Here is a 55,343-nt window from a genome sequence, read left to right as displayed (position 1 = left end):
TTGGTTCCAACAGCGCCCGGCCTGGCTGGCCGTGCAGCGCTACGTCATGGGCGGCGTGCTTGCCGGCATGGCAGCCAAGCTCGCCGCGGAGCCACGCCACGGCGTCTAGGGTGCGCGCGTCGCCACGGCCTGATCGGACACTTTGCTTTATTCAGGTCTGCTCTAGGCGTTGCCCGTCCTACGTACACCTGCGGCCAGCTCGCGAACCAGGCCATGCACCGCCTCGACGGCGCCGCGCCGTGTTTCGGCGCTTTCGATGCCCTCCACCAGAGCCGAGCCGACCACCACGGCATCGCTGAATCGGCCAATTGCTGCCGCCTGTGCGGCAGTGCGAATGCCGAAACCGACCGCAATCGGTAGGTGGCTATGCTCGCGCAGTTGACCCACCATGCGCTCGACATCCTGTAGCGCCGGGGCGCTACCACCCGTAATGCCGTTCACCGAGACGCAATACAGGAAGCCCGAGGCCTTCTCCAGAACCAGGGGAAGCCGCTTGCTGTCGGTGGTCGGCGTGGCGAGACGGATAAAGGCAATGCCGTGCTCCCTGGCGGGCAGGCACAGCTCGTCGTCATGCTCGGGCGGCAGGTCGACCACGATCAGGCCATCGACTCCGGCATGGGCAGCATCCTTCAGGAATCGCGCCACGCCGTAGTGGTGTATGGGGTTGTAATAGCCCATCAGCACCAGCGGCGTTTGCGACTCCTGGCGGCGGAAGGCGTGCACCATCTCGAGCGTCCGGGTCATGTCCTGTCCGCCCTGGAGGGCGCGTAGCGCTGCCTTCTGGATCGTGGGCCCGTCGGCCATGGGATCGCTGAATGGCATGCCGAGTTCGATCACGTCGGCGCCAGCCGCGGGCAGCCCCTTGAGGATTTCCAGCGAGGTCTCGAAGTCGGGGTCGCCGGCGGTGACGTAGGTCACCAGGGCAGGCCTTTTCTCCGCCTCGAGCGCGGTAAAGCGCTCGTCGAGGCGAGTGGCGTCGTTCATGGGGCTCTCCTTGGCGGCGTTCATTGAAAATTCTCCCCGAGATGTTGGGCTACGCTCATCATGTCCTTGTCGCCTCGTCCGCTCAGGTTGACCACCATGAGGTGATCGCTGGGCAGCGTCGGCGCGCGCTTGGCGACCTCGGCCAGGGCGTGGGCCGATTCGAGCGCCGGAATGATTCCCTCCTGAAGGCAACAGCACTGGAATGCCTCGAGCGCTTCGTCGTCGGTGATCGAGACGTATTCGACGCGTCCCCGTTCATGCAGCCAGGCGTGCTCCGGGCCGATGCCGGGATAGTCGAGCCCGGCGGATATCGAGTGGGCATCGGTGATCTGGCCATCCTCGTCCTGCAGCAGGTAGGTGCGGTTGCCATGCAGTACGCCGGGCACGCCGCCGCTGAGGCTCGCCGCGTGCAGGCCGGTCTCGAGGCCCTTGCCGCCGGCCTCGACGCCGACCATCCTGACCGCTTCGTCGGCGAGAAAGGGGTGGAACAATCCCATGGCGTTCGAGCCACCACCGATGCAAGCGACGAGGGAATCGGGCAAACGTCCTTCCTTCTCGAGGATCTGTGCACGGGTCTCGCGCCCGATCACCGCCTGGAAGTCACGCACCATGGCGGGATAGGGGTGCGGCCCGGCCACGGTGCCGATGATGTAGAAGGTCTCATCGATATGAGTGACCCAGTCGCGCAGCGCCTCGTTCATTGCGTCCTTGAGCGTGCCGGTACCCGTCGTGACCGGAATGACCTCGGCGCCGAGCAGCTTCATGCGGAACACGTTGGGTTGCTGGCGTTCGATATCGGCCGAGCCCATGTAGACGACACAGGGCATGCCGAAACGTGCCGCCACGGTGGCCGTGGCGACGCCGTGCATGCCGGCGCCAGTTTCGGCAATGATGCGTGTCTTGCCCATGCGCTTGGCGAGCAGGATCTGGCCGATGCAATTGTTGATCTTGTGCGCGCCGGTATGGTTGAGTTCCTCGCGCTTGAGATAGATTTTTGCGCCGCCGAAGTGCTCGGTAAGACGCTCGGCATAGTAGAGCGGGCTGGGCCGGCCAACGTAGTCGCGCTGGAAGTAGGCGAGCTGGCGCTGGAACTCGGTGTCTTTTCGTGCCGCATCGTATTCGGCCTGAAGATCGGTAATCAGCGGCATCAACGTCTCGGGGACGAAGCGACCGCCGAAGCGGCCGAACAAGCCATCGGCATCGGGCTGCATCGAGTAGTCGGTCATGGGTTGCCTCGAAGGGTCATGGAACGTTCGATGAAACTAGCGCAGACAGGCGGGGCGAAAAATCGATAAGATTGCCGCTACATGTGAGCCTGGTTCACAGATAGATGCTCAACTCCATGCCTTCTCTCAGCGCCTTGCGTGCCTTCGAGGCTACTGCCCGGTTGGGTAGCGTCACGGCCGCTGCGCATGAACTCAGCGTGACTCATGGTGCGGTCAGTCGACAGCTGCGTAGCCTGGAAGAACACTTCGGTGTAGCGCTGTTTGCCAAGGCAGGGCGAGGCCTGGAACTCACAAGCCACGGGGAACGGCTACAGCGCGGCGTTGGCGAGGCATTCGTCCGCTTGCGCGATAGCTGCGCGCAGTTGAAGCGTGACGTCGAGGGGGCGCCATTCATCCTGGCCTGCCCGGGAAGTCTCCTGGCGCGCTGGCTCATTCCCCGGCTCGATCATCTGAATCGTGAACTGCCCGAACTCAAGCTGCATGTTGTCTCCAGCGAAAGCGAAGCTACCCCCGGTAAGGACGAGGTCAGCGCGACGCTGACGTTTGCCGCACCGCCGTGGCCAGCCGACGTGGAGGTGTGCGAGCTTGCCGCAGAGCATATCTGTGCGGTCGCGAGCCCGCAGTTGGCCGCTCGGTTCGATCCCACGCAGCCGGCGACGCTGTTCAACGCCAAGCTGCTGCATACCGCCTCGCGGCCGCAGGCCTGGCCGCAGTGGGCAGGCGCACAGGCACTCGACCCGGCGCGCCTCGGCCGGGCGCTGGACGAGGGGCAAGGCTTCGATCATCTCTATTACCTCATAGAGGCGGCGGTGGCCGGGTTGGGCATAGCGATAGCGCCCCGGCTGCTGGTCGAGGACGACCTGCGTATGGGGCGCCTCGTTGCACCATGGGGGTTCGTCGAGACACCCGCTCGGCTATGTCTGTGGCATGCTCCCAGTGGCGATCGACGGCGTAGCGGCCGGCTAATCGAGTGGCTCGAGCGCGAACTGGGCGACATGCTAATGCCGTAATAATTGATCTCTCCCTGGGGAAGGGCATCGCGTTTCGCCCATCCCTCGATTACGTTGTAGGAAAGCGATATCCCGGAGCGCCCATGCCGCTCGATGTCTTCCATCCTGCCGTCAGCCAGTGGTTCGAACGCGATCTCGGTGCGCCCACCGAGGTGCAGGCGCACGCCTGGCCGGCCATTGGCGCGGGCGGCCACGTGCTGATTGCCGCACCCACCGGCTCGGGCAAGACGCTGGCGGCATTTCTCGCCGCCATCGATAGTCTGGTGCGACGCGGGCTCGAGAGCGAGCTGCCCGACGAGACCGTGGTGCTCTACGTTTCGCCGCTGCGCGCGCTGTCCAACGACATCCAGCGCAACCTGCAACTGCCCATCGCCGGTATCGGCGAGGTGCTCTCGACAGATGGCCGGGCGCCGCCCGAGGTCCGTGCATGGGTGCGCACCGGGGATACTTCCTCCTCGGAGCGCGAGCGCATGCGCAAGCGTCCGCCGCATATCGTCGTCACCACGCCGGAATCGCTTTACGTGCTGCTCACCTCCGCGTCGGGGCGACAAATGCTCTCAACCGTGCGTACGGTGATCGTCGACGAGATCCATGCTGTCGCCGGCACCAAGCGCGGCTCGCACCTGGCGCTGTCGCTGGAGCGCCTGGCGGGGCTGACGTCGCAGCCGCCGCAGCGCATCGGGCTGTCGGCGACGCAGAAGCCGGTCGAGGCGGTGGCGGCGTTTCTCGCCGGCGGCGCTGACTGCACCATCATCGATACCGGCCATGTGCGCGAGCGCGACCTGGCCATCGAAGTGAGCGGTTCGCCGCTTACCGCGATCATGGCCAACGAGGTGTGGGAGGAGGTCTATGATCGCCTGGCGGCGCTGGTTCGGGAGCACTGCACCACGCTGATCTTCGCCAATACCCGGCGGGTCTGCGAGCGGGTGGCCCGCCACCTGGCCGATCGGCTGGGTGAGGAGTGGGTGACCTCGCATCACGGCAGCCTGGCCCGCGAGCATCGCCTGGACGCCGAGCAGCGCTTGAAGCAGGGCGAACTGCGCGCGCTGGTGGCCACCGCCTCGCTGGAGCTCGGCATCGACATCGGCGAGGTGGACCTGGTCTGCCAGCTCGGCTCGCCGCGCTCGATGTCGGCCTTCCTGCAGCGGGTGGGGCGCTCCGGCCATGGCGTGGGGCGCGTGCCCAAGGGGCGCCTGTTTCCGCTGACCCGCGACGACCTGGTGGAAAGTACGGCATTGATGGGTGCGGTGCAGGCCGGCGAGCTCGATCGGCTGCACATCCCCGAGGGGCCGCTCGACGTACTGGCTCAGCAGATCGTTGCCGAGGTTGCCGGGGCGGGGGAAACCGATGAGGCGGAACTGTTCGAGCGCATCCGTGACGCCTGGCCCTACCGGGCGCTGACGCAGGAGAGCTTCGACGCGGTAGTGCAGATGCTCGCCGACGGCTACACCACCCGGCGCGGACGGCGCGGCGCCTACCTGCATCGCGACCTGGTCAACGGCCGCCTGCGTCCGCGGCGCAACGCGCGGCTCGTCGCCCTGACCAACGGCGGGGCGATTCCCGACCATTTCGACTACGACGTGATCCTGCAGCCCGAGGAGATTCGCGTCGGTACCGTCAACGAGGATTTCGCCTTCGAGAGCATGCCGGGCGATATCTTCCAGCTCGGCAATCAGGCCTACCGTATCCTGAAGCTCGCCACCGGAAAGCTCTATGTCGAGGACGCCCGCGGCGCGCCGCCGAGCATCCCGTTCTGGTTCGGCGAGGCGCCGGCGCGAACCGCAGAGCTCTCCGAGGCGGTGTCGCGGCTGCGCGAAGGCCTCGACCGGCAACTGGCCGAGGGCGACGAGAGCGATGGCCAGCAGTGGCTGGAAGCGGCATATGGCCTCACGCCGGCCGCGGCCGAGCAGCTGGTGCGCTACCTCGCCGTGTCGCGGGCGGCGCTGGGAGTGATTCCCACCCAGCGGCACCTGGTGCTGGAGCGCTTCTTCGACGAGGCCGGCGACATGCACCTGGTGCTGCACGCGCCGTTCGGCTCCAAGCTCAACCGCGCCTGGGGCCTGGCACTGCGCAAGCGCTTCTGCCGCAAGTTCAACTTCGAGCTGCAGGCGGCAGCGCTGGAGGATTCCATCGTGCTGTCGTTGGGCCCGACGCATAGTTTTCCGCTCGACGAGGTATGGGCCTATCTCAACAGCAAAACGGTACGCGAGGTGCTGATCCAGGCGCTGCTCGACGCACCGATGTTCGGCCTGCGCTGGCGCTGGAACGCCTCGGTGGGGCTTGCCGTGCCGCGAACCCGCAACGGCCGACGGCGCCCGCCGCAGCTGCAGCGCCAGGACTCCGAGGATCTGCTCTCGGTGGTCTTTCCCGACCAGCTAGCCTGTGCCGAAAACCTGGCCGGGGCGCGCGAGTTACCCGACCATCCACTGGTCAACCAGACCCTGCACGACTGCCTGACCGACGCCATGGACATCGACGCGCTGGAGCGATTGTTGGAACGCCTGGAAGCCGGCGAGATCGCCGTCAGCGGACGCGACCTGGCGGTGCCTTCGCCGCTGTCGGAGGAAGTGGTCAACGCGCGGCCCTATGCTTTCCTCGACGATGGCGCCCAGGAGGAGCGGCGTACGCTCAGCGTGCGCACCGGCGATGCGCTCGACGTAGCCGACGCTGCCGCCTCGGCGCGCTATGCGCCTGAAGTGATCGCCCGCGTGCGCGAGGAGGCCTGGCCGACACCGCGTGATGCCGACGAGCTGCACGATGCCCTGGTGATGACGGGCTTCCTTGCCGCACGCGAGACCGATGCCGACTGGCGGCCCTGGTTCGAGGTGCTCGCCGAATCGCGCCGTGCCACCATGGTCAAACCGCTTGGCGGCGAGCCGCTGTGGGTGGCGGCGGAGCGCCTGGGCGAACTGCTCGCGATTCATCCCGAGGCGCTACTCGAACCGATGATCGACGCGGTGGGCGAGGCGCCGGAAAGCACCGATGAGGCACTGGTCGAGCTGCTGCGTTCGCGGCTGGAAACGCTGGGGCCGGTAACGGCGGCAAATCTGGGAGCGCCACTCGGCGTATCGCTGGATCGCACCATGGCCGCGCTGGCACGCCTCGAGGTCGAGGGCTTCGTGCTGCAAGGGAATTTCCTGGGGGGCAGCGAGGTGGCCTGGTGCGAGCGGCGCCTGCTGGCACGCATGCATCGCTACGCCATCGACCGTCGCCGCGCCGAAATCGAACCGGTGAGCATTCAGCACTACCTGCGCTTTCTGCTCGACTGGCACGGCCTCACCGAACGGCCGGAGGGGGCCGAGGCGCTGGTCGGAGCGGTGGAGCGACTGGAGGGGTTCCCGGTAGCGGCAGGAGCCTGGGAGAGCGACGTGCTGCCGGCCAGGGTGGCCGATTTTTCACCGCGCATGCTCGACCAGCTGCTGGCCAGCGGGCGTTTCATCTGGCTGCGCCTGCTGCCACCTCGAATCGCCGAAGGCGACGAGCGCCAGCGCCCCGGACCGCTGCGCAACACCCCGGTTGCCCTGATCGACCGCCAGGCATTGGCCGACTGGCGCCAGGCGGCGCCGGCCCCTGAGCTCGATAGCTTGCCGCTCTCCGGCGGGGCGCGCCGGGTACTGGAAACGCTGCAGGGCGGCGGGGCGATGTTCTTCGCCGACCTGCTCGGCCCCGCCCACATGCTGCGCACCCAGGTCGAGGAGGCACTGGGCGAACTCGCGGCGTGGGGCCTGATCACTTCCGACAGCTTCACCGGCCTGCGCGCGTTGATCGCCCCGGCCAGCAAGCGCCCGCCGATTGCCGCGAGCGGGCGCAGGCGGCGTCGCCATGCGCCGGGCGTAGACGCTGCCGGGCGCTGGTCGTGGCTACCTGCCCCCGAGCGCGAATCGTCCGCCGAGAAGCGCCGTATCACGACCGACATGGAGAGCCTGGAGCATATCGCCTGGGTGCTGCTGGAACGCTATGGCGTGGTGTTTCGCCGCGTGATCGAGCGTGAGCCGGCATTGCCGCCGTGGCGTGAGCTGCTGTATGTCTATCGCCGCCTGGAGGCGCGCGGCGAGATACGCGGCGGGCGCTTCGTGCAGCAATTCGCCGGCGAGCAGTTCGCCCTGGCCGAAGCGGTGGGCGGACTCAAGGCCATGCGCCGGCGCGAACCGGACGGCACGCGAAGCGTGGTGGCCGCCGCCGACCCGCTCAACCTGATGGGAATTCTCACGCCCGGGACACGGCTACCGGCCGTTTCGGGCAACCGCCTGCTCTATCGTGACGGCGTGCCGGAGGCAGTGCTGCAGAACGGTGAGGTGCACTTCCTCGAGACGCTGCCCGCCGAGGAGAAGTGGCAAGTACAGCAGTTGTTGCGGCGGGGTCCGGGACAGCAAAAGCCCCTGACACCTGAGGTGCCAGGGGCTGCGATATCGATGCGTTGACGATCAGTCGTGCCGCGTGCGATTCCGGTAAGGATCGCGTTCATCCTCCTCGATACGCACTTCCTTGCGGATGAGGTGCCTCTGCTTCTCGCTCATGGTGAAGGCCAGAGCCAATAGCGCCACCGCGGCCACGCTCACGGTCAGCATTTCGATGATACCCATGCGCATGTCCTCCTGCGGGTGAATGGGGCGACCCTCGGGACTTCACTGTCCCTTACGAGAGGTGTGCCTACGAACTGAGGGTGGCAGTTTTCTCGCTGGCCGACAAATGCTTTGACCCCATGGCAGCGACTAAGTTTTAACGTTTCGCCATGAGATGGCCACTAGCCGCCGACCCGGACCACGACCTTGCCGAATGGTCCGCTATCGAGCCGCTCCAAAGCCGCCGGCAGGTCGTTGAACGAGAAGACGCTGTCGACGACCGGCTCGATGCCGGTGTGGTCGACGGCAGCGATCATGTCTTCGAATGCCCGACGATGGCCGACACCGATCCCTTGTATCGTGGCGCGCTTCTGCAGCATGGGCACGACGGGAGCCGTCATCTCGAGGCCCTCAAGGATGCCGATCTGGGAGATGCGCCCACCCTGGGCCAGCGCTTCCAGGGATTGCGCCAGGTTGTCGCCGCCTACCAGTTCGAGAACATGATCCGCCCCGTGTCCGGCGGTCAGCTCCTGCACCCGGGCGCCCCAGGCTGGTGTGCCGTACCGGTTAATGCCGTATGTCGCCCCCAGAGCCAGCGCTCGGGACAGCTTCTCATCGTTCCCAGTCGTCACGATCACGCTAGCGCCGTGAGCCCGTGCGAACTGCAGGCCGAACAGCGCCACGCCGCCGGTGCCTTGAACGACCACGGTCTGGCCGGCATGCAGCTTGCCGTTTTCCACCAGCGCGAACCAGGCGGTCAGGGCGGCACAGGGCAGGGTGCTGGCCTGGATGGCATCCAGCGACCGTGGTGCCGACACCGCCCACTCCTGGTCCAGCACCACGTACTCGGCGAGCATGCCGGGCAGCGGTCCGCCGAGAGGCGCATAGGCCGAGTGATAAGCCCCCTCTCGCCAGCCCGGGAAGAAGGTGCTGAGCACCCTGTCTCCGAGCGCGAAACGAGTTACCTCCGGCCCCAGGCCGACCACTTCACCGGCCATGTCGGAGGCTGGTATGAGCGGAGCGTTCAGCGCCATGCCCATGCCGTTTTCCACCATCAGCCTGTCGCGGTAGTTGAGCGCCACCGCCGATACCCTGACCAGGATTTCGCCGCGTTGCGGGGTGGGGACGGTGGCGTTTACCCGCGCCAGGTGCTCGCGACCGTATTGCGCCAGTTCCCAGCGCTGCATGTTGGTTGGCATCTGTCCTGTCTCCGTCTGTATCCCTAATGGGGTGAGGGAGACAGTATATTGGTGCGCTAACTTCCGTAGTGGCGCAAAATAATAGCTTCAGTGGAGAGAAAATAGATTCAATGAGGGGCTTATGGCAGACCGGCTGAGCGGTATTGGTGCTTTCGTGGAGGCGGCAGAGGCGGGCAGCTTCGCTCGAGCCGCGGAGCGCATGAGCCTGTCGCGCTCGGCGGTCGGCAAGAGCATCGCCCGGCTGGAAGAGCGGCTGGGGACGAGGCTGTTCTACCGGACGACCCGCAGCCAGAGCCTGACCGATGATGGCCAGGCATTCTATGAACGCTGTGTGCGCGCTCTGGCAGAGCTGGAGGCCGCCGAGTCGGTGCTGGACGATAGCCGGCGAGCCCCCACGGGGCGTCTACGCATCAGTGTGCCGGTGCTGTTGGGGCGCCGCTGCGTGACGCCTGTCGTGCTCGATATCCTGCGCCGTTACCCTCAGTTGGGACTGGAGATGTCTTTTACCGACCGTCGGGTGGATCTCGTGGAGGAGGGCTTCGACCTGGTGGTGCGGTCCGGTGAGCTTCCCGACAGTGCCGGCCTGGTGGCGCGTCGTATCGGCGTGCAGAAGCTGGTGGTATGTGCCTCTCCGTCCTACCTTGCCGAACGTGGCCGTCCGCAGGCGTTGGCTGAGCTGAGCGGCCATGAGGTCATCGTCTACGGCCGTGCCGGCTGGAGCAAGGCATGGAATTTTCTCGACGCCAAAGGGGAGGCGCGTGATCTGCAGTTCAGCAGCCGTATTCACCTGGACGATCTCGAGGCGATTACGGACGCAACGCTGGCGGGGGAGGGCCTCGCCTGGCTGCCCGGCTGGCTGGTGGCCGAGCACCTGCGCTCGGGAGCCCTGGAGCGTGTGCTGGAGAACGAGACGTCGCGCGACTTCGATGTACATGTCGTCTGGCCGCAGTCGCGTCACCTGCCGATGCGGGTACGTGTCGTCATCGACGAGTTGATTCGGCGAATACCTGGATTCATGGCTTTTTAGCACGGAGCCGTACCGGTATTGCTTTTTGTACCCGTTTAGTGAAATATATTTTCAAGTATATACTTCTGGCTAATGCCTTGGGTGGTTTTACGTAGTTCTACGGATCCCCCTGTCCGTGTCGATAACTAATAAATATCACTAAGGATGAATTGCGTAATTTCCCGGATTTATTTTATCTCCCGCCAGTTTATTCTCCCAAAGTCAGTTTTCTGACCAATTCAGAATTCAATCATTAAAATAAACAAGAGCGCTGCTTGGTAGTGTACTTGATGTTATCAAGCACGCCGGGAGAAGGCATTTTCATGAGCGTCAACAGGCGTAATTTCCTCAAATACGGTGGTGCTGCCGCGGTAGGTACCGTGATGGCACCGAGCATCGTCAAGGCCCAAGAGACTTTCAACTGGCGCATGACTACAAGTTGGCCCTCGGGTTTTCCGTTCTTCCAGTCGGGGCCGGGTTCCGCCACGGATTTCGCCAAGCGGGTCGAAGAGATGTCCGGTGGTCGCATCAGGATCCGGGTCTACGGTGCCGGTGAGCTCATTCCCGCCTTCGATGGTTTCGACGCCGTCTCACGCGGCCAGCAAGTCCAGTTGAACCATGCCTGTTCCTACTACTGGGCCGGGGAGTCGTTTGCCGCGCAATACTTCACCACCGTGCCTTTCGGCATGACCTTCCAGGGCTTCAATGCCTGGCTGGCGCACGGCGGCGGCTACGAGCTGTGGAAGGAAACCTACGAGCCCTACAACCTGATTCCCCTCGCCGTAGGGTGCACCGGCGCGCAGCCGGTGGGCTGGTTCCGTGAGCCCATCACCAGCGTCGAGGATTTCCGAGGACTCAACATCCGCATGCCCGGGTTGGCCGGCGACGTCTACAATGCCATCGGTGCCAATGCCCGCTTGTTGCCCGGCGGCGAAATCTTCTCGGCATTGGAGCGTGGTGCCATCGATGCGGCGGAGTGGGTGGGACCCTATCTCGACCGTGCGCTGGGCTTGCACAACGCAGCCAAGCACTACTACTCCTCAGGCTGGCACGAGCCCTCCACCACTACCGAGGTCATCGTCAACAAGGACGCCTACGACTCCCTGCCCAGCGACCTTCAGGCGGTGCTTCACAACGCGGCTGCGGCCTGCAACATCACCTCCCATACCTGGATCGAAGCGCAGAACGGCGACGCGCTGCAGGACCTAGTCCATAACCATGGCGTTCAGTTCGAGACGCTTCCCGACGACGTCATCCGGGCCCTGTTCGAGGCAACGCGCGACATTCTCGCAGCCGAAGCCGACAAGGATCCGCTGGTCAAGCGAATCAACGACAGCTTCTGGGAGTTCAAGAAGAAGCACGATGGCTGGCAGGCCAACAGCGAGGCCGTGTTCGCCAACACCATCAGTCGCTATGGCCAGGGCATGATCTGACTCCAGCCTGACCTTCGGCTTCGGTATCCGCATCGAAGCCGAGGGCTTTCCTGGTCTGCCTGTCAAAGGTCACCTTTACCTCGCTTCAGACGTCCGCCGGGGCCAACCCGGAGGGGGAGATTGCATGCTGCGTTTCTGTACGTCGCTCGAGCGCCTGCTCGAGCGCATCACGGGCCTTGCCGGCTTCATCGGTTGCATGGCCATGGTCATCATGATCGCACTGATTTTCGGCAACATGCTGAGTCGTTATGCCTTCGGCCTGGGTGCGGTATGGGCTCAGGAACTGGAGTGGTACCTGCTGTCGGTGATGGCAATGATGGGCATCGCCTATGCCATGAAGTTCGACGACCACGTTCGCGTGGATATCCTGTCGAGCCGCTTCAGCCCTGTCGGCATGATGTGGCTGAACCTCGTCACCGCGCTCCTGGTGGCGCTGCCCTGCGCGCTGCTCATCATCCATTACAGCGTGCCCTTCGCCGAAACCTCCTTCACCCGTGGTGAAGGCTCGCCGAATTCCTCCGGCCTGCCGTGGCGCTGGATACCCAAGTCGTTGGTGGTGGTCGGCTTCGTCTTCGTGGCGACCGAGTCTGTGCGCCAGGCGCTGGAAAACGGCAGGCGTCTCGTTCAACACTACGCTGGGAGTGCCTGAGTCATGCCCCTGGAATATTACGCGCTGGCCATGATCGTGGCTTTCTTCGTGCTGGTGATGACGGGGATTCCGGTCGGCTTCGTGGTGGCCTTCGTCGGCTTCGTGTTCGGCTTCATCGGCTTCGACGGCTGGCTGTTCGAACTGCTGCCCTCGCGGATCTATGGTGTCGTCTCCAACTACACGCTGCTGGCCATTCCGCTGTTCGTCTTCATGGGCGTAATGCTGGAACGCTCGAAGATCGCCGAGCGCATGCTCGACGTGATTGGCCACCTGTGCGGCGGTCTGCCGGGTGGGATGGCTCTGGCGGTGATCATCGTGGGTGTGCTGCTGGGCGCGGCGACGGGTATCGTCGGCGCGGCCATCGTCACCCTGACCCTGATGGCGCTGCCCACTCTGGTGCGCCGCGGCTACAAGAAGACGGTAGCGTGCGGCACCATCTGCGCCGCCGGCACCCTGGGGCAGATCATCCCGCCCAGCCTGGTGCTGCTGGTGCTGGCCGATATCATGAACCTCTCCGTCGGCAGCCTGTTCGCCGCGGCACTGGTGCCCGGCCTGCTGCTGGCCGGCATGTACTTGGCCTACCTGCTGGTGCTGGCCTTCTTCTTTTCCGCCGACGTGCCCGCCATCGACGAGCAGGAGCGTGCCGCCGTCAGCAAGAAAGAGCTGGGCAAGGACTTCGTCAAGGTCGTGGTGCCGCCGCTGCTGCTGATCTTCGCCGTGCTGGGTTCGATCATCGGCGGGGTGGCTGCACCCACGGAAGCGGCATCGGTGGGGGCCGTGGGGGCCTTGCTGCTGACCGTCGTTTCCGGTCGCATGTCACTCCCGGTACTCTCCGAGACCGTGAAGACCTCGCTGCGCATCAGTTGCATGATCTTCTTCGTGCTGATCGCCTCGCAGGTCTTCGCCCTGGCCTTCAGGGGCCTGGACGGCGAGTTCCTGATCGAAGCAATGTTCGAATGGGTGCCGGGCGGCATGTACGGCACGCTGATTTTCATGCTGCTGCTGATCTTCTTCCTGGGCTTCTTCCTCGAATGGATCCAGATTTCCTACATTGCCGTGCCGCTGTTCCTGCCTTTCCTGGCAAGCCAGGGCGACATGTCCATGGTCTGGGTCGCCATCCTGATCGCCATGAACCTGCAGACGTCGTTCCTCACGCCGCCCTTCGGTTGGTCGCTGCTGTTCATGAAGGGCGTGGCGCCGCCGGGGATCACCACGGGCGATATCTACAAGGGCGCCGTTCCCTTCGTGCTGATTCAGCTCCTGGCACTGGCATTGATCATCGTCTTCCCCGACGTGGTGCTATGGTTGCCGGCGGTGGTAGGATGGTAAGTCGCCTCGAGAGTTGGCCCCGAGTTTGAAATCAGGCCCTGCCGAATCTCGTTCGTATCGAGTTCGGCGGGGCTTTCGGGTCACAAAATAATAATGAATCAGGTATGCGCCAGTGTTCACGTTCAGAACCAAGCTGACACTGCTTACCTTGCTCCCTCTGCTGGTTCTCATCGCCGGTGTGACGGTATTTGCCATCCATCAGAGTGCACGATTGAGTGGGGTGCAGTCGGAAATACTCAAGGAAGGGTTGCTAGAAGCCAAGAAGGCGGAACTCAAGAACTACATGGAACTCGCCTATACGGCGATCCGTGATATCTACGAAGATCCTTCCTTACCCCGAGACGTGGCGCAACGCCGCGTGGCGGAGGCTTTCCATCGTATGGAATATGGCTCCGATGGCTACTTCTTCGTTTACGACTATGAAGGGCTGAATATCGTCCATCCCCGCCTGGAACATCTCGAGGGGCAGGATCTATGGAACTTTCGTGATGAAGACGGAAGGCTGCTGATTCAGCAACTCGTCCGTCAAGCGCAAGCGGGGGGCGGCTTTACCGAGTACCGCTGGGACAAGCCCTCCGGCGGCAAGTCGGAACTCAAACTGGGCTACTCCATCGGCCTCGATGACTGGGGTTGGATGGTCGGCACCGGGCTCTACCTGGATGACGTCGAGCAGGTCGTCAGCCAGATGGAGCGGCATATGGTGGAGAATGCGCGCAAGACCATTCTGTTGATGGCGTTCTTCACCGTCTCCTGCCTGCTCGTCATCGCCGTTATCGGCCTTGCGGTCAACCTGAGCGAAGCCCGGGTGGCGAATCGCAAGCTGGTCAAGATGGCCCAGAAGACGTTCAGTTTTCTGGAAAAGGAGCGACGCCGAATCTCTCGCGAACTGCACGATGGCATCAACCAGTTGCTGGTGTCGGCACGCTTCAAGCTGGAGCGTATCGACGATGCCTTGGATCGTGGCGACCACATCGATGCTTCCTCTGCGCTGGCGGCGACCGATCGCATCCTGGAGACGGGAATCCAGGATCTCAGGCGGCTTGCCTGCGACCTGCGCCCGAGCGTGCTCGATGATCTGGGGCTGGTGGCCGCCCTCGAAAGCCTCTGCTCGGGCCTGGCGGAGCGCAAGCCGGTGCGGATTCACTTCGAGTCGAACATCGACAGCCGGCACTGTCAGCCGGTACTGGCAACGGCCCTGTATCGCATCACGCAGGAGAGCCTGCACAACATCGAGAAGCACGCCGGCGGAGCCCATCGGGTCGTGGTGAAAGTGCTGCGTCGACGCAATTGGGTGTATCTGGAGATAACGGATGACGGTGAAGGCTTCACCTGGCACACCGAGCGCCGCCAGGAGCAGGACGGTACCGGCATGGGGTTGCGCAACATTCAGGATCGCGTCGATCTGCTGGGCGGACGCCTGACGATCGAGGCGGCACCCGGTAGGGGCGTGCGCATCAGGCTCAAGGTGCCGTTTCAGCGTGTTGCCAGCAAGACGAGCGGAGAGAGAGTCGATGGAAGGGTCTATACGCGTACTTTTGGCGGACGACCATCCGCTGGTGCTGGAGGGGCTGCGCTACCGGTTGGAGGCGCAGCAGGGCGTTGATCTCGTCGGGGAGACCAGTTCAGGTGAAGAGCTGCTGACGCTTGCCCGGGAGTTGCTGCCGGACGTAGTGGTCACGGACATCACCATGCCCGGCCTGTCCGGTCTCGAAGCCTGCAGGATTCTGCAGGAGACCTGTCCGGACATCCGGGTGCTGGTACTGACCATGCACGACAACGAGGAGTACATCCGGCGCGCGGTGGCCTGCGGGGCCGCTGGCTATGTGCTCAAGGATGCATCGGCGGAGCAGATGGTCTTTGCCCTGCGCGAAGTGGCGAGCGGTCGCAGCCATTTCGGCTCCAGCGTCTCGCGGGTACTGCTCGAGGAGAAGGAAGGACGCTTGACCCAGCGCGAAACCGATATCCTGAAATTGATGTTCGAAGGCATGAGCAGCCGCGATATCGGCGAAGCGTTGGCGATCAGTGCCCGTACGGTCGAATCGCATCGCAGCAACATCTATCGCAAGCTCAATACCAACTCACTGGCGGGACTGTTTCGCTACGCGATGCGCCATGGGCTGGTCGAGTTGGAATAGCCAAACCCTATCGAGGCCATGGGCACGATGTGCTTTGACCTCAACCTTGCTTGAGGTTGTAACGTTCACCGCATCTTCACCCCGCAAGGAGAAATAGCGATGAGCGATACGATCAAGGTGGCAGTGATCTACGGCAGCGTGAGGGAAGGACGTTTCTGCGATACCGTGGCTCGTTGGGTCCTGGAACAGATCCAGCGCCGGGAGGCGTTCACCTCCATGGTGATCGACCCTGCCGCCGAGCCTGCCTCGGCGTTCGCCGAGCGCCTGGACGAAGCGGATGCCTTCGTCGTGGTCACGCCCGAGTACAACCACTCCTATCCCGCGGCGCTCAAGGCGCTGATCGACGCCTACAAGGCGGAATGGCAGGCCAAGCCTGTGGCCTTCGTCTCTTACGGTGGCGCCTCGGGTGGGCTGCGGGCGGTGGAACATCTGCGCCATGTCTTTGCCGAGCTGCACGCGGTGGGGATTCGCGACGGCGTGATGTTCCCCAGCGTCTGGGAGCAGTTCGATGAGCATGGTCAGCCGAATCAGACTCGACGTTACGAGCGCGGCATGCAGACCCTGCTGGCTCGGCTCGCCTGGTGGGCCGAGACCCTGCGCCAGGGCCGTGCCGAGCGCGACTATGCCCAGGCGGTGATGCTGGATTGAGCGGCGAAAGGGTGCCGGCGCGCTCAGACCCGGGCGCGCCAAGCCTTCAGCCGATATTTGCCTGATCGGGTTCAGAGCTCAGTCGTTTGCGGCCTGGGCGCGTAGCCAGGCGATTTCCTCGGCCCAGATCTCCGGCTCGATGGTCTCCAGCACCATGGGAATTTCGTCGATGCGTGGGTCGCGCATGATGGTGGTGAAGGCGTCGAGCCCAATGTTGCCCTGGCCCAGGCTGTGGTGACGATCGACGCGGCTGGCGTACTCGCTCTTGGCGTCGTTGAGGTGCATGCCGCGCAGGTACTCGAACCCCACCACCTTGCCGAACTCGTCGAGGGTAGCGGTGCACGCCTCAGGGGTGCGCAGGTCGTAGCCGGCTGCAAAGGCGTGGCAGGTGTCGATGCAGACGCCGACCCGCGATTTGTCATCGACCTGATCGATGATTTCGGCCAGGTGCTCGAAGCGCCAGCCCAGGTTGGTGCCCTGGCCGGCGGTATTCTCGATCACCGCAACGACGCCGCGGGTCTCGGCCAGGGCGTGGTTGATCGAGTCGGCGATGCGGCTCAGACACTCGCTCTCGCTGATCTTCTTCAGATGACTGCCGGGGTGGAAGTTGAGCAGGGTGAGGCCGAGCTGCTCGCAGCGCTGCATCTCGTCGAGAAAGGCGGCGCGCGATTTTTCGAGACCCGCGTTGTCCGGGTGGCCCAGGTTGATCAGGTAGCTGTCGTGGGGAAGAATCTGCCCAGGGCCGAAGCCGTGCTCCCGGCAGGCGGCACGAAAGGCTTCGATGGTGCCCTCGTCGAGGGGCTTGGCCCGCCATTGGCGTTGGTTCTTGGTGAACAGGGCGAAGGCGTCGGCACCGATCTCGACGGCGCGCACTACGGCCTGGTCGGGCCCTCCGGCGGCACTGACATGGGCTCCGAGGTATTTCATCTGGCCTCTCCGTGGTTGGCAATGCCACAACGATAGCATGCACGCCACCTCTCAACCTTTACCTCGCTCGCCGCCGTGGCCCTGCTAGGCTCAAGGGAGGAGTCGAGGAGAGGCACCATGTTGTTACTCGTACTGGTGGCGATGAGTACTTCCATCGAGGAGGACCCGGTCGCCGCGGCGCTGGCGCGCATCGATGCGCTGCAGGGCTATCGCCTCACGCTGCGCAGCCAGGGCAGCGGCGGCGAGGAAGTCATCCGCTACAGCTACCGCCGACCCGGCTATGTGCGCATGGACATGGAGACCCCCTACCGCGGGGCGGTGCTGATCTATCGCCCCGATACGGGCAAGGTGCAACTGTGGCCCTTCGGCGGCCCCGGCAGCCGGCCGGGCCTTTCCCTGCGCCCCACCAACCGCATGGTACGCAGCTCGCGTGGGCATCGCGTGGATCAATCGGACGTCGGTACGCTGCTGCGCAACGTGCAGCAGTTACAGCAACACGGTCACGCCCGCCTGCTCGAGCCGACGACGCTCGACGAGCGTTCGGCACAGCATGTGGTGGTGGAGGCCGAGCCCGGCCGGGCGGTACACGAGGTGGCGCGCTACGACCTGTGGCTCGACGAGGAGACGCTGTTCCCTCTCAGGGTGATCAGCTACGACCGGCGCGGCGAACGGTTCGAAAGCGTGCACCTGGAGGATGTCGAGCTCGACCCAGCCTTCCCGCCCGACCACTTCGCACCTTAGCCCAGATGGCGAGATTCGAATTCGATACGACCTGGGACCTCGATGCCCCGATCGAGGCAGTCTTCGATGCCCTGACCGATTCGCTGCACTGGCCCGACTGGTGGCCAGGACTCGAGGATGTGCGGCAGCTCGAGGCTGGCGACGAGCATGGCGTTGGACGCACCCAGTGTTTCGTCTGGAAGAGCCGGCTGGGCTACTATCTGCGCTTCAATATTCGGATCACCCGCGTTCGCAGGCCCTGGCTGATCGAGGGCAAAGCCAGTGGCGACGTGGCCGGCATCGGCAGCTGGCAGCTTCATGAGCAACAGAAGGGGACCCGGGTTCGCTATCTCTGGCAGGTCCGTACGGTGCGGCCGTGGATGGGCCTGCTGGCGCGAGTGGCGCGTCCGCTGGTGGTCTGGAACCATGACGTCATGATGCGCGAAGGGCGCGCGGGGCTGGCGAATCACCTGCGGTGCGTTCCGGCGCCCTGTGGGCATGCCCCGGCCCGAGAACCGTTCAAGCAACGTTGGTAGTCCTCTGAACCAAACGGTATTCTGTCAGCATGTCTCGAAATCGTCACAGAGATACCATGAAGGACTCGCATAACAATATCGACAATCAACGCCAGTCCTCGGGGGCGCATAGCTGCGACTCTCCCGATTCTCCCTGCCAGCGGGGCCGACGCGAACTCGAGGAGGCGCGCGAGGAGATCGCACGCCTCAATCGTACCCTGCATCGCATTCAGTGCATCGCCCGGCTGGGCTACTGGAAAGCCAGCCTCAAGGCCAACGAGCTGTTCTGGTCCGAGGCGATCTACGACATCTTCGGTGTCGATCCGAGCACCTTCACCCCCAGCATTCGTGCCTTCAAGGCCATGGTCCACCCCGAGGACCTGGAAAGCGTCGAAGCCAGCATGTGGCGCGCACAGGAAACCGGCAGTCATGACGTGGAGCATCGCATCGTGCGGCCCGACGGCGAAGTGCGCTGGGTGCACGAGTTGGCCGATTACATGCCCGAGGGCGATGAGCAGATCCTGATCGGCACCGTGCGCGACATCACCGAGCAAAAGAGGCTTGAGCTGCGTCTGCGCCAACTGTCGCGCACCGATGAACTCACGGCGCTGTTCAATCGGCGCTATTTCATGCAGCGGCTGGTGCAGGAACTGGCCCGCTACCGCCGCTACGGCAGGTCGACCGCGGTAGTGCTGTTCGACTTCGATCACTTCAAGCGTATCAACGATACTCATGGCCACTCCGCCGGTGACCAGGCGCTGGTGAGCGTGGGCAAGTTGCTGCGCAGCAAGCTACGTACGAACGATATCCCGGCGCGGCTCGGCGGGGAGGAATTTGCCCTTCTGCTGCCCGAAACCAGCCTCGAGGAAGCCGTCGGGGTAGCGGAGAAGGTGCGCCAACTGGTAGAGCAGCAAGAGTTCATGTCTGAAGAGGGTCATCGCTTCGGCGCGTCGATTACCTGTGGCGTGTCGGCTTTCCAGGGTACCGAAGAGACGGTGGAGGCCATTCTTCATCGTGCCGACCAGAACCTCTATGAAGGCAAGCGAGCCGGCCGCAATCGAGTCGTGGCGGATGAACCGGATAGCTGAAGGCATGTCGTCACGGGCAGCGCCTCTCCTGGAGAGAGCCGACTGGCTGGTCGATGCGCTGGGCCTGGTACTGGGGGAGCCTTCGAACCAGCCATTGACCATGCGTCTTTACCACACCCTGCGCGAGTGGATTCAGACGGGGCGACTGGTCAGCGGCCAGCGACTGCCCTCAACCCGGCAACTGGCTCAAGAGCTGGGCCTGGGGCGCAACACGCTGCTGGCCGCCTTCGATCAGCTGTTGGCCGAGGGTTTCCTCACCACCCGCCATGGCGCGGGTACCTTCGTTGCCGACTTGGCATTCCAGCAGGCGCAGTCGGTGGCGGCGAACGTTGCCGCCGCGCCGCCGTCGTCGCCTGCCGAATCGCTGCTCTCCTCACGCGGTACGGCACTGCTCGCCTTCTGTCATTCTTCGCAAGAACGCCATCCCGCCTTCGTTCCAGGCGTGCCCGCACTGGATCGCTTTCCTCATGCCCAGTGGCAGCGGCTGCTGCATCGCCAGCTACAACGCGTACCGCTGGATTGGCTCGACTACCAGGCTCAGGGGGGCGTGCCGGCACTGCGCGAGGCGCTGGCCGACTATCTGCAGCTCTCACGCTCGGTGCGCTGCCGCCCCGAGCAGATTCTCATCGTTCAGGGCGCCCAGCAGGGCTTCGAACTGATCGTGCGGCTGCTGAGCGACAGCGGTGATGAAGTGTGGATCGAGGAGCCGGGCTATCATGGCGCCCAGGCCTGCTTCATGGCGGCCGGGCTCGAAATGACGCCGGTGCCGGTGGATGGCGAGGGCATGTGCATCGAAGACATGTCCGGCCTCCGGCAGCCGCGGCTGATCTACGTCACGCCTTCGCATCAGTATCCCAGTGGAGCGACCATGAGCCTGGCCAGGCGGCTGGCGCTGCTCGAAGCTGCCGAACGGCATGGCGCCTGGGTCGTGGAAGACGACTACGACAGCGAATTCCGCTACGGCCAGCGGCCCGTTGCCGCCCTGCAGGGGCTGGTGGATGACTCGCGGGTGATCTACGTAGGCACCTTCAGCAAGGTCATGTACCCCGGCATGCGGCTGGGTTATTTGGTATTGCCCGAGCCGTTGGTGGCGCCGTTCCGCCGTGCCAATGCCCGGCTTCATCGCGAAGGTCAGTACGCCGTGCAGGCCGCCGTGGCGGAGTTCATCGCCCGCGGCCATTTCTCGCGTCATATTCGACGCATGCGCGATTGCTACCGCCGACGTCAGGCGCTGCTGCGTGAATCGCTGGCACCGGCAGTGGCGCGCGGCCTGAGGCTATCCGAAGGGCAGGCCGGCATGCACCTGGTCGCCTGGCTCGACGAGTCCGAGCACGAACGCATCCTGGTCGAGCGGGCCGCGGGGCAGGGGATCTTGCTTTCGCCGTTGTCGAGCTACTATCTCAACACCCCCGGCCGCCCCGGCCTGGTGCTGGGCTATGCCGGTACCGCCGAAGCCGAAATCGAGCGGGCGGGGCAGTGGCTGGCCCGAGCGTGGTGCGCCCTGGTGAAGGGCTAGCCGCTCACCGGCCCTCCTGCATCAGGGCAGACAGCGAGCTCAGTTGTCGGCCCGCTGCATCGAAATTCTCCCACGCGAGCCAGCGTTCCAGGCGTGTTTCGACGGCGGGCCATTCGCTGTCCAGCAGGGAGAACCATGCGGTGTCGCGGTTGCGCCCATTCTCCACCCGATGCTGGCGGAAGATCCCCTCGAATTGAAAGCCCAGGCGCCCGGCGGCACGCCGCGAGGCGGCGTTGAACGCATTGCACTTCCACTCGTAGCGCCGGTAGCCCAGTTCGAAAGCGTGGCGCATCATCAGTAGCATGGCTTCGGTGGCTGCCGGCGTGCGCCGTAGCGCTGGGGAGAAGTGGATATGTCCGACCTCGATGCTGCCGTGCTCCGGCACGACATTGAGATAGCTGGCCAGCCCCAGGGCCCGCTCACCAGCCGCCGTGACGATGGCGTAGAACAGCGGATCGTCGCTTTCCGATCTTGCCTTCAGCCAGGCACGGTACTGTTCGGCATCGGCGAACGGCATGCCGCCGGAGTAGGTCCAGCGCGCCTCGGGGGCATCATGCTTGCCTTGGCCGGGTGCCATGAAAGCGGCATGCAGCGAATCGGCATGGCGCTCCGCTGACAGTGGCTCGAGGCGAACCCATCGGCCCTGCAGCGGTATCCGATCCGGCCGGCGTGCCGGCTGCCAGTCGGGAAGGGCGGCGCCGACCGGTTGGCCAAAGTCGTTGTGGCTCACGTTATGGCTCGTGTCGGCCAGGGTCATGATGGGCTCTCCTCGTTGGTCAGTTGCTGCATGTAACGCCACAGCTGGCGCGCCTGCGGATCGCGGCTCTCGGCCAGGGCTGCCTCGACGCCGGCCTGGTCGGCTTCAGAGCGCTGGCGACCGAGCTTGGCCTTGCCCGTGAGTGTCTCGATGGGCAGGCGAAAGCCGACCACGCCGGCCTGCATCTTCTCCAGGTAGCCTTGTTCACGGGACAGTGAATCGAGCAGGGCGGGTTCGTAGTGCGCCAGGCTGCGATCGAGCAGTTCACGCGTGGCCTCCGGCCCCAGCAATTCGAGGGTGCCCGTGGCGTGCACGGCCAGGTAGTTCCAGGTGGGCACGGCTGGTTGGCTGGCGTACCAGGTCGGTGAGACATAGGCGTGGGGGCCGCTGAAGATCGCTAGCGCCCGGCTGCCATCGAGCGTTCGCCAATGCGGGTTGGCTCGGGCAAAGTGGCCATAGAGTGTGCCCTGTTCGCCTTCGCCGCGCTCCAGCAGCAAGGGCAGGTGGGTAGCCTGCAGATCGGCGCCGACCAGGACGGCGAAGTCGTGCCGTTCTATCAGCTCCCAGGACTGCTCGCGTTCGAGTTGCATCGAGGGGGGGACGTACATGGTGCCTCCGGGTCAGTCCTGGCTCGTTTGCGAATCGAACAGCAGGCCGTAGTGATAGAAGGTGGTGTCGCGCTGCCAGCCGAGCGATTCGTAGAGCGCCTGGGCGGTGCGGTTGTCGATTTCGGTGGCGAGCTTGAAGTGGCCGACGCCATGGCTTTCGGCCAGTTCCCTGGCGGCCTGCATCAGGGCGCGTCCGACACCGCTGCGGCGCGCCTCGGGCGAAACGAACAGATCGTTGAGCAGCCATAACGGCGCCAGGCGCACAGTGGAGAGCAGCGGGTAGAGCTGAACGAAGCCCTGCAATTCTCCTTGCGGCCCTTCATGCACCAGAATGTGCGAGTCACCGCGCTCCAGGCGTGCCTGCAGGAAGTGCCGGGCGCCTTCGAGATTTGGCTCCTGGCGATAGAACTGCCGATAGCCGTCAAGCAGATTGCTGAGCGGGCCGAGATCTTGCGGGGTGGCATGGCGTATGGGCATCGGTAAATCCTCGCATCACATGAGTATCACCGAGTGTGAGGCCTGACTGGCTCCATTCTAAGAGCCATTTTGATCGATTTTTGAAGAGCCACTTTGCGTTGACGTTCAGGTCCGAAAACCGCCAGACATCGGCTCTGCCCAAGCTAGAATGGAGCCATGAACCTCTCGACCGATATCTGCTATCAAGCCCTGCTGGCACGCGACGCTCGCTACGACGGGCGCTTCTTTACCTGTGTGACCAGCACCGGTATCTACTGTCGCCCGATCTGTCCGGCGACAGCGCCGAAGCTCGAGAACTGTCGCTTCGTTTCCTCCGCTGCGGCAGCGCAGGAGGCGGGTTTTCGGCCATGCCTGCGCTGTCGGCCGGAGAGTGCGCCGGACTCCCCGGCCTGGGCCGGTACCTCGACCACTGTGAAGCGCGCGCTGCGACTGATCGACGAAGGTGCGCTGGACGAAGGCGGGTTGGAAGCGCTGTGCGCTCGCCTGGGTGTGGGCGCGCGCCAGCTGCGGCGGCTATTCCAGCGTCACGTCGGAGCCTCCCCGTTGGCTGTGGCCCAGACCCGGCGCGTGCTTTTGGCGAAGCAATTGCTACACGAGACCGAACTGCCTCTCGCCGATGTGGCTCTGGCCAGCGGTTTTGGCAGCGTGCGCCGCTTCAACGAAGTGTTTCTGCATCTCTATGGCCGAGCGCCGGGAACCCTGCGCGGTCGCCGAGCCGAGCTTTCCCAGGCAACTGCGTTGACGCTTCGATTGCCGTACCGGCCGCCCTACGACTGGCAGGCGATACTGGCCTTCCTGGCCCGGCGGACAATTCCCGGGCTCGAACGCATCGATGGAGAGGGTTATCACCGGGTTTTCCGCGTCGGCGAAACGGTCGGCAGCGTAAGTGTGAAGGATGTTTCCGCCGACAGCGCACTGCATGCCTCGATCCGGCTGACCGAACTCTCGGCACTGCCGAGCGTCATTGCTCGGCTGCGTCGGCTCTTCGATCTGCAGGCCGATTCCGAGGCGATACGCCAAGGACTCGGTCGTGACCCCGTACTGGCGCCACTGGTAGAGAGCCGCCCCGGGCTACGTGTGCCGGGCGGGTGGGACCCTTTTGAAGTCGCCGTGCGGGCCATTCTCGGCCAGCAGGTCAGCGTCGATGCGGCCACGCGGTTGGCTGGGCGGCTGGTCGAGCGCTTGGGTGAACGCTTGGAGGGTCAGGCTGGGGTCGGCTTGGAGCGGCTATTTCCTGTGCCCGAGCGTTTCACTTTCGATGAGATCAAGGCGCTCGGCATGCCCAGCGCACGGGCCACCGCCCTGGTGCAGTTGGCAGCCACCTACCGCGAGCAGCCACGGATGTTCGACCGGCGCCAGGACCTTGACGAGACCGTGGCCCACCTGTGCGCCCTGCCAGGTATCGGCGAGTGGACGGCACACTACATCGCCATGCGCGGATTGCAGGAGAGCGATGCCTTCCTGCCCACCGACGTGGCACTGCAACGGGTACTGGCAGAACGGGGCCGGCGCCCAACGCCGCGCGAGCTGCTTGCACGCGCCGAGGCCTGGCGACCCTGGCGTGCCTATGCCGTGATGCACTTGTGGCATGCCGATGCAGCCACTACTACGGCAGCAAAACCGCAACAGGAGGAGTGCGATGCGACTCTGGCTTGACCGACTACCGTCCCCGGTGGGCGAGCTACGCCTGGTTGGCGATGACCAAGGAGCGTTGCGAGCGCTGGAGTTCGACAGTCACGAGGAACGGCTGCACCGCCTGCTGGGGCGTCACTATCGCCACTACGAGCTCGTCGAGGGCACGGCGCCCGAAGCCATCCGCCAGGCGCTGGAGGCTTATTTCGCCGGGGATCCGTCCCACCTCGATACAGTGCCGGTGGCGACCGGTGGTACCGAATTCCAGCGCCTGGTGTGGCAAGCACTGCGCCGGATTCCGGCCGGTACCACGATCAGCTACGGTGAGCTGGCCGCAAACATCGGGCGCCCCGGCGCCAGCCGCGCCGTGGGCCTGGCCAACGGCGCCAACCCGGTGGCCATCGTGGTACCGTGCCATCGGGTGATCGGTGCCAACGGCACCCTGACCGGCTATGGCGGCGGGCTGCCACGCAAGCGCTGGCTTGTGGAGCACGAGCGGCACCAGCTGCAGAGCGACCTGTTCACCCTTGCGTAGCGGTCTGTGTCAGCTCAGGTTTCATCGACCAAGCCTTCCAGCAGCTTGCTCAATAGCTCACCCAATGCCTGCTGTTCCTCGCGGCTGAGAGCGGCAAGCATTCTGGCCTCGTTCTCCACGTGGCGAGGCACGACTCGGTTCATCAGGGCTAAGCCTTCCTCCGTCAGCGACACCAGTGTGCCGCGCCGATCCTCGGGATTCGGCGAGCGCACGATCAGGCCCGCCTTCTCCAGGCGATCCAGTCGACTGGTCATGCCTCCCGACGAGACCATCAGCGTCTCGAACAGTTGCGTCGGTCCCAGGCGATAGGGCGCTCCCGAACGGCGTAGCGTGGCCAGCACGTCGAACTCCCCCAATTGCAGGCCGTACTCCTTGAAAAAGGCCTGTAGTCGCTCCTGGGTGAGCAACTGGGTCGTCTTCATATATCCCACCACTTCCATCGGCAGCAGGTCGAGTTCGGGCATTTCCCGTTGCCATTGGGCAATGGCTTGCTTGACACGATTCATAGGCGCGTTTATCTTTCCATCAAGATACTTTATGTCGAGAATCTTTTGCTGTGCTGAACAGGAGCCGATCATGACCAACTCAACCAAGCCACGCAACCGCACCGGCTGGTATGCCCTGGCTTGCCTGCTGCTGGTCGGCAGTCTGCTGGCCTTGTCGCTGGTCGTGGCCAAAATTGCCGACGGGGCCGGCGCGCCGCGCTTGAGCTTCCTCATGGTCGCGGTGACCGGCGCCGGTGTGCTGCTCCTGGCGCTGGCAACCCGGCAGCGTCAGCCGATGCGACTCGACCGGCGCATCGTCGAGTACGCGCTGGTCTCGGGGGCACTGTTTGCCCTGCCCAATGCACTGGGCTTCCTGGCGGTGCGTCACGTGGGGGCCGGGTTCGTCTCGCTCAGCTTTGCTTTCCCGATTCTGGTGACCTGGGTGATTGCAGTGGGGCTGGGCATGGAGCGCGTCAATGCGCTGCGGCTGCTCGGTGTGCTGCTGGGGCTGGCCGGTGGGGTGTTGCTGGCGTGGGCCAAGGCGGGCGGCATGCAAGGCGCACAGGGCTGGGTCGCGTTGGTACTGACGATCCCGCTGGTCATCGCGTTGGGCAATATCTATCGCACCCTGCGCTGGCCCGGCGAGGCAGGGCCGGTCTACCTCGCCGCGCTGATGCTGCTGGGTGGCGCGCTGGCGCTTGCCCCCTTCGTGCTGGCGTTCGAGGCGCAGCAATTGGCACAGTTGCTCGGCTCGATAGGGGTGCTTCGGCTGCTGCTCGCCGAAGTGGCCGTCTTCACGGTGCTCTACGTCTTTTATTTCGTACTGCAGAAAATCGCCGGCCCCGTCTACCTCAGTCAGATCGGCATGGTGGCGGCATTGGTCGGCACGTTGATCGCGGTTTCGCTGTTGGGCGAGACGGTACCGCCCTATCTGGGCCTGGCGGGGGTGCTGGTGGTCCTCGGTGCGGTCCTGTTCCACCGTGGCGCCGCGCGCCGCGAAACGCCACCGCCTGCAACGGCGGAAGTCTGACCACAGGAGAGATGCATGACCCCCATGGAAGCCTTGCATTGGCGCTATGCCGCCAAACGCATGAATGGCAGGAAGGTTCCCCAAGGCACGCTCGATACCATCCTCGATGCCGCGCGCCTGGCGCCGTCGTCCTACGGCCTTCAGCCATACAGTGTGCTGGTGGTGAAAGACCCAGCGCTGCGTGAGCGGATCCGGCACGCTGCGTGCGACCAGCCTCAGGTCAGCGAATGCTCTCACCTGCTGATTTTCGCCGCCTGGACCGAAGTGGATGAACGGCACGTGGATGAGCTGATCGAGCTGACTGCTGCGGCTCGCGGTCTCGATCCAGTAGAGCTGGAAGGGTATCGGCAGTCGCTCCATGCTGCCGTGGCCGGCTTCACCACGCCGGAGGTGCGGCATCACTGGGCGGCTCGACAAGCCTATATTGCCTTGGGTACGGCCTTGACCGCAGCGGCAGCGGAGCGGATCGACGCCTCGCCGATGGAAGGTTTCGACCCGCCGGCGCTGGACGCCCTGTTGGGTCTCGAGGCGCAGGGGCTGCGTAGCGTGGTGCTGCTGGCGCTTGGCTATCGCGATACGATGCAGGATCGCCTGGCCGGGCTGGCCAAGGTGCGCTGGCCCAGGGAGCGCTTCGTGGTGGAATGGGACGGGGCCTAATGGACCGTTGGTCTTCCAGGCACCGTCCAATAAGCCGGCGAGCGTAGGCAGTTTTTGGATAGTGCCTAGACGCTGCCTTCCTTCTCAATAACCAATACCCTGGCTTCGCCCACCGGGCAGGCGACATGTTCGGTGCCCACCGAGGCAAAGAAGATGTCGCCTACCTCCAGCAGTCGGGAATGCTCTATTCCCTCGTTGCGATAGCGCATTTCCACCTGGCCATCGAGCACCACGAAGACCTCTTCACCATCGTTGACGTGCCAGCGGTATGGCTGGTCTGTCCAATGCAGGCGAGTGGTGATGCCGTTCATACTGGCGATGCTCTTGGCTCCCCAGGCACGCTCCGCGGTGAAGTCCCGGCTGCGGGTGATTTCCATGCTCGGTTAGCCTTCCGGTGTTATCTCATGGGTAATGTTCAGGTCTTGAGCACAAGCTGAGACAACCTGCTCGTGCCGGAAAGAATGCATGATGCTTAACGCCTCGAACATTGTACTACATCACTTCATGCCGCTTCATGATGAGTCAGGATGGGGCGAGCTTCCGGTCGAGGCTACACGAGACTTCGTGCAAGTTGCGAGGCCTGCTGGCAGGCTTGTTGTCGAGCTTCACTATCGACTTCGCTGCCGAAGAGTGTTTTTTCCACCACTATCGACTGTACCTCGGTTACGCCGATGAACTTCAGCCATGTCTCGAAATATCCTTTTTGATGATCGAACTCTTGCGATGGCGTAAACGAGTCGTTCGCGTAGCTTAGTCCTCTGGCATAAACGACGATGGCCTTCTTGCCAGTGAGCAGTCCGCTGAATCCGGCCTCGGGATCGAAAGAAAAAAGAATGTCCTTCTGCGATATCAAGTCGATGAAGTGCTTGAGTTTGTAGGGAATGCTGAAATTCCAGAGTGGCATCGAGAACAGCAGGATATCGGCCTCGTGGAGATGAGATGCGAGCTTACGCAGGCGATCCCAGGCCTGTTGCTGGCTTGCCGTCAGTGGTGTTCCGGCTAGCCCGGCATATTTCGCTGTCATGGCGCTGTCATCAAACTCGGGTAACTCCAAGTCCCACAGGTCGAGGTGCTTCACCTGGACATGCGGAGCATAGTCCCGGTAATGGGACAGAAAGCTTCGTGCAACCTCCAGCGATGCGGAGCGCTGCTTGCGGGGGGAGGATGAGACATGCAGGAGAATTGTCATGGCACAAATACCTCGCAGATTGTTGTTCCTATATGCCAGCACCTCCGGGTGAAAAATATAAATCAAAAAGTGTGATGGTATTTATAATGAACCAAGATGATACTTTTTTCTTAACTCTGCTACTCTGGATGAGGGGCGGGCTAAGAGCGGCTTAGGGCGGCTTTGGCGGGCAGAGGCAATCATCAGGTGGCATGTCATGACATGCTGCCAAATGATACATAAAAAATGAAAGCCATATTTATCATGGACAGATATGCATATGCTCGACTTGCTTCTCCTGAGGAGTTTCGTTGCCGTCATCGATGAAGGTAGCTTCACTCGCGCCGCCAACCGCCTGCACCTGACCCAGCCGGCCATCAGTGGGCACCTGCGCCGGCTGGAGGCCCAGGTCGGCAAGCCATTGCTGCGGCGTACGACGCGGGCCTTCGAAGTCACGCCCGACGGAGAATGCCTGGCGGCCTACGCCAGGGCCATCCTGGCGCTCAATCGCGATGCCATGACCCAGCTCTCCCGCTCCACCTACCAAGGCAATATTCGCCTGGGGGTTGCGGAGGACTGCGTCAACGCCTCTTTGATGCGTGCGCTCAGAGAGTTCGTCGAAGACAACCCGCAAGTCGAGCTCGGCGTACGTGTCGGCATACCCGGTGATATGGTCGTGGCCATGAGGCGCGGCGATGTGGACATGGTATTGGGTGCGCAGTGCGGCTCCCATGAGCCGGGCCGCCTGCTGTGGCATGAGCCCCTGGTCTGGGCCTGGGCCGAGCGCTGTCCCGTGCGCTTGCCTTCTCCGCTGCCCCTGGCTCTGTTTCCGGAGGCCTGCCCCTATCGTGAAGCCGCGCTGACCCAGCTGGCACTTGCCGGTATTCCGCAGCGCATGGCGATGCTCTGCACCAGCGGGGCCAGCTTGCGTGCCGCGGTAGAAGGCGGCTTTGCATTGGCACCGATGCCAGCCAGCCAGCTTGGGCCTGGGCTGGTCACCCTGTCGGAAGAGCATGGCCTGCCGCCGCTGCCGGAGGCCGAGTTCATGTTGATGATCAATCCGTCGGGAGACCAGGCCGTTCTGGCCGCATTGGCAGACCGGATCGCCGAGCACCTCTGTCCCACGCCCATTGCAGAACCGGTCTAATTCCCAAGGCTAACAACAATAGCGTGACCCACATCTTGTGTCCTCGTCATGGAGGTGAGAACAACAATGGTGAGGCTGAGCAGTATATTTCGGTTGGCCGCCAGGGCCTCGACCGGGAGTGAGTCGATCTTCGCCAAGGCGATTATCAGAGCCGCGGCCAAGCCGCGCCCCCCCAGCCCACCGACGTTCACGCCGCAACAGACCGTGACGCCAACGGTACCTCAGTGGAATGGGGGAACGGCATTCCAGCCGATCAATACCAGCCACACCCCCATGGTGGGCTACGGCGTCTATTCGCCGGAATACCTGCAGCAAATGGAGCTCAGCTCGGAGCCGCTGGTTTATGGCCCTACGGTACCGGAGAATTTCGATTCTCCGAGTTTCGATCCGCTGAACTTCGATCCCCAGAATCAGAACGACATTTTTCTGCCTGTCGATAACGCATCCGAGCAAGAGCCTGTCTTTGACGAGGAAGCGGTCGAACAGGCCCAGGGCCTGGCCGAGGAGATTACCGAGGGGAAAGGGCTCGATCTTTTCGAGGAGTCCGAACTGAACAGAGAGGAGATCATAGAGCAGCTCGAAGCGGGTGGCTACGAGGTGGAGTCAGCCGAGTGGGGGCTTGCCGGCGACAATATTACCCGGACGACGATCACCGACCCTGAGACAGGCGAAACCATCCACGAATACTACGATCACGACACCGACCGGTACTGGGTCGAGGTGACGGGCGAAGATGGCGAAACGCTGAGTCAGTCACCTGTCCGGGACGATGAGGGGCGCAAGGTTACCGTCAGTGAGGACGAAGAGAGCGGCGAAAGGACGACGCGCCTCGAAGACGACTTGGGCGATGGCAGCGTCGTCGAGATAACCGAGCTGCCCGACAGCGATGTCGTAACGATCACGACCACCGATAGCGACGGCAACAGCGAGACGGTAGTAATGGCCGAGGATGGCACGCGAACGACGCTGGACCCTGAGCAGGTAACGAGCCGGGAGGGCATCGACGAGATCGCCGAAGGAGTCGCCAACGGCCAGAGCATCGAAGAGATTGCGGAAGAGCAGGGCCTGACCCGCGAGCAGGTGATTGCCCAGCTCGCGGCGGCTGGTTACGAGGTCGAGTCAGGAGTGGAAGGACAGGGGCCCAATTACACCGATACCACGCGGATCACCGATGCAGGGAGTGGCGATCTTGTCGTCAGCCATGAAACAGGGCCCGATGGCACACAAACCTCCCTCATAATCGATACCGATGGCAATGAGATTCGTCGAACCGAGGACCCCGACGGTAGCACCACCGACGCGATAACAGAGCCGGATGGCCGTGTGACCGAGACGAGAGTGGATGCCGATGGCACGACCACCACGACGGTCACCTACGAGCAGAACGGTGTGGTCGTCGAAGAAGTCAGCGTTGACGACGGTGAGACCACGACGACGATCATCGACGATGACGGCAATCGCACGGAACTCGATTCGGAGCAGGATACGAGCCGGGAAGGGATCGATGAGATTGCCGAGGCAGTCTCCGAGGGCAAGAGCATCGATTCGATAGCCGAGGAAATGGGGCTCGATCCCGCCCAGATCATCGCTCAACTGGCAGCTGCCGGTTTTGGAGTTTCAGAGTATACGGAGCCGGACGACAGCGTCACCCGGCGTATCGTGGATGCCGACAGCGGCGAGGAGATTGCCCGCTATCGTTTCACAATGGGCGAAGTCACCCAAAGTACCTTCTTTGTCGATGCCCAGGGTAACGAAGAGCGGCGCACCGAATACCGGGACGGGCGCAGCACCGAGACCGTCGAGGAAGCCAACGGCCGTAGGACCGTGACCAGAGAAAGTGCCGATGGCGAGAAGACGGTCAGTGTGACCCACAACGGCTATACCGTGACCACTCCACCGGATGGGGACATTACGGTTCGTCGTGAAGAGGATGGTACCGAAGTTGAAGTCGAGAAAGGCACGCCTCTCGAGGCGATGGTCGAGGTACTCATGGCCGTTGATCTCGACAGCTCCGATGCCGAGGAAGCTCGGGCGGCAGAAGTCGTGCTCGCCGCGGTGGAGCGTGCGCTGGCTGGTGAAACCTTCCAGGAGCTCTACGGGAGCGACGGCACCGATGGGGCCGTAGCAGAGCAGCAAAAAGCCTTGGACGAGGCAATCGAGGAATATTGCCCTGGCCAGCAGCCGGACAGGAACGTCACCTACGAGAACCCTTATGGCGATCCGCCGCTCGAGCCGCCGCCCTCGGGAGGTGACTGGGTGCCTATGGATGGCCTGTGGTTGGATCCGGAGGTGGCCAAGGCGACGGCAGCGCTGAAGGTCCTAGAAGCGGAGCAGCTCAAAGCCTTTGCCGAATTCGAGCGTAGCCAGGATCAGCTGGATGTCTTTGCAGTCGACCCGGCCTATGAGGAGGCTCTTCAGCGAGCCGGTAACCTGTTCGATGAGGCCTTGGCCCCGCAGGGGCTGGTGTGGGTTCGCCCCGAGCCGGAGGGTACGCTGGAAGAGGCCCGCGCTCGGTTGGAGGGAGCGGAGATTCGCCAAGAAGCCGCCGGTGAAGCCATGGAGGAATATCAAGAGGCCGAGCGTCTGCTGGATGAGGCCATCTCTGCTCAGGGTGAAATGCCCGACCCGCCCAACGGTTACGTTTGCACCAGTGACGACACACCTGCCGACTTGCAGCAAAAGGCCGATCAGTACGAGCAGGAGCAGAGCGCCTACGAGGCCGCCCAAGCCGACCTCAATGTGCTCTTCTCCGATGTTCGCCTGCACAGTGCCAAGGGTGATAGCCATCTACCGGATTATGAGGTTTCGCAGCTCGAGGACATGCTGGCTGAAACCGATCCCGACAGTGATGCTTATGAAAGGATCGAGGAGGAGCTAAGGCAGGCAAGATCCCGTCAGGAGGGAGCCGGCATCCAGGTGGATACGGCCCAAGCCTATTACGATTTCCATTCGGCGCGTCGGGATAACCTCCAACTGACCGTCGAGGCCTACGACATGAGGGAACAGCTGCTCGAGGCCTTCAACGAGGACAAGGGGCTGCTGGAGGAAGGCAAGAAGTTCAACACCATTGGCGGCGATTACCTGGGTGAGTTCACTGGCCAGCAAGTCATTGAAGAGCGGGAGGATGGTCTATGGGTCGTCACTCATTTCGAGGAAGGTACCACGGAAGAGCGGTTGGCCCCCGAGGAAATGAGCGAATGGTGGGAAAACCATCGGGATCCCGAACTCACCGAGACTTGGCTCGAACTCGGCGAGACCCGCCAAACGGCGCATGATCGAGAGAGAGAAACGGGTACCGACCTGCACCGTGCTCTCGAGCGAAATTACGGCTTTGCTCTCGAAAGCCTCGACGAGCAGCTTTCCGATCTGGAAGCGGAGCTCGAATCCCTCTTCAAGACGCACGGTCAGGGAACCGAGGAGGCACCTGATGAACTCTTCTCAGGTGATGTCGAACCGCAGGAGATCGAACTCGGTGGTCAGGTTCTGTGGGTGACACCGGATTTAGCGGCTGCATTCGAAGAGCAGGAACAGAACTTGGACGTCTTGAAATCCAGCGATCAACCGATTGGCATCATGATCGACGGAGAGAGGCGTTGGGTCCACGCGGAAATTGCGATTACCCATGTCGCTTTCGAGATCGCTCGTGACGAGACACAGCGTGAAATTCTCGAGACTGCGCGAGATGAGGTTAGCAACACAGCAGATCGCTACGAACTTGGCACTGAACAATCCATGCCATTGCTGGGTGAATCGGATGCCGATTACGAAGCGCGCGTGGAGTATGACGTCGTCGAAGCGCAGGGTGGCGAGGCATTGGATACTCTCTTCCAGTCACGCTTTCAGGAATTCCATGCACAGGGTTTCGATGCCACGTTCAACGTATTAGATGAAGACGGGGTAGCTGATTTTGTCGAAACCAATCTGGGTCTGACGGAAGGGCGCGAAGGATACGACGATGTACTCGATGCGATCCATGAGGTCGGGGGAGAGTGGCCGGCGATTCGTGCCGTGCCGCTGCTTCACCTCGATCGAGAGGGCGGGAGGTCGGAGATAGTACTGCTCGCCGTGCGCGGTGATGACGGTGAGGTTCGCTACGTCGATGGTACGGGCAGGCACTATGCCGATTTGGCCGACTTCCAGGACCACAACCGGTTATTCGGCGAAGAAGGGAGATTGGTCGTTCCCAAAGACTTGGAAATGCGACCCAGCGAGGGTGGCGTCATTCCCTTGGAGGTTGTTACCGCTCGCAACGTATCGGTGCAGGAGAAGATCGTCGACCCGCTGATCGGCATCGGGACGGGCGTGGCTACCGTGCTGTCTTTTACGCCAGCGGCTCCTGTGGCTGCTCCGCTGGCATTCCTTGGCAGTGGCTACCTGGGCTATCGGGCCTTCGAGCATCAACGCAATCATATGCAGCGAGGCGGGGACTGGAACGACTGGGAGTCGGGCTTGAACTACTTCTCCATCGCCACGGCTGTTCTGCCGGTCAAGGCCAGTGGGTTTCGCATGGTCGGCATGGCTCGAGACTCCACGTTGAGCGTGACCAAAGGAGAAGCCTTCCTGGCCAGCATCGGCGCCGTCAAGCCGGGTTCGACGCTGGCGGCCAATGCCCATGCCTACATGCGCAGCGCCGATGCCTGGAATCGAGTGGCGCGAGGCGCGGACTGGGGGGCTATCGTGACCGGCTTTCCGCTGATGGGGTACTCCGGTTATCAGTTGGCGGTCAATGGCGACCAGATGACCGGGCTGCAGCAGATCGATGCTGTCCTGGGGCTGTCCACCGGCTTCGTGGGAACCGGGTTGGGGATCTACGGGCTAAGGACCACGCGTCCCCAACGTGGGAACGGATCAAATCCTCCCGCCGAGCCCGGAGGGCAGCCCCCAGCCGGAAGAGGAGGCGATACACCGCCACCGACTTCCGATCTCGATGCTCCGAATGCTCCAGGGAGCACGACCTATCGCCCCGATGTTAACGAAACCGAGGGTGGCCGGAATACCCCGGCTCCAGATGAGCCTGGTAATGGCATTCCTTCGGCAGAGACCGCCCACGATACACCAGTGCTTCCTGACCCTGCACTCAGGGATGAAGCCTCCCAGACGGTCACTACCGCCATCGAGGGGCGGGCACAGCAGGCTGCCTTGTTCGACACTCAGGTCGAAGCAACACCGTCTACGACGCGTCGCGATTACTTTGACTCGGGAGCTAGCACTCCGTCTGCTCGCGAGGCGATCACGTTTCGCCTGCAGGACGAGCAAGGCAGGCCAATTGAAGCCCGTGTTTTAGGGCCACGTGCACCCTCTAGTGTGGATAACGTATACATTCAACCTGCCATCGGACCAAGGCTGCGTGGTGATGAGCCAGGAGTAAGGGGAAAGACCCATATCTTCTACCGAGACCCGGAAACCGGCGAAGCCTTCGTCATGCCTTGGATGCGAGGGGCGTCCCAGAACCACGTGGCGAGTGCGCAACAGACCGCAACGCCACCGCAGGGACTCGCGAGGCTTTATCGACTCGTCGATTTGGATGCGCTCAATCAGGCATCGACGGAGGGCACTCTACCTCCGGGTCACTATGTTCATATCATTCGTTCATCCAATACTGGGCTAGATAATGCCACCTTTGTCATTGATGGCGGCACCGTACCCAAGAGCGGACGTATTGATGAGAATGGGCATATCCGTTGGCCCTCGAGTCAGAAGGGGCAGCCCGTCACACTTACGTTGCATGACCAAGGGAATGGACAGCAGGCGGTACGAGTCGTAGACAACATAGGTAGTGAGGCACCTCGTGAGGTTACCGCGAAGCATGGCGACGTCTACGTTGTCGTAACCAGCGATCGTGCCACCGAGACTAGGGCTCAGATACAAGGAGGTGGTCTGTCCTTCGCCGCTTATAGTGGCAATGGGCTCTGGAGTGTGTCGTCTACCGTGTCGACGAGCCAATCGTCAACGACAGCACCTAACGCGGCGTTGACAGCCCAGCAGCAAGGTACGACACCGTCCCAAGCGACACCCGCAACACAGCAAAATGCAGCGTCATCCTCATCGCCATTAGTGAGTGGCAGGGTCTCTGTTACCACAGATTCCCAAGGCCCGATCGTGCGTATTCATGATCTAGGAGGAAACTGGACACCTGTTACAGGCCAGTCCACTCGAAAGATCGGGCGTTCTCCCTATGATAGGAACGTGAGTAATGAAGTGACTCCCGAAACGACCTTGGTTCGTCGCAGCGTGCTAGAGCAGGCCTTGGCGCCGGAAGACGCAGCCAAACTGCCGAACGTTCCCTATGTCAGAGTCTCCTTGATGGCCGGGCCTCAGGAGGGCGGGCATGTCTATACCACGCCAGTGCACGCAACGAGTAATGATAGTTCGCCTGCGCGTCGGCGCACGGCCAGAGGGCTGGCCGCTGCGCTGGTGGGAGGCTCTATGTTTGGTATGCATAGCGCTTCTGCCCATGGTTGGACCGGCGATGTGCTCAATCGAGCAGCTGCCCCGGCATCCCCCGCTCATTTACTCAATGGGTTGGGGTTCGTGACGCGGGGGAGCATGATTTTATTCAAGTCTCGGTTTGACGAAAAAATCCGGATCAACCGCGAAGCACTTGAACGAGGAGAGGTCACGGCTGAACGCCTAAACTGGGAAGCGAGCCGCATTATTGCTTCTCGAAGAGCGCTGAATCTCAGCAAGGAGCAGGTTGCGAGGGTAGGTACTGTAACGGAGGAATTTTGGGCACGCTATCAGCTGTTACAGAATCTATCTGTTACTCAAGAAAGTAGACAACGAGGGTGGACGGAGGAGGCCAAGACGCAGGCGCTCACTCAGGCGTCAAGCCTTTATCGAACGCAGCTGAAAAAAGTGGCTGGTCCGGAGGCCCTAACTGTCAACCCACTGGATCCCCGCACCTGGAAGGGAGTTTTGTTCAATAGCAGCATACTGGCGACACACCTAGTCAATGATGTGGTGTCTTGGCAGTACATTCAGAACAAGATAAGTGATGGAGAGTTCCTTAAAATCAGCAACAATTTGCTGGACTTTACTGGTGACGTTGGGATAGCGGGCTTTCTTGCTGCCAATGTGGTTCTCGCCGGTAGTGCAGCGACCCGGGTGGCTACCGGCCTAACTCGCGTCGATTTGGCAGCCCTGCCCTACGTCAAGAAGTTGGCTGGTACCGGCACGGCAGTTGGCTCCTATTTTTATGGCATCATGACGCCACCATGGGCGGCCTACACTATGTATGCTGCAGGCGAGGCCATGGCCAATGGGCACTGGTACTCCGCCGGGGTTAATCTAGCGGCATTGCCTTTCCAGGTCGCATTGTCCTATTACGGTATCAGGGGCTTGCGTGACGATACCGTCTCCATGGTGAAGTCGTGGAAAAACGGCCAGGATCCCGGCAGAAGCTGGCCGATTCGGTTGTTATATCCCATGACTACGATTCCTATGGCAGCCTTAACCGGCACCGAAGCCTACAATCAGTTTGCCCAAGGCAATCATATTGCAGGCACGGCTCTGGCTGGCGGCACGCTCATGCAAGCTTACTTCATCGATCTGGCGAGCAGGCGACTCAACTGGACGGATGCAGATGTACGGCATGGGCCATTCCGCCGCTTGGCCGGTGAGAATCGTCTTGCCGCGGATGAAAACCGCATCTGGGCGGGAGTAGGCTTGACCTTGGCTGGAGGAATGCTGATACCAGGTGCGTTGATAGATCTAAGAAATTACTTGGAAGACAAGGATTTGCTGCCGGATTGGGAGTGGCTCGTCGCTGACCTTGAAAGCGAGGAGAAATCCAACGAGACTCCAGTGGATCTTACCGACTACTTGAGGAATAACGAACTGCTTCCGGGCTGGGTATGGCGACGCACTGATTTCGAAGGCAAAAAAGAAGTTATTGAGGCTCCTGATACTAAAGTCTCATTGGGGCGAGTGGAGCAGGAAGGTGGCTCGCCAAGCCTGGAACCAACGCCGCGTGCCAACCCCGCGCTTGAGGAGCAGGGACATGATTGGGTTGAGGCCGCGTCTCACTTGTCACTGGGTGGAATTGCTATCAAGCGAGGGTACGATATTGCGGAGCTGGTCGAGCTCAACCTTAGCCATATCGATGATCCCACTGTTCTTAGGCCTGGAGATCGTATCTATCTGCCGAAGAGGGAACTGGTTTGAAAGTTTAATATTAGTTGCCCCTATCCGCAGTATTTTCTGACTCACCTAAATGGTATTAGGAGTGAAAGACATGCGGCTGACATGGTTAGGGTGGCATGATAAGGAATTTTTTGAATTATAGATAATTCTAGGCGTTTTTTTCTGCGCGCCGAATTCTTCTTCTATGGCTTAAGATTTGGCGTTAAGGGATTTCTTGATTGCAGGGGCGGGGCAAGTGATGTCAAATCTTAATCAAAGCGTAATTTTTGTGTGGTTGAGGGAGGTTTTTAATAATTCATCGCGAAATGTTATTGTATTTTTCAACATGCTTTATATGTATTTATTAAATTTCATGATAAGTGGTTTTTAGTCGTTTTTTTCTCCTTTCTTGCATTGCACTAGCTGTTCGTTTGTCTATGATTTGGTGGAGCGGTAACCCATCCGGTCTAATTTTTTCCTCGGCGTGCTTATAAGAGTTGAGGAGACGGGTAGCCGCTGCTCAGATTTTCCATCCTAAAAGGAGACATGGCATGGCGATCTTCAAGATCAAGGAAAAGAAAGAAGCTGCTGATGGTGTTTCAGGTGCCGGTGGCGGCGGTGGCATCGATGTACAGCAGCTAAAAGACGTCTTCGACCAAGCCGCCAAGAAATCGATGGAGGTCAGTAAGGTCAAGACCGAGGGAAACACCGAGGTCGACACGGCCAGGGCGGCACGTCCCAATAACTGACACTGCCACGACGGACGCTGGCGGGCACCAGCGTCCGTCCAGGCTTTCGCAATCCAGGCTGCGTATCTTGGCTGCCGTCATGTTCGAGATGGGGGCTCGGGCTTGATGGTATTTCATGACAGGTGGCATCCATGGCTTCCGTGACTTCGTTCTTGATGCCGACGACCGAGGTGTTCTCCACGCTGGAAGTGAGGAGCGGCCTTCATGTGGGAGTATCCGTGCCGCTCGAACAGCCGGTCTGTCGTATCGGCTCTGCGACCCGCTGCGACGTAATACTGAGCGATGCCGACGTTGCCGCTGAGCATGTCATTCTGCGCTTTCACGCGCGAATGGTGGCCATCGAGGCGGTCGGTGGTGCTGTCGAGGCCAACGGTGAACCGCTGGCGAAAGGTACCGGTTGGCGTACGCCTTTGCCGGTCACCCTTGCCATTGGCGAAGTGAAGCTCACGCTTACCCGCCCTGAGCTGATGCTTCCCCCAGCCCTGCAGAACGCCCAACGAGGGATGGGCACACTTCAGCGCCGTGTGCAGGCAAGCGTGCCCGTAGTCAGGGCTGCCCTGAGGCGTCGGCTGGCACCTTTGCGAGCCGCCCTGCAGCGCTTCGCTTTACCCCTAGCATTGGCACTTCGAGGCAAGCTGGTGCAGTCGTGGTCTCGCATCGGGCGAGTCCTGGCGCCGGTGAATCAACGCCTCGGTATCCGGTTCGCACCATTGGTAAGCCTCGTCTCCCGTCAATGGCGTCGGGCGCCGATCCCGGCGCACTGGCGCCAACGCCTGGCTCAGGTGCGCCAGGGTCCGGCATATGTTCTGGCCAGGCGCAGCACCGCGGTGACGGCACTCTGCACGACCCTGGCGATCATCGGCATCTACCAGCTCGTTGGCGTCGGCACGGCGGGGGCCAGCATCTCTGCCAGCGCGCTCCATTCCACGGGCATGCTGCAACCACAGGCCGCCGAGGCGGCCCGCTCGCTGATGGTCGTCGATACGCCACCCGGCGAGGCGTTGGCTCAGCGCCTCGCCGAGGTTAGGCTGGCGGGGTTGCAGGTCCGGGATGCCGGCAATCACCTGATTGTCGACGGTGAGTTTCCCCCTGAACGCTATGACGAGTGGCGCGACGTGCAGCTCTGGTTCGACCAGCACTATGGCGGTAGCCAGTTGCTGATCAGCGAAGCCCGTCCGCAGCTGTCGACCGATTCGCCGGCCCTGCAGTTCCAGGCGGTGTGGTTCGGTGAGAATCCCTATGTCGTCGGCCCTCGGGGTGAACGCCTCTACCCCGGTGCCGCCCTCCAGGAGGGCTGGGTGCTGGCCGAGATCGCCGACAACCGCGTCACGGTACGCCGTGGCAGTGATGAATTCTCCCTGACGCTGTAGCGAAACGCTGCCGGCCCTTTGCCATGGAGGCGACGCCATGAGAGTCACCGCCGATCGTATTCATGACGATCAACGTCTCCGCACCAGCGCAGGGACAGTGCCTCATGTCGGCGAGGCCGGTGGCAGCAAGCCCGTCGATCCGGAGCGACAAGCCGATTTCGCCAGGGCGGTGGAGGGCAGCCAGGCGCGTCGCCAGGAGGGTGGCACGCTGCGTGAGCAAATCGAGCGCATGGCGCAGCCCGCTGTCGGCGATCCTTCGCTTTATGCCAATGAGCGCAGCATTGGGCTGCTGCAGCATGTGGTCGATGCGGTCTTGCCCGAGATGGACACGCAAGCCGAGGTCGTCGAGATGGCAGCGCAACTGCTCAACGAGGAGATCGCGCAGCGCCTGGAGTGGGCGGAACGACGTGCCGAGGCCGAGGAGCTCGAGCGATGAGAGATGGTGACCAGGGAGCGGCAGAGCTGATGCACATGATGGGGCATCTCTACCTCAAGAGCGGCGAAGCGAAGCGTGGTCTGGTGCTGTTGCTGATCGCGGCGCATATCGCCCCCGATCATGCCGGTATCCTGCACACGCTGACCCGGGCCTTCATCGCGGTAGGCGACACGCCGAGGGCGCTCGATGCGATCGAGCGCCTGGAACGCCTGCAGGGAGCCTCGCCCGGGCTGATGTTGCTGCAGAGCCGGGTGCTATGGGTGGCTGGGCAGAAGGATGAGGCCCGGCGTCGTTTTCGCGACTACCTGCAGCAGCGGAGGGAGGCATGAGCGCGGCCCTGGCGAAGCTCAATCTCGTCGCCCAGCGGGCTGCCCAGCGCAGCGACGTGGTCATTGCGCTGTTCATCGTACTGGCGGTGGTCATGATGATCATCCCGCTGCCGACGGCGCTGGTGGATGCGCTGATCGGCATCAACATTGGCTTCAGTCTGCTGATCCTGGTGGTGGCGTTCTACATCTCGCACCCGGTCGAGTATTCATCACTGCCGCCGATCATCCTGCTGGCCACGCTGTTCCGCCTGGCGCTGTCGATCACCACCACGCGCCTGATCCTGCTCGAGGGTGATGCCGGGCAGATCGTGTCGGCCTTCGGCAATTTCGTCATCGCCGGCGAAGTGGTAATCGGCCTGGTGGTGTTTCTGATCATCACCGTGGCCCAGTTCCTGGTGATCACCAAGGGGGCCGAACGGGTTGCGGAAGTGGCCGCCCGCTTCATTCTCGATGCCATGCCGGGCAAGCAGATGAGCATCGACAACGACTTGCGCAACGGCGACATCGAGCAGGCAGAGGCGCGCAGCAGGCGCCAGCGCCTGGAGCAGGAGAGCCAGCTCTACGGGGCGATGGACGGCGCGATGAAGTTCGTCAAGGGCGATGCCATCGCCGGGTTGGTGATCCTTTGCGTCAACCTGATCGGTGGCCTGTCGATCGGCATGGTCAAGCGGGACATGCCGTTCGGCGAGGCGGTGAACACCTATTCGCTGCTGACGGTCGGCGACGGGCTCGTGGCCCAGATCCCGGCACTGCTGATCGCCGTTGGCGCCGGCACCGTAGTGACACGGGTCAGCTCGAACTCCGGCCACAGCGGTGACCTGGGCAGCGAGATCGTCGGCCAGCTCGGCAGGAGTTCCCGGGCGCTGGGGCTGACCGCCGTCATCCTGCTCTTCGCTGCCTTCATCCCGGGGTTCGCTCCCGGCGTTTTCCTCACCCTGGCGGCCGGGCTGGGCTTCGCGGCCTACGTGATACGTCGCCGAGAGCGCAGGTTGGCGACGCAGGTCGATACCGGAGGGGAGCTTTCGTCCCCGGCACCCATGGCGGCTGGCGCCGCTCCCTCTCCCACTAGGGAAGCGGCAACGGCGGCTGACCAGGAGTCCGCGCCTAACGCCGGCACAGTGCCGGAGTCGGGTGAATCACATCGTGTGGTGCTATGCCTGTCGGCTTCGCTGGCCGAAGCACTCTCTCTTGATGCCCTGCGCTGGGAACTCGACGAGGCGCGCCGCCGGGCCGGAGCGAGCCTGGGGATCGAGATGCCGGACGTCGGCCTGCATGTCGATGCGTCGCTGGAAGCCGACCATTTCGCCATCGAGCTAGATGAAGTCCCGATCAGGCAGGGAGAGCTTCTCGCCGAAAAGGTGCTGCTCGACGACGATCCCGTGCATCTGGAGCTGCTGGAGGTGGAGGCCGTCGAGCATCCATCGCCGCTGGGTCGGCACTCGGGGCACTGGGTGGCCGTGCAGGAGGTCGAGCGCCTGGATGAGGCCGGGATCGGCTATCGCCGGGCCGATCAGGTGCTGTGCCTGTGTCTGGAACGCACCCTGGCTCGTTATGCCGGAGAGTTCGTTGGCATTCAGGAGACCCGCACGCTGTTGTCGCGCATGGAGCAGGACTATGCGGAGCTGGTGGGCGAGGCGGTGCGCGTGGTCTCGCTGCAGAAGATTTCGGACATCCTGCGCCGCCTGGTGGACGAGGGTATTCCGCTGCGCGCGCTGCGCACCATCCTCGAGGCGGTGGTGACCTGGGGCCCCCAGGAAGCCAACGTGCCGCGCCTGACCGAGCGCATTCGGGCCGCCCTGTCGCGCCAGATCTGCCATCGCTTCGCCCGCGCCGATCGGGTACTGCCGGCCTGGGTGGTGACCCGCCAGCTCGAAGAGGCCATCCGCGCCACGCAGCGCAGTACCGATGGCGCCGCCAGGAGCGGCAGCGTACCGGCATCGCTGTCGCGCGCCCTGAGCCGCTGGTTCCAACAGCGCCTGGAGGCGCTGGACGGCGATGTGTCGCCGGTAGTGGTGGTTTCCGCCGATGTGCGTCCGGTACTGCAGCAGTGGGCGAGACGACACGAGCTTGATCTGCCGGTGATCGCCTGGTCCGAGGTGGCGCCGGAGTTCAGCCTCCAGTCGCTGGCCCAGGTCAGGTTGCCGCAATCGCACTCGCGGGGTGATGGCGAAGCTGCCAGCGCGCCCAAGGGTGAAGCGGAATGAGCAATTCGAATGACAACCCCTCCCGTCAAGGAGCAGTGACTGCGATGGCAGCCAGACCCTCGTTATTTCCTCCCTCCCTCGGCCCGGTACTCCTTCGCTGCCTGGCCGCGCTGTTGTCCTGGCTCGTGCTGATGGCTTCCGCGCACGCTCAAAGTGCCGACGGTAGCGGGGAACAGGGGCTCACGCTGGAAACCGGGCAGGGGCGCATCCTGCGCTTCGGCGAGCCGGCCGAGTCGGTGTTCGTGGCCGACCCCGAGATCGCCGACGTACAGGTCGTCTCTCCCGGAGTGATCTACCTCTATGCCAAGGCCCGAGGCGATACCAACCTGATCGTGCTGAGTGCGGACGAGCGTACCCAGGCGTCGATGCGCCTGCAGGTGCGTGACGGCGCCCAGGCGGTCAACCAGGCATTGCAGGAGGCGGGAGGTGGGGCGCCGATCATGCTGCGCATGGCCGGTAACCAACTGGTGGCGGAGGGAGAAAGCACGGATGTCGGCAGTGCCATGGCCATCCAGTCGACGCTCGAGAGCCACACGCCGGAACAGGGGCGAGCGCTGGATGCCACCACCTACCAGGGCAGCACCCAGATCAACCTGCGCGTGCGCTTCGCCGAAGTGTCGCGCGAGGAGCTGCTGCAGTACGGCGTAAGCTGGAGCGCGCTGATCAACAACGGCTCCCTGTCGCTGGGTGTGCTGCCCGGCTCTCAGGCCGGCATGACCTTCGGCACCCTGGGGGGCGGGGGGGACAGCATCGATGGGTTGCTGCAGGCGCTGCAGGATAACGGCCTGCTGCAGATCCTGGCCGAGCCCAACATCACCGCGGTGACCGGGGAGACCGCCAGCTTCCTGGCCGGCGGCGAGATCCCGATCCCGGTGCCGGTCAATCGCGACCTGGTCGGCATCGAGTACAAGCAGTTCGGCGTCTCGCTGTTGTTCACGCCGGCGCTGCTGCCCAACGACCGTATCTCGCTGCAGGTACGTCCCGAGGTGAGCAGCCTGACCGGCAGCAGCGTGGAAATCGGGGGCATCAGCGTGCCGGGGCTACAGGTACGGCGCGCCGATACCCTGGTGGAGGTGGGCAGCGGCCAGACCTTCGCCATCGCCGGCCTGTTCCAGCGTGACACCTTCAACAACATCGAGCGTGTCCCGGTGCTGGGTGATGTCCCGATCCTCGGCAATCTGTTTCGTTCGCGGCGCTTCCAGCGCAACGAAACCGAGCTGGTGATCCTGATTACCCCCTATATCGTCGAACCCGTCTCGTCGCCGTCGTCGGTGCGACAGCCAATGGATCATGCCCGGGTCGTCGGGGACGAGGGGATGCTCGACACGAGCAGCGCCTACGGGGTCGCGAGTGACGACCCCTTCGGCTTTCATCTGCAATGAACAAGGAGAACGAGGGCATGCGCTATCACACAAGCTGGCGATCCTGGCGACTTCTCCCCCTGACTCTGCTGCTGAGTGGCTGCGTCTCGTCGATGGGGCCGAGCTCCTGGGAGAGCGGCTATCGCCAGGTGGACGAGCCCGCGGGGAACGATGCCGAGGCGCTGCGACGTGTCATTGCGCCCAACAGCTGTGGGGTGTCACCCGGGCAGGCCGGCATCGTCCCTCTGCCGCCCGGCTGTGCCAACGATCTCAATCTGCAGGCCATGGTCGAGCGCCCCAACGATCTGCTCTACGGCCGCGAGATGGGGGCCGCACGGGGCGCCCCGGTAGCGGCGGCGGCCCGTGAGCGCCTGGAAGACCGTGAACGCGCCAACAGCCGGCGTGTCGTGCTCGAGTCGGAAGCGCGCGGTTCCGCCAGCCGCAGCGTCACCACGGGGGACCTGTGAGCATGCACCTGCAGCCACTGCTCTCCCGGGGCGCCTGGCCTCAGGTGCTTTATCGCGCCATGGCCAGGCCCATGGCGCGGGCCCGGGTGGCGGGGTCGGCGATCTCGCCGATGCGTGAAGCCTGTTCGATCAGCGATTGGCGCTGGCTGGGGGACATTTCCGGGAGGCTGACGCTGTGGGCCTGTTCCAGCTCCTGGGCCAGCACCAATATCAGGATCATGTTGCGGAAGTGGCGCCCCTCGGCCAGCGGTGAGTCGCTGACACGACGCATCAGCTCGATGGCCTCGTCGTCCTCTCCGGTCAGCGAATGTGCCAGCGCCAGGTTGGTGAGGGCATCGGGGCTGTGCGGCGAGAGTGCCGCCGCCTGGGAGAAGGCGTGCTGCGCCGACTCTCCCTGGCCCATCAGAGCATGGGCGGCACCCAGGCGGCTCCAGGCAGCCAGAGTATCTACTTCCGGCGCCGCCTTCTGCAGGTTGCGTATCGCACTCTCGACCTCGCCGAGGCGCAGTTGGGCCGTGCCAAGCCCCAGCAGGGCATCGGTGTTCTCGATATCGAGAGTAAGAGCGGTACGGAAGGAAGCCTTGGCGGCCTCCGCGTTGCCGGCATCGAGCCGGGCATTGCCGAGCCGCACATGGATCTGTGGATCGTCGGCAGACAGCTCCGCCGCCCTCTCATACATAGCGGCGGCCGTGGCGTGGTCGCCGCGCTGGCCGATGTCGTCCGCCAGGCTGAGCAGGCGGGCTTCCTCCCCGCCCTGGCCGCTGCCGGTGGTCGAGCAGGCACCGAGCGTCAGGCAGGAGAGCAGGAGAGCGGCCATTCGTATGTCGTTACGCATCACCGATGAAACCTCCTCGTATGTGGAAGCACGCTCCGAGTTTGCTTGGCGTGGAAAGCGCCTTTCAAGGAGCTTTCCGCTGCGGGTATTCCAGGGAAGCCTGTCACCTCGTCAGGCAAAGACGTTTCGATACTACTGCACCTTTATCCTTCTTGGTATAGGAAAAGTTCTTTCGGTATCGGTGCGAAATAGTTATGCAATATTCGCTCTTCTTGGCGTGGGTTTGGCCACTGTAGCAGGGAATTGCATTGCCGAAGAGCAGGCAAACGTATGGCCAATGGAAGAGTGGAAGGAGCGCGAGTATCGCTACGTCATAATCGATCAGGATGTGCGCGACGTGCTCCGGGAAATGGGACATAACCTGTCGCTTCCGGTAGAGATTTCGCGTGAAGTAAAAGGGCGGGTGCGAGGTGATATACGTGCCGGTACCGCTGAAGAATTCCTCGAAAGGATCAGCGCAGCCAACGGCCTGGCCTGGTTCTTCGATGGCGGTGTACTGCATGTCGCCACGCGGGGAGAGATGTCCCAGCGCCGCTTCGAACTCAATGGAATCGACTCGCAGCAATTGATGGAAAACATCGAAGCATCCCGCATCGGTACGCCGCTGCGGGTGCGGCTGGTGGATGGCGGCTCGACGCTCCAGGCCTGGGGGCCGCCGGCATGGATAGACAGCGTGGCCAGGCACGTCGAGCGTCTGCGTCAACCGACCCCGCGCGGCCCATCCGCTGTCAGGGTGTTTCGCGGCGGAACGACCGAGACCGCCGTCAGCGAGTGACGGCGAAACGAAGGCAATAGGCGAAACGTAGAGAAGAAAAGGAGGAAGCGATCATGGCGACTGAAGCCGTAGGTGCACCTGGTGGCAACGACCTCTCCAGCACGGACCAGCAGGCTTTCGATGCTGCCGTCGAGAACGCTCAGGCCCAGGCCATCGTCGGCCAGGCAGTGGGATCCCTGGCGATGATGCACTTGATGGATTATGCCGGCGACATGCTCAAGGACGAAGGCTGATCGGCACGAATGCGGCAGGAATTGCCTGCCGTTCAGGCACACGTTATGAGGTGATTCGTGATGATGTCCGCGATGACGACAGGTGCGACGCCCGCCCCGATGGCGGAGGGTATGGCGAATTCCGGAGCGCTTGCCGAGCAGAATCTGTTCGAACACATGGCTCGCGCTTCCGGCTCGACCCTGCAGGCCGTGACCCCGGCCGAGCTGGGCGAGAGCATCCTCGATCGGCTGGAAGGTACCCTCGAGCGGATGCAGGCGTTCTCCGGCCAGAGCGGCGAGGGGAGTGATGCCTCGCGGGCCGTGTCGGGCGCCGACAGCGGCGAGAGCGCTGGTGGCGCCAATACCGAGGCGCTTGGCGACGCCGAGTTCGAGCGCATGATCGAAGCGTTCGGTTCGTTGTTCGACCATGCGGTCGAGTCGCGGTTGATGGCGTCCTGCGCCGCCCAGACGTCGGGCGCCTGTTCGACGCTGCTGCGGGGATGAGCGGCTTGCCACTTATTCAACGACGCAGGGGCTGGCTCAGAGCGCTGTCGATTCTCGCCGTGGCGCTATTGCTGCAGGCGTGTGACATCGAGTTGTATACCGACCTCAGCGAGCGCGAGGCCAACGTCATGGTGGCGGCGCTGTCCAGGCACGGTATTCCCGCCAAGCGGGTCGCCGCCGATGGCGGTCGCATGACCGTCACCGTCGACGAGGATCGCTTTGCCGAGGCGGTGGAGATACTCGATCGCTTGGGGCTTCCCCAGGAGCGATATTCCAATCTGGGCGAGGTCTTCCAGGGCAACAGCCTGGTCTCGTCGCCGGTGCAGGAGCGTGCACAGATGCTCTATGCACTCAGCGAAGAGCTGTCGCATACGGTGTCGCAGATCGATGGCGTTCTCACGGCTCGGGTACACGTCGTGCTGCCCGAGAACGACCTGGTGCGCCAGGACAGCACGCCCTCGTCGGCTTCTGTGTTCATTCGCCACGCGCCCGAACTCGAGGTGGGCCCGCTGATCCCGCGGATCAAGACGCTGGTGGCCAACGGCATTGCCGGGCTCTCCTACGACAACGTATCGGTGGTGCCGGTGGCGGCGGTCAGGCTGGAGCCCCGGGTGCAAATACTGCCACCGCAGACGAGCGCCTTTCTCGGCATCGCCATGCCGGCGAGCAGCGTCGGTCGTGTCAGTTGGCTGTTCGGAATCTTCGCCGTCGCCCTGCTGGGCCTGGCCGGAACGGTGGGGTGGATGACCTGGCAGCGGCGCCGGCGCGCGTCCTACGACCTGGAGCCGCCGACATGAGCGGAGCGCATACCGTCAGCGAATGGGAGCCGTCGGCCTCGGCTTGGCGATCCTTCGTCGAGGCGCCGGCGCGCTGCATTGCGCGCCCCTGGCTGCAGGATTGCCTGGGGGGAATGGCCGACGACACCACCCTGGAGGCGCTGATGCGTCACCCTCGCTTTCAGCGCCGTCTGACGCAGCGGTTGATTGAGCGGCATGGCTTGACGCCGCCCGAGGCGCTGCCCGTACCCACCGAAGAGGACGCCCGGCTGCTGGCGCTGCCGGCGCGGGCCGGCGGCACCCTGGCCCATTTTTGCGGCGTGATCAGCCATGCCGCCGCCTTCGTGCGCGAGATTCGAGCGCCGCGCGTGATGGCACTCAAGCAGCGCTTCGGCGACGCCGCCTTCGCCGCCGCACTGGCCAACCGCGAGCTGGCGGGGGCGACAGCGAGCGATGACGACATCGAGATGCTGGCGCAGGCGGTCGAGCGCGACGGGCAGGCCTGCGTCTCGGCCTGGCTGTCGCAGCAGCCACCCGAACTCGCCGCCTGGCTGAGGCTGGGGTTGGCCAGCGGCTTACCGGAGGAGGAGGTACCGGACGCTACCGCTGAGGTCCGCCGGCAGGGGCTGCGCATCGTACGCTGCGCAGCCGCCATCGTCGACGCCGAGATCAGGGAGTCAGAGCATGCACCAACTGCCGACACGTCCGGGTAAGGTCATCCTGCGTGGCGACGAGGCCCAGGCCTGGATCGATGGCTACGCCTTTCTCGAGCGCGCCCGGGCGCATGCCAGGGAGGTGGAGGCGAGAACCCGGCATACCGCCGCCAGTGCCTACGCCGACGGCTTCGAGGAGGGGCGTCGGGAAGGCGAGGCTCAGGCGGCCGAGCTGCTGGTGCAGGCCACCCAGCGGGTGGAGCGCTACCTGGCGGGGCTCGATCAGGCACTGGCCGAACTCTCCCTGCGCATGGTGCGCCGCATCCTGGGCGAATTCGACGACGCCGAGCTGGTGAGTCGTTGCGCGCGCCAGGCACTGCGCGAATTGCGCCACGACATGCGAGTCAGCGTGCGCGTCGCGCCGGAGCGCGTGGCGGCCGTCGAAGCGCTGCTGGCCCAGGGGGCGTCGATACCCGAAGGCCCCGCCTATCGCGTCGAAGGCGATGCGCAACTGGGGCCGGGCCAATGCCTGCTGGTCAGCCCGGTGGCGATCGTCGATGTCGGGCTCGATGCCCAACTGACCGCCCTGCGTCGAGCGCTGGCGAGTGGCCAGGAGCCGCGTCGATGACGCCCCCCGAGATCGATCTCGAGGCGCTGCTGCCGCGGTTGGGTGCGCGACTGGAGGAGGCCGAACTGCGTCCGGTACACGGCCGGGTGCGGCGCATTCGCGGCCTGCTGGTGCATGCCAGCGTCGACGGCACCGGCATCGGTGAGCTGTGTTACCTGCGCGACCCGTTGAGCGGGCGTCATGTTGCCGCTGAGGTGATCGGCTTCGAGGAGGAGCACGCCATTCTCTCGCCCATCGGCGACCTTCAGGGCATGTCCACCCGGGCCGAGGTGATCGCCACCGGCGGGCCGCAGGGCGTGCCGGTGGGGGAGGCGTTGCTGGGGCGGGTGATCAGCCCATTGGGCACCTTCATCGATGCCGCACCGGAGCGCGGCCTCGACGCCCTGCGCATCTGCCCCGTGCATGCCGAGCCCCCCAGCCCCCTGGCGCGACAGCTGATCCAGCATCCGCTGGCGCTGGGTATTAGAGCCATCGACGGCTTGCTGACCGTGGCACGTGGCCAGCGCGTCGGCATCTTCGGCGAGCCCGGAGTGGGCAAGTCGTCGCTGCTCTCCGCCATCGTGCGCGGCAGCGAGGCGGAGGTCATCGTGCTGGGGTTGGTCGGCGAACGCGGCCGCGAAGTGCGCGAGCTGCTGGACGTGCAGCTCGATGCCAAGGCCCGGCAGCGCACGGTCTGCGTGGTGGCCACTTCCGATCGCCCGGCCATCGAACGGGCGCGGGCCGCCATGGTCGCGACCACCGTGGCGGAACACTTCCGCGACCAGGGACGCGACGTCCTGCTGCTGGTCGACAGCATCACTCGCTTTGCCCGCGCCCAGCGCGAGATTGGCCTGGCCGCCGGCGAACCGCCAACCCGACGCGGCTACCCGCCTTCGCTTTTCGCCGCCTTGCCGCGCCTGCTGGAGCGGGCGGGACCGGGGGCCAGCGGGAGTATCACCGCGCTCTATACCGTGCTCACCGAGGGCGACGGCAGCCTCGATCCGGTCGCCGAGGAGACGCGCGCCATTCTCGATGGCCATATCGTGCTCAGCGCCGACCTGGCCAAGCGCGACCACTTTCCGGCCATCGACGTCCTTGCCAGCCGCAGCCGCCTGATGGATGCCGTCATCGGGGACGAGCAGCGCCGCAACGCCGGCCGGATTCGCGATCTGCTGGCGCGCCATCGCGACGTCGAGCTGCTGCTGCAGGTCGGTGAGTATCGCGAGGGCAACGACCCTCTTACCGACGAGGCGGTAGCCAGGCATGCCGCCATCGAAGCCTTCCTGCGCCAGAGCGAGAGGGAACACAGCAACTTCGAGGAAACCTTGAAACGCATGGATGAACTGCTGTCATGACCGATCGATTCCGCCTCGAGCAACTCATGGCGCTGCGTGAGCGGCGCGAACGTCTGGCCGAGGCCACCCTGGCGGCGCAGCAACGGCGCTGTCGGGACGAGTCGTACCGCATCGAGGAGCTCGACCTTACCCTGGCGCGCGAGCAGAGCGACTTCGACCGGCTCGAGCAGGCATGGTTCGAAGCGGCTGAGGGGGCGACCCTGTCGCCGGCGGAGCTGGAGCAGGCGCGCCAGGCCATCGACGAACATCAGCGGCGCCGGGCCGAGCTGGCCGACGCGCGTTCGGCGGCTGAGCGAGAGCAATGCCGGCTGCTCGAGGAGTGTGCCCGGCAGGCCGAGGTCTGGAAACAGCGCTCCCATGCCCGGCAGGCGCTGGGGAAACTGGTCGAGCGACGCCGTGGGGGAGATCGCATCGTGCAGGAGGGCCGCCGCGAGGCGGACCTCGAGGACTGCTTGCCGCGCGGAGGGCCGGAATGGCGAAGCTAGACCTGATGCCAGTGACGGAGCGGCAGGATCCGATGGCGAGAACGGTGAACTCGGTGATGACCGCGTGCTTGCCCCGGTTGTCGCCTGAGCAAGTGACCATGCTCAACGCGCTGCACCGCCCGCGCCCGGCATTAGCTCTCTCCTTGGGTGAGCGGGTGCTGCGGTTGCGCATCGTCCCGCAAGCCGAACCGTCTCTCTTGCCCGTGGCGCTGGGGCTATCGATAGGCGGCGCTCCTGCGCTGCTGCGGCTTGGCGACGACAGCCTGGCGGCTTTGACGGAGCACCTGGCGCTGCGCGCTGGACTGGAGAGGTGCGAGCCCGACCTAACGGCGCTGTGGCTGGAGTACGCCCTGCTGGAGTGGATCGAGCCTCTGGAAGCGCGCCTAGGCGTTGCCCTGCGCCTGGATGAGGCGGCCCCCATGACCGAGGAGGCCGTGGCCATATGCATTTCGCTGCGCCTGGAGGCCGATGGGCTCGCCGGGCAACTAATGCTGTCGCTGGGCGCCGCCGCCATGCAGGTCGTCGCACCGCTGTTGGACGCGCTGCCAGCCGTCGAACCTCGGCCCTGCTCGGCGCTGCCCATTCCCGTGCAGTGGGTTGCCGGCCATCAACGACTGCGACTGGACGAGCTGCGCGGCCTGATGCCGGGCGACGTGGTGCTGCTCAAACGGCCGGTCGAGGCACTGGCGATCGCCGGGCGCCCGATGGCCGAGGTGGTGGAGCAGAAAGATGGCCTGAAGCTGCTCACGTCACCATCTGCCAGGCATGGCGAAGGCCTTGGTGTGCCGGGTTCGGCGCGGGCTGGTAGCGATTCCCCCAGCCAAAATCCCCTCAATGACGACAGGAGTCGTGACGACATGGCAGTAGACTCTCGTAACCCAAAACCGCCGCCCACGGATGCGGCGGCCCTGGATGGCCTGCCGATGCGCCTGGTGTGCGAGCTCGGCCGCCTGGAGCTGACGCTCGGCGAGCTGCGCGAACTGGGGCCGGGGAGCGTGCTGCCGCTGTCCCGACCGACGGAGGACGCCGTGGACCTGGTCGTCAATGGGCGGCCCATGGGGCGGGGGCGGCTGGTGGAGATCGGCGACAGCCTGGGTGTGCAGATCGTAAGGCTCACGGGCGATGAGTGAGTTCGAGCCCAACCTGGTCGGCATGATCATCGTCATGGCCGGCCTGGGGCTGCTGCCCCTGGCAGTGGTGACCATGACCTCTTTTCTCAAGATCGCCGTGGTACTGTTCCTGATTCGCAATGCCCTGGGCATCCAGCAGACACCGCCCAACCTGGTGCTCTACGGTATCGCCCTGGTATTGACGGTCTACATCACCACGCCGCTGGTCGGTGAGATCGCCTACCGGCTCGAGAACCACGGCGGGTCGCTGGAGAGCGTCGAGGACATACGCGAGACCGGTACGCTGCTGCGCGGGCCGCTGCAGGAGTACCTGTCGCTCTACGCCAACGAGCGCGAGCGCGTCTTTTTCATCGATGCTACGCAGAACATCTGGTCGGAGCAGGCGCGCGCGAATCTGCAGGACGACGACCTGGTGGTGCTGATTCCGGCCTTCGTTACCTCCGAGCTCGTGCGTGCCTTCGAGATCGGCTTTCTGATCTACATCCCGTTCCTGGTCATCGACCTGGTGGTGGCCAACGTGCTGATGGCGATGGGCATGGTGATGGTCGCGCCGCCGCTGATCTCGGTGCCGCTGAAGATCTTCCTGTTCGTTGCCGTGGACGGCTGGTCGCGCCTGATGCACGGCTTGATCCTCAGCTACGGAGGCTAGCCACCGTGTCCGGCGAGATCTTCCTCACGCTGATGAATAATGCCCTGTGGACCGTGCTGCTGCTGTCCGCCCCCGCGCTGCTGGCGGCAATCGTGATCGGCTTCGGCATCGGCCTGCTGCAGGCGCTGACGCAGATTCAGGATCAATCCCTGCCCCAGGCGGTCAAGGTCATCGTGATCATGCTGGTGCTGATCGTGGGAGGGCCGCTGCTGGTGGGGCAGCTCGTCAACCTGACCGATCAGGTGCTGGACAACTTCGCCGCCTGGTCGCGCTGAGGTCCCATGGCCTTCGAGGAATTCTTTCCCCTCCTTACCGAGCTGGTCTACCCCATGCTCGTGGCCGCCTCCATCGGCATGACCCGGGCATTGGGGGTAATCCTGATCACGCCGGCCTTCAACCGGCTCGGCCTGACCGGGATGATTCGCTCTGCCGTTGCCGTGACCATCGCCTTGCCGGCGATACCGTTCATCTTCTCCGCGCTGCCGTCACTGGGGCCGTTGTCTGCCTTCGGTCTCGCCGCCCTGCTGATCAAGGAACTGATGATCGGCGCCGTCATCGGCGTGGTGTTTGGCATACCATTCTGGGCGGCGGAGGTGGCGGGGGAAGTGGTCGACCTGCAACGTGCCTCGACCATGGGGCAACTGCTCGATCCGATGGGGAGCACCGAGTCGGGTGTCACCAGCACGCTGCTGGTGGTGACCCTGGTGGCGTTGTTCTTCGTCTCGGGTGGCTTCATGATCATGCTCGAGGGATTCTATGCGAGCTATGCGCTGTGGCCGGTGGAGCGCTTCGTGCCGGTGCTGGAGTCACGCACCGCCCTGACGATGCTGGATATGCTGGACCAGGTGATGCGGGTGGGCGTGATGATGGTCGCACCGCTGGTAATCGCCCTGCTGGTCGCCGACCTGATGCTCGCCTACCTGGCACGCATGGCGCCCAGCCTGAACGTGTTCTCGCTGTCGCTGGCGATCAAGAATCTGCTCTTCACCTTCCTGATGCTGCTCTACATCGTGTTCCTGGTACCGTTGCTGGTGGAGGAGCTCGGCACGCTGGGTGATGGCTATCGACGCCTCGAGACGCTGCTTGGAGGCACTTCCTGGTTGCCTGGAGAGCAGGAGCGCGTATGAGCGAAAAACCCAGCGAAGAGAGATCGCTGCCGCCCTCCGAGAAGAAGCTGCGCGATGCGCGCAAGAAAGGGCAGGTGGACAAGAGTTCGGACATGGTCACCGCCATGGTGATGCTGGGCTGCACGCTCTATCTCGTCATGGCCGCCAGCGGCATCGAACGGCGAGTTCGCCATCTCATCAGCACCACCACGCGCCTCAATCACGAACCGTTCGATACCCTGTGGCCACGTCTGCTGGCGCTGGGGGCGGAAATCGTGGTTCGCTCGGTACTGCCGATCATCGTCATCTCCGTGGTGGCCGCCGTGCTGACCAACATCCTGATCATGCGCGGCCCGGTATTCTCGGTGGACCCGGTCAAGCCGAGGTTCGAGCGCATCAACCCCGCCGAGGGTTTCAAGCGAATCTTCTCGGCCCGCGGCGTGATCGAATTCGTCAAGTCGCTGATCAAGATGGTCGCGCTGGGCACGGCGTTCGTGATTGTCTTTCGGCTGGGGCTGCAAACCCTGATGGACTCGCCGCGCTGCGGCTTCGATTGCCTGGACGGTATCTTCATGGCATTGCTCGAGCCGCTGATCATCACCGCCCTGGTCGCGTTTCTCGCGGTCGGGATAATCGACGTGCTGATGCAGCGCTGGCTGTTCCGTCGCGACCAGCGCATGACCCGAACCGAGCACAAGCGCGAACGCAAGGACCTGGAGGGAGACCCCGAGATCCGTCGTGCCCGTCAACGCGAGCGGCGCGACATGTACGCCCACACCGCAAGAACCGGCGTGGAGCACGCCTCGCTCATGCTGGGCGCCGCCGGCGACTGGCTGGTGGGGCTACGCTACGTCAAGGGCGAGACTCCCGTACCGGTGGTGGTGTGCAAGGCCTCTCCCGAGCAGTCCGCCGCGCTCTTCGAAGCGGCCGCCGCCCAGGGGGTTGCCGTGGCCAACCGGCCAGGGCTGGCGGCACGAATCGCCAAGCAGGCCGGCAACGGCGGCCCGGTGCCTCAGGATACGTTCCAGGCGGTCGCCGACGAGTTGGTGGCGGCTGGGTTGATCTAAAAGAAAAATGTCGATTCCGAGGAAGGTCGTACGACTCATGAGTGACAGCCGATGAGCTAGTCTTGTGAACGACCAGGAGAAACTGCCATGCAATACATGCTGATGTGCTGTATCGACGAGGCGCTGTGGAACGGCCTGCCGGATGGCGAGCGCGACGCCGTCATGAACGACTATAACGCCCTGATCCAGGAAATGGTCACCAGTGGCCACTATCGCGGCGGTGCCCGCCTGCAGTCGGTGGATTCGGCCACTACCCTGCGCGAGCAGAGCGGCAAGGTGGTGACGCTGGACGGGCCCTTCGCCGAGAGCCGCGAACAGTTGGGCGGTTTTCACGTGGTGGAGTGCCGCGACCTGGACGAGGCCTTGGGGCTGGCGCGGCGCATCCCGCCGCTGCGGGTCGGCGGCTCGGTCGAGGTGCGACCGGTGGATCCCGCTTATCGACTGTGAGGGATTTGCGTGACCTTGGACGATCTCTATCGCCGCGAGTATGGCCGTGTGCTGGCCAGCCTGATTCGCCGGTTCGGCCATTTCGAGCTGGCCGAGGATGCCGTGCAGGCGGCTTTCGAGGCGGCGATGGTGCAGTGGCCGGCCCAGGGCTGGCCGCCTAACCCGACCTCGTGGCTGATCTCCACCGCCCGCCACAAGGTGGTCGACCAGTTGCGCCATCAGCAGATGCGCGAGCGCAAGGGCGACGAGCTGCGCCAGCACC

General features: G+C 63.6%; 54 protein-coding genes (2 of these 54 cut by a window edge). 42 read left to right on the top strand and 12 right to left on the bottom strand.

The window, feature by feature from the left end:
• Positions 1–109, top strand: the end of a protein-coding gene (locus HBJ55_RS05150; RefSeq protein WP_167111708.1) for a LysE family translocator. 530 nt of this gene lie to the left of the window's left edge; 109 of the gene's 639 nt are visible here — the last part of the coding sequence; the start codon falls outside the window, past its left edge; its stop codon occupies positions 107–109.
• Positions 110–162: 53 nt separating this feature from the next.
• Here HBJ55_RS05150 and trpA read toward each other — a convergent pair whose 3' ends face one another.
• Together trpA and trpB are read right to left on the bottom strand one after the other, a co-directional pair.
• Positions 163–984: a tryptophan synthase subunit alpha gene (gene trpA / locus HBJ55_RS05145; RefSeq protein ID WP_167111706.1), complete on the bottom strand. Its 822-nt coding sequence runs from the start codon at positions 982–984 to the stop codon at positions 163–165.
• A gap of 20 nt (positions 985–1,004) precedes the next feature.
• The gene (gene trpB / locus HBJ55_RS05140; protein ID WP_167111704.1) at positions 1,005–2,210 is read right to left on the bottom strand and encodes a tryptophan synthase subunit beta; all 1,206 of its coding nucleotides are present in this window, start codon (positions 2,208–2,210) and stop codon (positions 1,005–1,007) included.
• A gap of 104 nt (positions 2,211–2,314) precedes the next feature.
• Here trpB and HBJ55_RS05135 point away from each other — a divergent pair, with 104 nt between their 5' ends.
• On the top strand, positions 2,315–3,220 hold the full coding sequence (locus tag HBJ55_RS05135) for a LysR family transcriptional regulator (protein WP_167111702.1): 906 nt from the start codon (positions 2,315–2,317) through the stop codon (positions 3,218–3,220).
• An 83-nt stretch (positions 3,221–3,303) separates the two neighbouring features.
• Positions 3,304–7,641 carry a DEAD/DEAH box helicase gene (locus HBJ55_RS05130; protein WP_167111700.1) on the top strand — a complete coding sequence of 1,446 codons (4,338 nt, stop codon included), beginning with the start codon at positions 3,304–3,306 and terminating at the stop codon, positions 7,639–7,641.
• 3 nt (positions 7,642–7,644) lie between these two features.
• Here HBJ55_RS05130 and HBJ55_RS05125 read toward each other — a convergent pair whose 3' ends face one another.
• Both HBJ55_RS05125 and HBJ55_RS05120 read right to left on the bottom strand, forming a co-directional pair.
• Complete coding sequence (locus tag HBJ55_RS05125) at positions 7,645–7,803, bottom strand: hypothetical protein (RefSeq protein WP_167111698.1); 159 nt, start codon at positions 7,801–7,803, stop codon at positions 7,645–7,647.
• Positions 7,804–7,964: 161 nt separating this feature from the next.
• A complete protein-coding gene (locus tag HBJ55_RS05120) occupies positions 7,965–8,981 on the bottom strand; it encodes a zinc-dependent alcohol dehydrogenase family protein (protein WP_206022239.1) in 1,017 nt (338 codons plus the stop codon).
• A gap of 121 nt (positions 8,982–9,102) precedes the next feature.
• Between HBJ55_RS05120 and HBJ55_RS05115 the strand changes: the two genes are divergently transcribed.
• The 7 genes from HBJ55_RS05115 (at position 9,103) to HBJ55_RS05085 (ending at position 16,181) form a co-directional block, all read left to right on the top strand.
• A complete protein-coding gene (locus HBJ55_RS05115) occupies positions 9,103–10,008 on the top strand; it encodes a LysR family transcriptional regulator (RefSeq protein WP_167111696.1) in 906 nt (301 codons plus the stop codon).
• 302 nt (positions 10,009–10,310) lie between these two features.
• Positions 10,311–11,420: a TRAP transporter substrate-binding protein gene (locus HBJ55_RS05110; protein WP_167111694.1), complete on the top strand. Its 1,110-nt coding sequence runs from the start codon at positions 10,311–10,313 to the stop codon at positions 11,418–11,420.
• A 124-nt stretch (positions 11,421–11,544) separates the two neighbouring features.
• Positions 11,545–12,069, top strand: coding sequence for a TRAP transporter small permease subunit (locus HBJ55_RS05105; RefSeq protein WP_167111692.1), 525 nt, complete (start codon positions 11,545–11,547; stop codon positions 12,067–12,069).
• Between the two features lie 3 nt (positions 12,070–12,072).
• Positions 12,073–13,398, top strand: coding sequence for a TRAP transporter large permease (locus HBJ55_RS05100; protein ID WP_167111690.1), 1,326 nt, complete (start codon positions 12,073–12,075; stop codon positions 13,396–13,398).
• A gap of 112 nt (positions 13,399–13,510) precedes the next feature.
• Complete coding sequence (locus HBJ55_RS05095) at positions 13,511–15,001, top strand: cache domain-containing protein (protein ID WP_167111688.1); 1,491 nt, start codon at positions 13,511–13,513, stop codon at positions 14,999–15,001.
• Positions 14,910–15,533 carry a response regulator transcription factor gene (locus HBJ55_RS05090; RefSeq protein WP_167111686.1) on the top strand — a complete coding sequence of 208 codons (624 nt, stop codon included), beginning with the start codon at positions 14,910–14,912 and terminating at the stop codon, positions 15,531–15,533. The genes HBJ55_RS05095 and HBJ55_RS05090 overlap by 92 nt, the downstream gene beginning before the upstream one ends.
• A 99-nt stretch (positions 15,534–15,632) precedes the next feature.
• Positions 15,633–16,181 carry an NADPH-dependent FMN reductase gene (locus HBJ55_RS05085; RefSeq protein WP_167111684.1) on the top strand — a complete coding sequence of 183 codons (549 nt, stop codon included), beginning with the start codon at positions 15,633–15,635 and terminating at the stop codon, positions 16,179–16,181.
• A 78-nt stretch (positions 16,182–16,259) separates the two neighbouring features.
• Here the strand turns inward: HBJ55_RS05085 and nfo are convergent, their stop codons facing one another.
• Complete coding sequence (gene nfo / locus HBJ55_RS05080; protein WP_167111682.1) at positions 16,260–17,108, bottom strand: deoxyribonuclease IV; 849 nt, start codon at positions 17,106–17,108, stop codon at positions 16,260–16,262.
• 117 nt (positions 17,109–17,225) lie between these two features.
• Here nfo and HBJ55_RS05075 point away from each other — a divergent pair, with 117 nt between their 5' ends.
• From HBJ55_RS05075 to pdxR, 4 genes are read left to right on the top strand one after another with little or no spacing between them, the layout of a single operon-like run.
• Positions 17,226–17,849, top strand: a complete 624-nt coding sequence (locus HBJ55_RS05075; RefSeq protein WP_167111680.1) for a LolA family protein — start codon at positions 17,226–17,228, stop codon at positions 17,847–17,849.
• Positions 17,850–17,854: 5 nt separating this feature from the next.
• Positions 17,855–18,364, top strand: coding sequence for an SRPBCC family protein (locus HBJ55_RS05070; protein WP_167111678.1), 510 nt, complete (start codon positions 17,855–17,857; stop codon positions 18,362–18,364).
• Between the two features lie 56 nt (positions 18,365–18,420).
• Positions 18,421–19,431 carry a GGDEF domain-containing protein gene (locus HBJ55_RS05065; protein ID WP_167111676.1) on the top strand — a complete coding sequence of 337 codons (1,011 nt, stop codon included), beginning with the start codon at positions 18,421–18,423 and terminating at the stop codon, positions 19,429–19,431.
• A gap of 4 nt (positions 19,432–19,435) precedes the next feature.
• Positions 19,436–20,947: a MocR-like pyridoxine biosynthesis transcription factor PdxR gene (gene pdxR, locus HBJ55_RS05060; protein ID WP_167111674.1), complete on the top strand. Its 1,512-nt coding sequence runs from the start codon at positions 19,436–19,438 to the stop codon at positions 20,945–20,947.
• 4 nt (positions 20,948–20,951) lie between these two features.
• Here pdxR and HBJ55_RS05055 read toward each other — a convergent pair whose 3' ends face one another.
• The 3 genes from HBJ55_RS05055 to HBJ55_RS05045 are packed head-to-tail and all read right to left on the bottom strand — an operon-like array spanning position 20,952 to position 22,789.
• Positions 20,952–21,704, bottom strand: coding sequence for a GNAT family N-acetyltransferase (locus HBJ55_RS05055; protein WP_167111672.1), 753 nt, complete (start codon positions 21,702–21,704; stop codon positions 20,952–20,954).
• Entirely contained in the window at positions 21,701–22,312 is a 612-nt protein-coding gene (locus HBJ55_RS05050; RefSeq protein ID WP_167111670.1) for an FMN-binding negative transcriptional regulator, read from the bottom strand. Before HBJ55_RS05050 ends, HBJ55_RS05055 begins: the two co-directional genes overlap by 4 nt.
• Before the next feature lie 12 nt (positions 22,313–22,324).
• Positions 22,325–22,789, bottom strand: a complete 465-nt coding sequence (locus tag HBJ55_RS05045; RefSeq protein ID WP_167111668.1) for a GNAT family N-acetyltransferase — start codon at positions 22,787–22,789, stop codon at positions 22,325–22,327.
• A gap of 156 nt (positions 22,790–22,945) precedes the next feature.
• Between HBJ55_RS05045 and HBJ55_RS05040 the strand changes: the two genes are divergently transcribed.
• A complete protein-coding gene (locus tag HBJ55_RS05040) occupies positions 22,946–24,445 on the top strand; it encodes a DNA-3-methyladenine glycosylase 2 family protein (protein WP_167111666.1) in 1,500 nt (499 codons plus the stop codon).
• Positions 24,429–24,956, top strand: a complete 528-nt coding sequence (ogt, locus tag HBJ55_RS05035) for a methylated-DNA--[protein]-cysteine S-methyltransferase (RefSeq protein WP_167111664.1) — start codon at positions 24,429–24,431, stop codon at positions 24,954–24,956. Before HBJ55_RS05040 ends, ogt begins: the two co-directional genes overlap by 17 nt.
• 14 nt (positions 24,957–24,970) lie before the next feature.
• Here ogt and HBJ55_RS05030 read toward each other — a convergent pair whose 3' ends face one another.
• Complete coding sequence (locus tag HBJ55_RS05030) at positions 24,971–25,462, bottom strand: MarR family winged helix-turn-helix transcriptional regulator (protein WP_167111662.1); 492 nt, start codon at positions 25,460–25,462, stop codon at positions 24,971–24,973.
• Positions 25,463–25,532: 70 nt separating this feature from the next.
• On the opposite strand from HBJ55_RS05030, the gene HBJ55_RS05025 reads away from it, so the two are divergent.
• Positions 25,533–26,471, top strand: coding sequence for an EamA family transporter (locus HBJ55_RS05025; protein WP_167111660.1), 939 nt, complete (start codon positions 25,533–25,535; stop codon positions 26,469–26,471).
• A gap of 15 nt (positions 26,472–26,486) precedes the next feature.
• Complete coding sequence (locus HBJ55_RS05020; protein ID WP_167111658.1) at positions 26,487–27,128, top strand: NAD(P)H-dependent oxidoreductase; 642 nt, start codon at positions 26,487–26,489, stop codon at positions 27,126–27,128.
• 65 nt (positions 27,129–27,193) lie between these two features.
• Here HBJ55_RS05020 and HBJ55_RS05015 read toward each other — a convergent pair whose 3' ends face one another.
• Positions 27,194–27,505, bottom strand: coding sequence for a cupin domain-containing protein (locus HBJ55_RS05015; RefSeq protein WP_167111656.1), 312 nt, complete (start codon positions 27,503–27,505; stop codon positions 27,194–27,196).
• Positions 27,506–27,678: 173 nt separating this feature from the next.
• Positions 27,679–28,317, bottom strand: a complete 639-nt coding sequence (locus HBJ55_RS05010; RefSeq protein ID WP_167111654.1) for an FMN-dependent NADH-azoreductase — start codon at positions 28,315–28,317, stop codon at positions 27,679–27,681.
• Between the two features lie 259 nt (positions 28,318–28,576).
• Between HBJ55_RS05010 and HBJ55_RS05005 the strand changes: the two genes are divergently transcribed.
• From HBJ55_RS05005 to HBJ55_RS04965, 9 genes are all read left to right on the top strand, one after another.
• Positions 28,577–29,443, top strand: coding sequence for a LysR family transcriptional regulator (locus HBJ55_RS05005; protein WP_167111652.1), 867 nt, complete (start codon positions 28,577–28,579; stop codon positions 29,441–29,443).
• A 66-nt stretch (positions 29,444–29,509) separates the two neighbouring features.
• Complete coding sequence (locus HBJ55_RS05000; protein WP_167111650.1) at positions 29,510–37,606, top strand: DUF4781 domain-containing protein; 8,097 nt, start codon at positions 29,510–29,512, stop codon at positions 37,604–37,606.
• A gap of 509 nt (positions 37,607–38,115) precedes the next feature.
• Complete coding sequence (locus tag HBJ55_RS04995; RefSeq protein WP_167111648.1) at positions 38,116–38,313, top strand: hypothetical protein; 198 nt, start codon at positions 38,116–38,118, stop codon at positions 38,311–38,313.
• A 131-nt stretch (positions 38,314–38,444) separates the two neighbouring features.
• Positions 38,445–39,683 carry a SctD/MshK family protein gene (locus HBJ55_RS04990; protein WP_167111646.1) on the top strand — a complete coding sequence of 413 codons (1,239 nt, stop codon included), beginning with the start codon at positions 38,445–38,447 and terminating at the stop codon, positions 39,681–39,683.
• A 37-nt stretch (positions 39,684–39,720) separates the two neighbouring features.
• Positions 39,721–40,119, top strand: a complete 399-nt coding sequence (locus tag HBJ55_RS04985) for a hypothetical protein (RefSeq protein WP_167111644.1) — start codon at positions 39,721–39,723, stop codon at positions 40,117–40,119.
• On the top strand, positions 40,116–40,448 hold the full coding sequence (locus HBJ55_RS04980; protein ID WP_167111642.1) for a type III secretion protein: 333 nt from the start codon (positions 40,116–40,118) through the stop codon (positions 40,446–40,448). Before HBJ55_RS04985 ends, HBJ55_RS04980 begins: the two co-directional genes overlap by 4 nt.
• Positions 40,445–42,652, top strand: coding sequence for a type III secretion system export apparatus subunit SctV (gene sctV / locus HBJ55_RS04975; RefSeq protein ID WP_167111640.1), 2,208 nt, complete (start codon positions 40,445–40,447; stop codon positions 42,650–42,652). Before HBJ55_RS04980 ends, sctV begins: the two co-directional genes overlap by 4 nt.
• Positions 42,653–42,696: 44 nt before the next feature.
• Positions 42,697–44,034 carry a type II and III secretion system protein family protein gene (locus HBJ55_RS04970; RefSeq protein ID WP_167111638.1) on the top strand — a complete coding sequence of 446 codons (1,338 nt, stop codon included), beginning with the start codon at positions 42,697–42,699 and terminating at the stop codon, positions 44,032–44,034.
• A gap of 17 nt (positions 44,035–44,051) precedes the next feature.
• The gene (locus tag HBJ55_RS04965; protein ID WP_167111636.1) at positions 44,052–44,480 is read left to right on the top strand and encodes a hypothetical protein; all 429 of its coding nucleotides are present in this window, start codon (positions 44,052–44,054) and stop codon (positions 44,478–44,480) included.
• Positions 44,481–44,529: 49 nt separating this feature from the next.
• Here HBJ55_RS04965 and HBJ55_RS04960 read toward each other — a convergent pair whose 3' ends face one another.
• The gene (locus tag HBJ55_RS04960) at positions 44,530–45,297 is read right to left on the bottom strand and encodes a tetratricopeptide repeat protein (RefSeq protein WP_167111634.1); all 768 of its coding nucleotides are present in this window, start codon (positions 45,295–45,297) and stop codon (positions 44,530–44,532) included.
• A 4-nt stretch (positions 45,298–45,301) separates the two neighbouring features.
• Between HBJ55_RS04960 and HBJ55_RS04955 the strand changes: the two genes are divergently transcribed.
• The 15 genes from HBJ55_RS04955 to HBJ55_RS04885 form a co-directional block, all read left to right on the top strand.
• Positions 45,302–46,090 carry a hypothetical protein gene (locus HBJ55_RS04955; RefSeq protein WP_167111632.1) on the top strand — a complete coding sequence of 263 codons (789 nt, stop codon included), beginning with the start codon at positions 45,302–45,304 and terminating at the stop codon, positions 46,088–46,090.
• 53 nt (positions 46,091–46,143) lie between these two features.
• Positions 46,144–46,323, top strand: a complete 180-nt coding sequence (locus HBJ55_RS04950; RefSeq protein WP_167111630.1) for a hypothetical protein — start codon at positions 46,144–46,146, stop codon at positions 46,321–46,323.
• 111 nt (positions 46,324–46,434) lie between these two features.
• Positions 46,435–46,806 (top strand): hypothetical protein, encoded by a 372-nt coding sequence (locus HBJ55_RS04945; RefSeq protein WP_167111628.1) that lies wholly within the window; start codon positions 46,435–46,437, stop codon positions 46,804–46,806.
• 5 nt (positions 46,807–46,811) lie between these two features.
• Positions 46,812–47,603: a type III secretion system inner membrane ring lipoprotein SctJ gene (sctJ, locus tag HBJ55_RS04940; RefSeq protein ID WP_240935979.1), complete on the top strand. Its 792-nt coding sequence runs from the start codon at positions 46,812–46,814 to the stop codon at positions 47,601–47,603.
• Positions 47,600–48,295, top strand: coding sequence for a type III secretion protein (locus tag HBJ55_RS04935; protein ID WP_167111624.1), 696 nt, complete (start codon positions 47,600–47,602; stop codon positions 48,293–48,295). The genes sctJ and HBJ55_RS04935 overlap by 4 nt, the downstream gene beginning before the upstream one ends.
• Positions 48,267–48,863, top strand: a complete 597-nt coding sequence (sctL, locus tag HBJ55_RS04930; protein ID WP_167111622.1) for a type III secretion system stator protein SctL — start codon at positions 48,267–48,269, stop codon at positions 48,861–48,863. Before HBJ55_RS04935 ends, sctL begins: the two co-directional genes overlap by 29 nt.
• Positions 48,860–50,197: a FliI/YscN family ATPase gene (locus tag HBJ55_RS04925; protein WP_167111620.1), complete on the top strand. Its 1,338-nt coding sequence runs from the start codon at positions 48,860–48,862 to the stop codon at positions 50,195–50,197. The genes sctL and HBJ55_RS04925 overlap by 4 nt, the downstream gene beginning before the upstream one ends.
• Entirely contained in the window at positions 50,194–50,682 is a 489-nt protein-coding gene (locus tag HBJ55_RS04920; protein WP_167111618.1) for a hypothetical protein, read from the top strand. The genes HBJ55_RS04925 and HBJ55_RS04920 overlap by 4 nt, the downstream gene beginning before the upstream one ends.
• Complete coding sequence (gene sctQ / locus HBJ55_RS04915) at positions 50,670–51,812, top strand: type III secretion system cytoplasmic ring protein SctQ (RefSeq protein WP_167111617.1); 1,143 nt, start codon at positions 50,670–50,672, stop codon at positions 51,810–51,812. The genes HBJ55_RS04920 and sctQ overlap by 13 nt, the downstream gene beginning before the upstream one ends.
• Entirely contained in the window at positions 51,805–52,461 is a 657-nt protein-coding gene (gene sctR / locus HBJ55_RS04910; protein WP_167111615.1) for a type III secretion system export apparatus subunit SctR, read from the top strand. The genes sctQ and sctR overlap by 8 nt, the downstream gene beginning before the upstream one ends.
• Before the next feature lie 5 nt (positions 52,462–52,466).
• On the top strand, positions 52,467–52,736 hold the full coding sequence (locus tag HBJ55_RS04905) for an EscS/YscS/HrcS family type III secretion system export apparatus protein (protein WP_167111613.1): 270 nt from the start codon (positions 52,467–52,469) through the stop codon (positions 52,734–52,736).
• Between the two features lie 6 nt (positions 52,737–52,742).
• Complete coding sequence (sctT, locus tag HBJ55_RS04900) at positions 52,743–53,588, top strand: type III secretion system export apparatus subunit SctT (protein ID WP_167111611.1); 846 nt, start codon at positions 52,743–52,745, stop codon at positions 53,586–53,588.
• The gene (locus tag HBJ55_RS04895; protein ID WP_167111609.1) at positions 53,585–54,634 is read left to right on the top strand and encodes an EscU/YscU/HrcU family type III secretion system export apparatus switch protein; all 1,050 of its coding nucleotides are present in this window, start codon (positions 53,585–53,587) and stop codon (positions 54,632–54,634) included. Before sctT ends, HBJ55_RS04895 begins: the two co-directional genes overlap by 4 nt.
• A gap of 87 nt (positions 54,635–54,721) precedes the next feature.
• The gene (locus tag HBJ55_RS04890) at positions 54,722–55,081 is read left to right on the top strand and encodes a YciI family protein (protein ID WP_167111607.1); all 360 of its coding nucleotides are present in this window, start codon (positions 54,722–54,724) and stop codon (positions 55,079–55,081) included.
• Between the two features lie 9 nt (positions 55,082–55,090).
• On the top strand, positions 55,091–55,343 hold the 5' portion of the coding sequence (locus HBJ55_RS04885; protein ID WP_338071967.1) for an RNA polymerase sigma factor. 995 nt of this gene lie beyond the right edge of the window; 253 of the gene's 1,248 nt are visible here — the first part of the coding sequence; it begins with the start codon at positions 55,091–55,093; the stop codon falls past the right edge of the window.

This window comes from Billgrantia bachuensis (assembly GCF_011742165.1).
GTDB lineage: Bacteria > Pseudomonadota > Gammaproteobacteria > Pseudomonadales > Halomonadaceae > Halomonas > Halomonas bachuensis.
Note: the sequence above shows the minus strand (reverse complement) of the source record. Positions and strands in the feature narration are given on the sequence as shown.

Excerpts from the sequence above, each read along its gene's own strand:
- HBJ55_RS05055 (WP_167111672.1), bottom strand. The coding sequence starts at position 21,704 with ATGACCCTGGCCGACACGAGCCATAACGTGAGCCACAACGACTTTGGC.
- HBJ55_RS04955 (WP_167111632.1), top strand. The coding sequence starts at position 45,302 with ATGTCGTTACGCATCACCGATGAAACCTCCTCGTATGTGGAAGCACGC.
- HBJ55_RS05050 (WP_167111670.1), bottom strand. The coding sequence starts at position 22,312 with ATGTACGTCCCCCCCTCGATGCAACTCGAACGCGAGCAGTCCTGGGAG.
- HBJ55_RS05125 (WP_167111698.1), bottom strand. The coding sequence starts at position 7,803 with ATGGGTATCATCGAAATGCTGACCGTGAGCGTGGCCGCGGTGGCGCTA.
- pdxR (WP_167111674.1), top strand. The coding sequence starts at position 19,436 with ATGTCGTCACGGGCAGCGCCTCTCCTGGAGAGAGCCGACTGGCTGGTC.
- HBJ55_RS05110 (WP_167111694.1), top strand. The coding sequence starts at position 10,311 with ATGAGCGTCAACAGGCGTAATTTCCTCAAATACGGTGGTGCTGCCGCG.
- HBJ55_RS04920 (WP_167111618.1), top strand. The coding sequence starts at position 50,194 with ATGACCGATCGATTCCGCCTCGAGCAACTCATGGCGCTGCGTGAGCGG.
- HBJ55_RS05135 (WP_167111702.1), top strand. The coding sequence starts at position 2,315 with ATGCTCAACTCCATGCCTTCTCTCAGCGCCTTGCGTGCCTTCGAGGCT.
- HBJ55_RS05090 (WP_167111686.1), top strand. The coding sequence starts at position 14,910 with ATGGAAGGGTCTATACGCGTACTTTTGGCGGACGACCATCCGCTGGTG.
- sctV (WP_167111640.1), top strand. The coding sequence starts at position 40,445 with ATGAGCGCGGCCCTGGCGAAGCTCAATCTCGTCGCCCAGCGGGCTGCC.
- HBJ55_RS05100 (WP_167111690.1), top strand. The coding sequence starts at position 12,073 with ATGCCCCTGGAATATTACGCGCTGGCCATGATCGTGGCTTTCTTCGTG.
- HBJ55_RS04935 (WP_167111624.1), top strand. The coding sequence starts at position 47,600 with ATGAGCGGAGCGCATACCGTCAGCGAATGGGAGCCGTCGGCCTCGGCT.
- sctL (WP_167111622.1), top strand. The coding sequence starts at position 48,267 with ATGCACCAACTGCCGACACGTCCGGGTAAGGTCATCCTGCGTGGCGAC.
- HBJ55_RS05020 (WP_167111658.1), top strand. The coding sequence starts at position 26,487 with ATGACCCCCATGGAAGCCTTGCATTGGCGCTATGCCGCCAAACGCATG.
- HBJ55_RS05015 (WP_167111656.1), bottom strand. The coding sequence starts at position 27,505 with ATGGAAATCACCCGCAGCCGGGACTTCACCGCGGAGCGTGCCTGGGGA.
- HBJ55_RS04970 (WP_167111638.1), top strand. The coding sequence starts at position 42,697 with ATGGCAGCCAGACCCTCGTTATTTCCTCCCTCCCTCGGCCCGGTACTC.
- HBJ55_RS05030 (WP_167111662.1), bottom strand. The coding sequence starts at position 25,462 with ATGAATCGTGTCAAGCAAGCCATTGCCCAATGGCAACGGGAAATGCCC.
- HBJ55_RS04980 (WP_167111642.1), top strand. The coding sequence starts at position 40,116 with ATGAGAGATGGTGACCAGGGAGCGGCAGAGCTGATGCACATGATGGGG.
- ogt (WP_167111664.1), top strand. The coding sequence starts at position 24,429 with ATGCGACTCTGGCTTGACCGACTACCGTCCCCGGTGGGCGAGCTACGC.
- HBJ55_RS05010 (WP_167111654.1), bottom strand. The coding sequence starts at position 28,317 with ATGACAATTCTCCTGCATGTCTCATCCTCCCCCCGCAAGCAGCGCTCC.
- HBJ55_RS05045 (WP_167111668.1), bottom strand. The coding sequence starts at position 22,789 with ATGCCCATACGCCATGCCACCCCGCAAGATCTCGGCCCGCTCAGCAAT.
- HBJ55_RS05085 (WP_167111684.1), top strand. The coding sequence starts at position 15,633 with ATGAGCGATACGATCAAGGTGGCAGTGATCTACGGCAGCGTGAGGGAA.
- HBJ55_RS04925 (WP_167111620.1), top strand. The coding sequence starts at position 48,860 with ATGACGCCCCCCGAGATCGATCTCGAGGCGCTGCTGCCGCGGTTGGGT.
- sctT (WP_167111611.1), top strand. The coding sequence starts at position 52,743 with ATGGCCTTCGAGGAATTCTTTCCCCTCCTTACCGAGCTGGTCTACCCC.
- HBJ55_RS05120 (WP_206022239.1), bottom strand. The coding sequence starts at position 8,981 with ATGCCAACCAACATGCAGCGCTGGGAACTGGCGCAATACGGTCGCGAG.
- HBJ55_RS04995 (WP_167111648.1), top strand. The coding sequence starts at position 38,116 with ATGGCGATCTTCAAGATCAAGGAAAAGAAAGAAGCTGCTGATGGTGTT.
- trpA (WP_167111706.1), bottom strand. The coding sequence starts at position 984 with ATGAACGACGCCACTCGCCTCGACGAGCGCTTTACCGCGCTCGAGGCG.
- HBJ55_RS04965 (WP_167111636.1), top strand. The coding sequence starts at position 44,052 with ATGCGCTATCACACAAGCTGGCGATCCTGGCGACTTCTCCCCCTGACT.
- HBJ55_RS05070 (WP_167111678.1), top strand. The coding sequence starts at position 17,855 with ATGGCGAGATTCGAATTCGATACGACCTGGGACCTCGATGCCCCGATC.
- HBJ55_RS05130 (WP_167111700.1), top strand. The coding sequence starts at position 3,304 with ATGCCGCTCGATGTCTTCCATCCTGCCGTCAGCCAGTGGTTCGAACGC.
- HBJ55_RS05040 (WP_167111666.1), top strand. The coding sequence starts at position 22,946 with ATGAACCTCTCGACCGATATCTGCTATCAAGCCCTGCTGGCACGCGAC.
- HBJ55_RS05115 (WP_167111696.1), top strand. The coding sequence starts at position 9,103 with ATGGCAGACCGGCTGAGCGGTATTGGTGCTTTCGTGGAGGCGGCAGAG.
- HBJ55_RS04950 (WP_167111630.1), top strand. The coding sequence starts at position 46,144 with ATGGCGACTGAAGCCGTAGGTGCACCTGGTGGCAACGACCTCTCCAGC.
- sctR (WP_167111615.1), top strand. The coding sequence starts at position 51,805 with ATGAGTGAGTTCGAGCCCAACCTGGTCGGCATGATCATCGTCATGGCC.
- HBJ55_RS04890 (WP_167111607.1), top strand. The coding sequence starts at position 54,722 with ATGCAATACATGCTGATGTGCTGTATCGACGAGGCGCTGTGGAACGGC.
- HBJ55_RS04960 (WP_167111634.1), bottom strand. The coding sequence starts at position 45,297 with ATGGCCGCTCTCCTGCTCTCCTGCCTGACGCTCGGTGCCTGCTCGACC.
- HBJ55_RS05105 (WP_167111692.1), top strand. The coding sequence starts at position 11,545 with ATGCTGCGTTTCTGTACGTCGCTCGAGCGCCTGCTCGAGCGCATCACG.
- trpB (WP_167111704.1), bottom strand. The coding sequence starts at position 2,210 with ATGACCGACTACTCGATGCAGCCCGATGCCGATGGCTTGTTCGGCCGC.
- HBJ55_RS04895 (WP_167111609.1), top strand. The coding sequence starts at position 53,585 with ATGAGCGAAAAACCCAGCGAAGAGAGATCGCTGCCGCCCTCCGAGAAG.
- HBJ55_RS05000 (WP_167111650.1), top strand. The coding sequence starts at position 29,510 with ATGGTGAGGCTGAGCAGTATATTTCGGTTGGCCGCCAGGGCCTCGACC.
- sctQ (WP_167111617.1), top strand. The coding sequence starts at position 50,670 with ATGGCGAAGCTAGACCTGATGCCAGTGACGGAGCGGCAGGATCCGATG.
- HBJ55_RS04945 (WP_167111628.1), top strand. The coding sequence starts at position 46,435 with ATGGCGAATTCCGGAGCGCTTGCCGAGCAGAATCTGTTCGAACACATG.
- HBJ55_RS04985 (WP_167111644.1), top strand. The coding sequence starts at position 39,721 with ATGAGAGTCACCGCCGATCGTATTCATGACGATCAACGTCTCCGCACC.
- HBJ55_RS05025 (WP_167111660.1), top strand. The coding sequence starts at position 25,533 with ATGACCAACTCAACCAAGCCACGCAACCGCACCGGCTGGTATGCCCTG.
- HBJ55_RS05065 (WP_167111676.1), top strand. The coding sequence starts at position 18,421 with ATGAAGGACTCGCATAACAATATCGACAATCAACGCCAGTCCTCGGGG.
- HBJ55_RS04990 (WP_167111646.1), top strand. The coding sequence starts at position 38,445 with ATGGCTTCCGTGACTTCGTTCTTGATGCCGACGACCGAGGTGTTCTCC.
- nfo (WP_167111682.1), bottom strand. The coding sequence starts at position 17,108 with ATGAAATACCTCGGAGCCCATGTCAGTGCCGCCGGAGGGCCCGACCAG.
- HBJ55_RS05075 (WP_167111680.1), top strand. The coding sequence starts at position 17,226 with ATGTTGTTACTCGTACTGGTGGCGATGAGTACTTCCATCGAGGAGGAC.
- HBJ55_RS05005 (WP_167111652.1), top strand. The coding sequence starts at position 28,577 with ATGCTCGACTTGCTTCTCCTGAGGAGTTTCGTTGCCGTCATCGATGAA.